Here is a 57,671-nt window from a genome sequence, read left to right on the forward strand (position 1 = left end):
AGACGTCCGTCCACGCCGGTCGGGACGGATCGCTCAGTCCGGCAGGAAGCTGTAGAGGTACAGGCCGGCCGAGCCGGCGACGGCCAGGCCCGTGGAGTCCGGCAGCCAGCAGCAGCCGCGGGCCGCGCCTTCGAACCGGATCATCGTGCGGCACTGCCAGGTCAGCGGGTCCCAGACCCGCACCGACCCGTCCCCGCCGACCGTCGCGAGCCAGGCGCCGTCCGGGGAGAAGCTCGCCTCCCGCACCGTGTGCGCGTGACCGTGCAGGACGGCCAGCGCCCGCCCGGTCACGACTTCCCAGACCCGCACGGTGTGGTCCGCGCCGGTCGAGACCAGGACGCGGCCCGCCGGGTCGGTGGTCAGCCCGAGCACCGGGTCGGTGTGGCCGGGCAGCGAGGCGCGCTGCTCGAGGGTCGCCACGTCCCAGATCCGCACGGTGGCGTCGTCCCCGCCGGAGGCGAGCCAGGTGCCGTCCGGACCGGCGACGCAGGCCTGCACCCCCTCGGTGTGGCCGGCGAAGGTGGCCATCCACTCCCCGGACTCGGTGTCCCACAGCCGCACCGAGCCGTCCTCGCAGCCGCCGGCCACCCAGGAGCCGTCCGCGGAGACGGTGAAGCCGAGGATCGCCACGTCGGCGGTCAGCACGGCGCGGACGACGCCGGTGGCGGGCTCCCACAGCCGCAGCGCGGTCGGCTGCGCCGACACCACGACCCAGCGCCCGCCGGGGCCGGCCCGGCAGCCGCGGGCCGGGCCGGGCAGGCCCGCCATCGCCGCGCCCGGCTCGCCGGTGACCGGGTCCCAGGCCGTGACGGTGCCGTCGTCGCTGGAGGAGACCACCAGGCCGCCGGCCACGACGGCGCAGCCGCGGGCCCCCTCGTTGCGCCCCGCGGTCGACGGGCGCGGCAGGTCGCTGCCGGTGCTCCAGACCCGGATCGTGCCGTAGCGCCCGGCGGAGGCGATCCAGGAGCCGTCCGGGGCGACGACACAGGCCCGCGTCCCGGTGGCCCCGGTGAGCTCGGCCCGCTGGCCGCCGGTGGGGAGATCCCGGACGGAGATCGCGTCCCCGGCCGGCGCCACCAGGTAGGAGCCGTCCGGGGCGACCGCGCAGGCCCGTACGGGGCGGCTGCCGTCGCTGAGCACCCCGGTCTGGCGGCCGGCGGCGGTGTCCCAGCGACGCAACGTGCCGTCCTCGCCCGCCGAGACCAGCCAGGAGCCGTCCGGGCCGAACGCCAGCGCAAGCACCGGACCGGCGTGACCGGCCAGCCGCCGGAGGATCTCGCCGGTCAGCGGGTCGTGCAGCCGGATGGTCCCGTCCTCGCCGCCGGTCGCGACGACGGCTCCGCCCGGCCCGGTGGCGCAGCAGCGCAGCCGCCCGCCGGTGACCGGCACCGCGAGCCTCGGCGTGCCGGTGGTGGCGTCCCAGGTCCGCAACGAGCCGTCGTCGCCGACGGTGATCACACCGGTGCCGTCGGCGGTCACCGCGCAGCCGTTCACCGGGCCGTCGTGCCCGCGCAGGACGAGTCGCGCCACCGGGTCGGCCCCCTCGGGATCCCGGCCCCGCCGCTCCCGCTCCCCGGTGTCGCCGGGATCACCCGGCTCGGGGTCGTCCAGGTCGCCGCGGACGTCGTCGCCACGGACGTCGTCACCACGGACATCGTCGCCGGGGACGTCCCAGATCCGGGCGGTGCCGTCCTCGCCGGCCGAGACGAGCCAGCCGCTGCCGGGCGCGGCCGCGACGCCGAACACCTGGCCGACGTGGCCGGTGAGCACCGAGCGCGCCGTGCCCGCGCCGACCGTCCAGGTGCGGACGGTGCCGTCCATGCCTGCGGAGGCCAGCCACGACCCGTCCGGGGCGACGGCCAGCGCGAGGACCTGGCGGTGGTGGCCGGCCAGCACCCGGCGCAGCGCGGGGTGCGGCTGGTCGGGCAGCGTCCACCGGTTGACCAGCCGTGGCCCGCTCAGCCGCCGGGCCAGCGCGGCGCGGGCCGGTTCGAGCGCGCGGATGCCGTCGAGCCGGCTCAGCAGGGTCGTGCCCAGCGCCTCTGCGGGCTCGGTGGGGCCGAGCAGGTGCGCGTTCTGCCCGAGCGCCCGGCTCAGCGCGGGCAGCACCGGGTCGTCCGGCCGCACCCTGCCGGCGACGGCCAGGTCGGCCTCGACCGCCACCGGCCCGAGCCGGGCGACGGAGAGCTTCCCGACCGTCCAGCGCAGGTCCCCGAGCAGCGCGGCGAGCTCGTCGTGCCGGCCGGCGCCGGCCAGGTGCCGGGCGAGATGCTCCCAGAGGTAGCCGGCCCGCTCCGGCGCCGTCCACCACGGGGCACGCACCCCGCCGGCCGGCTCGGACCCGCCGGCCGGGTCGTCAGCACCGCCAGCGCCGCCGGTGATCATGCCGGCGAGCGCGTCGCACAGGACGCCGTCCAGCTCGCGCAGGCGCTCCGCCCCGACCCGGGCCCGCAGGTAGGTCCGCAGGACGTCCTGCAGCACCAGCGACGGCGGGTCCCGCCGGTAGGCCACAACGAGGGAAAGGTCGGCGAACTCCTGGCACAGGTCGTCGACCTCGTCGGGGTCGAGATCGCCGGTCGCCGCCCAGTAGGCCTCCAGGACGTCCCGCGGGATCTCCACGTCCTCGCCGAAGACGGCCAGCTCGAGGTACTGGTCGAGCCGGTCGCCGGTGAGCAGGCCCAGGCTCGCCGACAGCGTCGCCTCGACGGCGAGCGTCCGTTCCTCGACCCGGCTGACGTCCAGTGCGGTCGGGCCGCGCCGCTCCAGCCGGCGCAGCACCCGCTCGGCCGCGCGGGGCACCGACATGCCGTCCCGGGTCTGGCGGACGACCGCCCGGTTGACCAGCGCGAGCAGCACCGGCCAGCGGCCGGTGACCACCAGCAGCCGGCGCAGGACGGCGTCGGGCAGCGGCGCGGGGACATCCCTGGTCAGCAGGCTGACCGCCTCGCCGTCGGCCATCGCGGGCACCTGGACGACGTCGGCGTCCGGCGGCAGGCCGCGCATCCGCGTGGTGATCAGGCGGACGCAGCCCGGCCCGCCCTGCAGGAACGGGCGCAGCTGGGCGCGCCGCCACACGTCGTCCAGGACGAGCAGCCGGGGCTCGGCGCCGAGCAGCTCACCGAGGCGGAACCCGGCCTGCTCGGGGTCCGACAGCGTCGGGCGGACCCCGGACAGCGCCTCGCTCAGGTCGTTGATCCGGTCGGCCAGGTGCGCCCCGGCCAGCGACTCGCCGAGGGTCACCCACAGCACCCCGCCGCCGAACCGGCGGGCGATCCGCGTGCTGCCGCACACGGCCGCGGCCAGCGTCGTCTTTCCGAAGCCGCCGGCGCCCGCGAGCACGACGGGGCGCGGGACGACCTCGGCGCCGACCGGGGGGGCCGAGGGGGCCGGGGCGTCCGGGGCGCTCGCGGGCGGCAGCAGCCGGCGCAGCACGGCCTCGGTGAGCTCCGGGCGTTCCACCAGCCCCCGGACGGCCGGCACCATCCAGGGGCGGCGCAGCCATCCACCGCCAGGGCCCAGACCCGGGACGAGGACGGGCCGCGGGCCCGGGGGGCCCGGGGGGACGTCGCCGAACCCGGGCAGCGTGCGGGTCGCCCGCCGCTCGCTGTCCCGCAGCTTGACCAGGGCGTCGAGCACGGCGGTCTCCAGCCGGCCGTCCCGGAACCCGGCGACGATGGTGCCGCCGTCCCGCAGCCGCGCCCGGAAGGCCTCCTGCCGCTCGCCGTAGGCGGGGTCGACGAACTCGCGGAAGGGGACCTCCGCGTCGTCCTCGAGGAGGAACACCAGGCGGGGCATGCCCGCCTCGGTGGCCGCCTGGAACTCGAGCTCGGTGTAGGAAAGGTGCGGCAGCTCCCGGACGGGCGACCCGTAGCGGAACCCGATGAGACCGATGTAGACGTCGCTCTCCTGGACCTGCCGGACGCAGAACTCGGCCGGGTTGTCGGCGCGCGCGCCGAAGTACTCCATGTCGACGACACGGTCACCGGCCAGCGCGACGGCGCGCTCGGCGGCGGCCACGAACGACCGGTCCCGCGGGAAACGCCGCAGCTCGGCCGTGTGACTGAGGAAGATCACCCGGCGACGGTCCGGGCCGCGCGGGTCGCCCGCCCACGGGGCGACCACCCCCGCGGGCCACATCCCGGACTCGCCCCGCAGCTCGACCGAACCCCCCGCCACCACGTCCGGCGCGGCGGGCACGGCGAGGCTGCCGGGCGGTTCGGACGGCAGCCCCTCCGGCACAGACACATCCGGCAAATTACCGGATCACCTCCGGCAGGGCGCGCAGACGCTTCGCCGACGCCGCCCAGGTCGGCGCCGGTCGTCACCCGAAACCACGCGGGTGCCGGAAGAACTCCGTCGATCAGGTAATAAGGACCAGTGGACATCACCCCGGCCGCCGAACCCGCCGCCGCGCCCGCGCTCGCGCCGGACGCCGTACCGGTCGTCCCCGACCTCGACCACGAGGCCATGACGGCCGCGCGCCACCGGCAGGGCCTGCTCACCAAACCGCCGGGCGCCCTGGGCCGCCTCGAGGACCTGTCGGTCTGGATCGCCGGCGCGCAGGGCACCTGCCCGCCGCGGCCGTTGCGCCGGGTCCGGGTGGTGGTCATCGCCGGGGACCACGGCATCGCCACGGCCGGCGTGTCCGCGTTCCCGTCCGAGGTGACCGCGCAGATGGTCGCGAACTTCGCCGCCGGCGGCGCGGCCGTCAACGTGCTGGCCCGCCAGGTCGGCGCGTCGGTGCGGGTGGTGGACGTCGCCGTCGACACCCCCGTGCCCACCACGGCGGGCGGGGCGGACGGCAGCGCGTCTCCCGAGCGGTACCGGGTCCGGCGCGGGAGCGGGCGGATCGACCGGACCGACGCACTCACCGCCGCCGAGGTCGACGCCGCCTTCGCCGTCGGCCGGCTGATCGCCGACGAGGAGATCGACGCCGGCGCCGACCTGCTCGTCCCCGGCGAGATGGGCATCGGCAACACCACGCCCGCCGCCGCCGTGGTGGGCACGCTGCTCGACCGCGAGCCGATCGAGGTCGTCGGCCGCGGCACCGGCATCGACGACGAGCGCTGGATGCTCAAGACGGCCGCGATCCGGGACGCGATGCGCCGCGCCCGGCCGTACGCCGGCAACGCTCGCTCCGTTCTGCGGGTCGCCGGTGGGGCGGATCTCGCCGCGCTCGCCGGCCTCCTCGTCCAGGCCGGGGTGCGGCGCACGCCCGTCGTGCTCGACGGCGTGATCGTCTGCGCGGCGGCGCTGGCCGCCGAGATGATCGCGCCCGGGGCGAAGCGGTGGTGGGTGGCGGGGACCCGTTCCACCGAGCCGGCGCAGCGCCTCGTCCTCGACCACCTCGGGCTGGAGCCGCTCCTGGACGCCGGCCTGCGGCTCGGGGAGGGCACCGGCGCGCTGCTGGCCGTCCCGATGCTGACGGCCGCGCAGGCCACGCTGGCCGAGATGGCGACGTTCGACCAGGCCGGGGTGAGCGCCAAAGAGCCGGCCGCGCCCGACACCGCCGACACCACAGACACCGAGCCGGGTGACCCCGAGCCAGGGGCCCCCGGCAGCTACGAGCCGCCCACGGTCGGCCCGGCCGCCCCCGGGCCGACCGGTTCCGGCATGCCCGGACTCGACCTGGGGATGCTCGGCCTGATCACGCCGGACTCCACCCAGACCGGGCCCACACCTGCCGAACCGGCCGCTGACAGGCCGGGCGCCGATGGGCCGGGCGCGGGCGGCACTGCCGGCAGCGCGCCGTGACCGTCTGATGATCGAGGCGCGCGCGGCCTTCACCCTGCTCACCGTGTTGCCCGTCCGCGGCCCGGAACGCCTGGACCGGACGGTCGCCGGGCGCGCCATGGCCCTCGCCCCGCTGGTCGGCCTGGTGCTCGGATTCGTCAGCGCGCTGCTGGTGGTGACGACGCGCATCGTCACGAAGGTCCCGCACGAGCGCCCCCAGACCATGCTGCCCGCCGTGCTCGGGGTGGCGCTGCTGGCCCTGCTCACCCGCGGCCTGCACCTCGACGGCCTGGCCGACGTGGGGGACGCGTTCGGCGTCCGCGGCGGGCGGGAGCGGGCGCTGGCCGTGATGCGGGAGTCGACGATCGGCGCGTTCGGGGCGATCACCGTCCTGTTCGTCGTCCTCGTCCAGGTGAGCGCGCTCAGCGTCGCGATCACCGCCCACCGGGGGACCGTCTCGATCCTCGTCGCGGCGATGGCCGGCCGCCTCGCGGCCACGCTGTCCTGCGTCGAGGGCATCCCCTCCGCCCGACCGGACGGGCTCGGCGCCCTGGTCGCCGGCTCCGTGCGGCGCCGGGACGCGGTGCTGGCCACGGTGGGCGTCCTCGTCGTCGCGGGACTGGCCGGCCGGCTCGACTACGACGGCGGCGACACCGGCCGGGCCGTCCGCGCGATCATCGCCGTCGCCGTGGGGGTCGCCGTCTCCACCGCGCTACGGCGCTGGCTGGTGCGCCGCTTCGGCGGCATCACCGGGGACACCCTCGGCGCCACGATCGAGATCACGTCCATGGTGACCCTGCTGACGATGGCGTCGACTATCCCGAATCCGGTCCTGCGCTCCCTCGGCCTCGACTAGTACCAAGTCGGACGTAGCTCAGCATCACGGCCCGGGTGGAGTTCCGCGGACTTGTGCCGCGGCCCGCGGCTGGTCGGCACCTTGGTGCCAGTGCGACGAAAGCCCGTAGCGATCATCCGGATCGGGCGGCCGCGGAACCGGACCCGAAGTTACCCGCTGGTAGATATCGGTGCCCTGACTCCCGGAGGACCTTTCGGGGCCCGCCCAGCAGGATTCGCGCCTCGCGGTACCACTCGCGAAGCGTTGTCCGCCGCGGCCCCTGCGTGACTCACTGGTCGCCACCACCGACGCACAGTCGGCGAGCATCGCCGCGCAGAGTACCGGGCGCGGGCCGAGGAGGACCTGTGAGACTCCGTCCCAGCCATGTTCGGGAACCGATCCCCAACGCAGTCGGGGCCGGGAGCGGGCCGCCCTCCCGGCGGCGCGCGGCGCGCGCGCCGATGGCGGTGGTGCTCACGGGCCTCGCGCTGCTGGCGTTACCGGCCTGCTGGACCGTGCCGGGCGGCGGCCCGGGCGGACCTCCGCCTGACATCGCGGCCGACCTGTCGCAGGAGCTGACCGGTGGGAACGGCCCGTTCATCGGCGCCGCCGTCACGGTGGACCTGGCCCAGGCCGGCTACGTCGAGCACGAGTACGCGGCGGCCGGGACGGCGTCGTCCTACCGCGCCGTGGGCGGGCTCCCCCAGGACGGCCGATGGACGTTCGAACCCGACGGGAGCGCCTCGTACCGCACCCGGGTCCTCGTACGCCGGCCGGCTCAGGCCGCGGAGTTCAGCGGCACTGTGATCGTCGAATGGCTGAACGTCAGCGGCGGGGTGGACGCCGACCCCGAGTGGGCCAACCTGCACGAGGAGATCACCCGGCAGGGCCATGTCTGGGTCGGCGTGTCCGCGCAGCAGATCGGCGTGATCGGCGGCCAGGTTCTCGTGCAGGCCCCCGGCCCCGGCTCGGAGCTCGCCGGCAAGGGACTGAAGGCGATCGATCCGGCCCGGTACGGCTCGCTGGCGCACCCCGGCGACGGGTTCTCGACCGACCAGACGGCACCCGTGTTCGACGTGCAGACCGAGTCGGACCTGACCGGCATCCTCAACTCCAGCAAGGCCCGGCAGCCCGACAGCGACCGCTTCCGGCTGTGGGAGGTCGCCGGCACCGCACACGCCGACGCGCACCTGCTCGGCGCCAACGCGGCCTCGATCGACTGCGGCGTCCCGATCAACAACGGTCCCCTGCACCTGGTCGCGAAGGCTGCCCTGCAGGGGCTCACCGACTGGCTGGAGACCGGCCGGGCACCGGTCACCGGGCCGCGCGTCGAGCTGGCGGAAGGCCTGCTGCCGGGCGTGCGCCGTGACGCGGACGGCATCGCCCTCGGTGGTGTCCGCACACCGCCCGTCGACGTTCCCATCGACGTGCTCTCGGGTGATCCCGGGCCGAAGCTGTCGACGATCTGCCTGCTGCTCGGCTCGACCACGCCACTTCCCGCCGACCGCGTCGCCGAGCTGTACCCGACCCGCGCGGCCTACCAGCAGCGTTACGGCACCAGCGCCGACAAGACCGTCGAGGCCGGATTCGTCCTGCGCGAGGACCGCGCCGCCCTGCTGGACTTCGCCGAGCCGGAACGCGTGACCGGCTGACACCGCTCGTCACCCGCTGAGGCGGGCCGCCGGGCGCCCGGGAGTCCGGCCGCCCGGCGGCTCGCGTCGGCGCGGCCCGCCGGCGTCATCTGGGAGAGGCGGAGACGAACGGCGGGCGGACGACCGTCATCGTCGAGACGCGGCCGCGCACGTCCACGGCCACCTCGTCGCCGGCGGTCACGGAGCGGTCGAGCAGGGCAAGGCCGATGCCCTGCCGCAGGGTCGGGGAGAACGTGCCGCTGGTGACCTCGCCGAGCTCGGCACCGTCCGGGCCGCTCACCCGCATGTGCGGGCGCGGGATGCCGCGGTCGTTCGAGCGCAGCCCCCACAGTGACCGCGCCGGGCCCGCCGCGCGCTCGGCGAGCAGCGCCTCGCGGCCCCAGAACGCCGGCTTGTCCCAGCCGACGGCCCACCCCGACCGGGCCTGCACCGGGCTGATGGACAGGGAGAGATCCTGGCCGTGCAGCGGGTAGCCCATCTCGGTGCGCAGGGTGTCCCGGGCGCCGAGGCCACACGGCAGGCCACCGAGGCCGGTCACCACCGTCAGCAGCTCGTCCCAGAGCGGCACCGCGTCCGCCCAGCGCGGCAGGAGCTCGAAGCCCGCCTCGCCGGTGTAGCCGGAGCGGCAGACGATGACGGGCCGCCCCTTCCACTCGGCGTCGGCGAAGCTCATGTAGGCACCGTCGGCGGGCAGGCCGAGCTTGCGCAGCACCTCCGGCGCGGCGGGGCCCTGCACCGCGAGCACCGCGAACTCGGTGTGCAGGTCGGTGACGGCGACGCCGGCGGGCGCCTGCGCGGCGAGCCGCCGGACGACCTCGGCGGTGTTGGCCGCGTTGGGCACGAGGAACACGTTGTCGGCGGCGTAGTAGTAAGCGATCAGGTCGTCGACGACGCCGCCGGTCTCGTCGCAGCACAGCGTGTACTGCGCCTGGCCGGGGCCGACCCGCCTCAGGTCGTTGGTCAGGCAGGTGTTGACGAACTCGGCCGCGCCGGGGCCGGCGACCCGGGCCTTGCCCAGGTGGCTGACGTCGAAGATCCCCACCGCGCCGCGGACGGCCGCGTGCTCGGCGAGCACGCCCCGGCCGGCGTACTCGATCGGCATCTCCCACCCGCCGAAGGCGGCCGTCTTGGCGCCCAGCTCGACGTGCCGTTCGTGCAGCGGGGACCGACGCAGCTCTCCCATACCGGCAGCGTAGCCGCCCGGGACGTCACTTCGGCACGCCGGCGGCGGCCCGGACGGGACCACGTGGCCACGGGCCGGCGGGATGACGGCGCGGTGACGGGGCGATTTCCCGCTGTCCCCTCCGGCCACCGGCAGCCCACCGCCTCGGTGCCACACCAGGCCACAGGTCCCAGGGCCCAATACGCTCGAAGCATGACCGTCACCTCTGCCGCCTCCGCAGCCCTCACCGACCTCGACGTCGACGCCGTCGTGATCGGAATGGCCAAGGGCGACGACGGTCCGGTGCCCCTCGGCGGGACCGGCGCCCTCGACGCGGCGCTCGGCGGCCGGCTGGCCCGGATCCTCGCCGACCTCGGCGCGACCGGAGCCACCGGCGACATCGTCCGCTTCGCCACGCTCGGGACGCTGAAGGCCCCGACCGTGCTCGCGGTCGGCGTCGGGGAGCACGCCGCGTTCACCGCCGGTACCGCCGGAGCGGGTGAGGAAGCGGGCGGTGCCAGCGCCGACACCGACACCGAGACGCTGCGCCGCGCGGCCGGCGCCGCCGTCCGCGCGCTCGCCGGCACCGCCCGGGTCGCCTCGACGCTCGCGCTCGCCACCGGGCGGCCCACCGCGTCCACGCTGCGCGCGGCGGCCGAGGGCTCGCTGCTGGGCGCCTACGCGTTCGACAGCCTGCGCACCTCGCCGAACGGGCCTGCACCCGTGCGCGAGCTGGTCCTGACGGTCGAGGACCCGTCCGACCTGGCGGCGGCCGAGGCCGCACTGGAGCGTGCGACGATCATCGGTGAGGCCGTCACGCTGGTGCGGGACCTGGTGAACACCCCGCCGAGCCACCTCTCGCCGGCCCGGCTGGCCGAGATCGCGGTGGAGCGTGGCGACGCGGCCGGCGTCGAGGTGACGGTGCTCGACGAGGAGGCGCTAGCCGAGGGCGGCTACGGAGGCCTGCTCGGTGTCGGCCAGGGCTCGGCCAACCCGCCGCGGCTGATCCGGCTGCGCTACCAGGGTGCCGCCGGCACCGGGGCGGCCGGGGGCGAGCCGGCCGGCACCGACCTCGCCCTGGTGGGCAAGGGCATCACGTTCGACTCCGGCGGCCTGTCGCTGAAGCCGCCGGTGTCCATGGAGTGGATGAAGAGCGACATGGCCGGCGCGGCCTCCGTGCTCGCGGCCGTCGTCGCGGCCGCACGGCTGGGCCTGGCGCTCAACGTGACCGGCTGGATGCCGTGCGCGGAGAACATGCCCTCCGGCGACGCCATCCGGCCCTCCGACGTGATCACGCTGCGCGGCGGCAAGCGGGTCGAGGTGCTCAACACCGACGCCGAGGGGCGGCTCGTGCTCGGCGACGCGCTGGCCCGCGCCTCCGAGGACACTCCGGCGCTCGTCGTTGACGTCGCCACCCTCACCGGCGCGCAGATCGTCGCGCTGGGCACCCGCACGAGCGGGGTGATGGGCCGCTCCGAGGCGACCGACGCGGTGGTCGCCGCCGCCGGGCGCGCCGGCGAGACGGTATGGCCGATGCCGATGCCGCCGGAGCTGCGCAAGAGCCTCGACTCGGTGGTCGCCGACCTGGCGAACGTGGCGCCGGGCGGGAACCGCGACGCGGGCATGCTGCTCGCCGCCCACTTCCTCGCCGCCTTCGTGCCCGAGGAGATCCCCTGGGCGCACGTCGACATCGCCGGCCCGTCCTGGAACGGCGGCGAGCCCTACGGCTACACGCCCAGAGGCGGTACCGGGGCCATCGTGCGCACCCTCGTCCAGCTCGCCGAGGACAGGGCCGCCACCACCCCGTGACGTGCGGCGCCACCGCCACGCGCCGCCGCGCGAGAGGCCGGGTGAGAGGCCGGGTGACACGAACGGACGTCGCGTGATGCGGCACAGTCGGCGCAGTCTGTCCAGTCCAACCGCCTCGTCGTGAAAGACTGGGCGGGCCGGAGCGTGTCACCCGGCGGGACGCCCGTCCCGCGGTCGGGTGCCGCCCCGGCGGGGCTCACCGACCTGGACGACGACCACGCTCCTCCCCGCCGCCAGGCCGTGACCCCACCCGTCCGCAAGTCGACGAAGAAGGGATCCCTCGCGTGGCGGACACAGCGGCCGGTCCCGTCGACCTGGTCGTCCTCGGGGGTGGCAGCGGCGGGTACGCCGCCGCGCTGCGCGCCGCCGAGCTCGGCCTGCGGGTCGTCCTGATCGAGAAGGACAAGCTCGGCGGCACCTGCCTGCACCGCGGCTGCATCCCGACGAAGGCGCTGCTGCACGCGGCGGAGGTCGTCGACACCGTCGCCGCCAGCGAGACCTTCGGCATCCGGGCCACCCTGGACGGCATCGACATGGCCGGGGTCGGCGCATACCGCGACTCGGTGGTCGACGGCCTGTACAAGGGCCTGAGCGGACTGGTCCGGGCCCGGGGCATCGAGGTCGTCACGGGCACCGGCCGGCTGGTGTCCCCGACCGCGGTGACCGTCGGCGACCGGGTGGTCGAGGCCCGGCACGTGCTGCTCGCCACCGGCTCGGCCGCGCGAACGCTGCCCGGCCTCGACCTCGACCACCGGACGGTCATCGACAGCGGGGACGCGCTGGCGCTGGAGCACGTCCCGGGGTCGGTGGTGGTGCTCGGCGGCGGGGCGATCGGCTGCGAGTTCGCGTCGGTCTGGCGTTCGTTCGGCGCCGAGGTGACCATCGTCGAGGCGCTGGGCCATCTCGTCCCGGCCGAGGACGAGGCCAGCTCGAAGCTGCTCGAACGCGCGTTCCGCGCCCGGGGCATCGCCCTGCGCCTCGGGGTGCCTCTCGCGGGCGCGAAGACCACCGACCAGGGCGTGACCGTCGTCCTGGAGGACGGGTCCACCGTCGACGCCGAGCTCCTGCTCGTCGCGGTCGGGCGCGGCCCGGTTTCCGCCGGCCTCGGCCTGGACGAGGTCGGCGTCTCGACGGACCGCGGCCATGTCCTCGTCGACACGCACCTGCGGACGAACATCCCCACGGTCTCGGCCCTCGGGGACGTCCGGCCCGGGCCACAACTGGCCCACGTCGCGTTCGCCGAGGGCATCCTCGCGGCCGAGCTGCTCGCCGGGCTCGACCCGGTACCGGTCGACTACGACAACGTCCCGCGGGTCACCTACTCCCATCCCGAGGTGGCGTCCGTGGGTCTGACCGCGGCCGCCGCCCGGGAACGCCACGGGGAGATCAACACCGCCACATACCACCTGGCGGGCAACGGAAAGGCACGGATCCTGCGCTCCGCGGGCGCGGTGACCGTGGTCTCGGCTGCGGACGGCCCGGTCGTCGGCGTCCACATGGTGGGCGACCGGGTCGGCGAGCTCATCGCCGAGGCCCAGCTCATCACCAACTGGGAGGCATACCCCGCCGACGTGGCCCAGCTCCTCCACCCGCACCCGACCCTCTCCGAGGCGCTCGGCGAGGCGCACCTCGCTCTCGCCGGCAAGCCACTGCACGTCCACAGCTAGGCACGTCCACAGCTAGCCCGCGGTGCCCGCGTCCGCCCCGCCCGGCCCGACCGGGTGTGGTGGGGAGGGCGCCGGGCGCGACGAAGGAGTCGTTGTCAGCATGTCAGTATCCGTCACGATGCCCCGCCTCGGGGAGAGCGTCTCCGAGGGGACGGTCACCCGCTGGCTGAAGAAGGAAGGCGAGCGGGTCGAGGCCGACGAGCCGCTCCTCGAGGTCAGCACCGACAAGGTCGACACCGAGATCCCCGCGCCGGCCTCCGGCGTGCTCGGCTCGATCAAGGTCGCCGAGGACGAGACCGTCGAGGTCGGCGTCGAGCTGGCTGTCATCGAGGACGGCGCCGCGGGTGCCGGCGCGGCGGCCGCGCCCGCCGAGGCCCCCGCCGCGGCCCCGGAGCCTCCGCCGGCACCTGCCGCCGCCGCGCCGCCCCCGCCGCCTGCTCCCCCCGCTCCGCCGGCGCCGGCGCCGGCGCCCGCTCCCGCGGCGGCACCGCCTCCGCCGCCGGCTCCCGTCACGCCGGTGCCCGCGCAGGCCCCGGTCGCCGCCCCGGACGCCGCCGCCGACGGTCTCGGCCGGTACGTGACGCCGCTGGTCCGCAAGATGGCCGCGGAGCTGGGCGTCGACCTCGGCTCGGTCACCGGCAGCGGCCCGGGTGGACGCATCACCAAGCAGGACATCCAGGACGCGGCGAAGTCCCGCGGCTCCGCGCCGGCCGCGGCTCCCAGCGCCCCCGCCGCTCCGGCTGCGCCGGCCGCTCCCGCCCCGGCGCAGGCGCCCACGGCGCCCGCGGCCGCCCGGCCGGCTCCCGCCGCCGCGCCGACCGCGTCCACCGCGCCCCGTGGCCGCACCGAGAAGCTGACCCGGCTGCGCTCGCTGGTCGCCCGTCGGATGGTCGAGTCGCTGCAGGTCAGCGCGCAGCTCACCACCGTCGTGGAGGCCGACGTCACGCGGATCGCGAAGCTGCGCGAGCGGGCCAAGGCGAACTTCCAGGCCCGCGAGGGCGTGAAGCTGTCGTTCCTGCCGTTCTTCGCGGTGGCCGCGTGCGAGGCACTGCGCGAGCACCCGGGGATCAACTCCAGCATCGACCTGGAGGCGGGCACGGTCACCTACCACGACTCGGAGAACCTCGGCATCGCCGTCGACACCGACCGTGGCCTGGTCGTCCCGGTGATCCACAACGCCAGCGACCTGAACCTCAGCGGGATGGCCCGCAAGATCGACGAGCTGGCCGCGCGGACCCGCGCCAACCAGGTGTCCCCGGACGACCTGGGCGGCGGCACTTTCACGCTGACCAACACCGGCAGCCGCGGCGCCCTGTTCGACACCCCGATCATCAACCAGCCGCAGGTGGCGATCCTGGGCACCGGGTCGGTCGTGAAGCGCCCGGCCGTCGTCACCGATCCCGAGCTCGGCGAGGTGATCGCCATCCGGTCGAAGGTCTACCTGGCCCTCACCTACGACCACCGGATCGTGGATGGCGCCGACGCGGCCCGGTTCCTCACCGCGATCGCCAGCCGTCTCGAGGAAGGCGCCTTCGAGGCCGAGCTCGGGCTGTAGCCACGAGTTCGGCGCTGTAGGCACCAGCAAGGCAGGCAGGCAGGGCCGGCGGCGGTCGGGCGGGTCCACGGGCCCACCCGGCCGCCGCTGTCGTTCGCGGGGAGACACGCCGGGCCTGGTGCGGGAGAACGTGCCGCGCCGGCGCCCGAAACCCGGCCGACCCGTCCGCCCCGCCTGCCCGGTCCGGCGGCCGGCGCGGTCCGGCGGCGCAGGTGGCCGCGGCCGGCTAGGGTGACGTCCGGGCCCCGGGGTCGCCGTGCCACGGACTCCAGGTCCAGGAGGGTCGGATGGGGGTCCCGGACGCATGAAGGTCGCCGTCACCGGCTCGTCCGGGCTGATCGGTTCGGCGTTGCTGCCCGCGCTGCGCGGGGACGGCCACGAGGTCGTCACCCTCGTCCGGCGCCCGCCGCGCGACCCGTCCGAGATCCGCTGGGACCCGGCGGCCGGCACGCTGGACGCCGCCGCCCTGGCCGGCGTGGACGGCGTCGTGAACCTGGCCGGCGCCGGCATCGGCGACCACCGGTGGACCGCCGCCTACAAGCAGACCCTTCGGAGCAGCCGCATCGACGGCACCCGCCTGCTCGCCGAGGCCCTCGCCGGCCTCGACCCGCGCCCGCGGGTCCTGCTCTCCGGCAGCGCCATCGGCTGGTACGGCACGAACGCCGGCTCGGCCGGCGCCGCGCTGGACGAGACGGCCCCGCCCGGCACCGGCTTCCTCGCCGAGCTCGCCCGTGACTGGGAGAACGCGACCACAGCGGCGCAGGATGCCGGCATCCGGGTCGTCCGGGTGCGCACCGGCATCGTCCTCTCCGGGCGCGGTGGGACCCTCCAACGGCTGCTCCCGATCTTCCGGCGCGGAGCCGGCGGCCGGCTGGGCTCGGGGCGCCAGTGGCTCAGCTGGATCAGCCTGGCCGACACCGTCGACGCGCTGTGCTTCCTCCTGGAGGCCGACGGAGTACGCGGGCCGGTCAACCTGGTGGCGCCCACCCCGGTGACGAACGCGGAGTTCACGTCGGCGCTGGCGCGGACGCTACAGCGCCCGGCCTTCGCCCAGGTACCGCGCTTCGCACTACGCCTGGCCCTGGGCGAGTTCGCCGACGAGGGACCACTCGCCTCCCAGCGGCTCGCGCCGGCCACGCTGGTCGACGCCGGGTTCCGGTTCAACCACTCCGACCTCGCCACGGCACTGGCCGATGCCGTGCACCGCGGCGCCTGAACCGGGCCGCCGGGTCCGGCCGCTCGCTCAGCCGGGGGCCGTCTTGACGCTCTCGGCCTGCCGCCAGCCCGCCTCGGTCCGCCACAGGGTGAGATCCTTCGTCTCCGGCGGGCTGGCCGGCTGTTGGGCCAGCACATCGCCCGCCTCGCCGACGAAGTCGTAGGCCCCCACGATCTCGGTGACCCGTAGGACCACCCGGTCGGCTTCCTCCTCACGAACCACGACGTCGACGATCTCGATCCGCACCGGCGTGGAGCGCCCGCGTCGCCGGACCATTTCCCGGATCGATGCCCGGTCCGACTCCAGGACGGCGCTGCCGGGCGCGTCCGCGAGGCCGAGGGCGGTCTCGTCCGCCCGCTCGAAGGCCTTGCTGCGGGCGGTGTTGAGCTCGTCGAGCACGGCTCGCCACACCTGTTCCGGGGTCTGCCCGCTGACGGGGCTCGCGGTCGGGTCCGCGCGGGCGGTGCTCCCGGTGGGCACGGGTTGACGGGTGGCGTCCGACCCGGAGTCATGGGCCAGCAGGAGCGCGGCGATGGCGACGATCACCAGACCGACGCCCGCGAGCACCGGGAACAACACGGGGTGCCGCCGCCGGCCGCCGGCCCGCTCCCCCGCTGCCCGGCGTGCCCTGGCCGCGCGCGGTGCCGGGGAGTGGGTGGTGCCCCGGGCGCGGGCGGGCGCCGCGGCCCGGCCGGCGCGGCGGCGGGTGCCGGCCCGGTCGTGGTTCACCGGTCGCAGCGAGCCCACCAGGTCGGCTGGTTCGGCCGGTGCGGTCCGCCCGTCATGCGGCGGCCGGATGCCCTCGGCGTCGGCCTCCCTGGGCGCCGGGCCGCCCGCGCCGGGCGGCGGTGGCTCCTCGTCCTCGTCCGGGATCACCTGACCGGTCGCGAGGTACAGACCGTAGGGATCATCCCGACCGGCGGGCCGCGGGGTTTCCGGTGGGCCGGCCGCGGAGCCCGGGTCGCCCTCGAAGCCCCGGTCGCCCGTGGCCGGGTCGCCCGGCCACGCCACGTCCTCGGCTGCCGACCACGGGTCCGGGTCGTCGCTGTCGCCGGCCTCGCCCCGGAGACTCTCGTCGGGATCCAGCAGGTCGCCCTGGTCGACCGGAGCGGCGTTCCCGCCGTCCGCGGGCCGGCCGGGCTCCGGGTCGACCTCGACAACCCCTGCTGCCCCGGGTGGCACGTCCGTCATCCGGACGGGAAGCGGCGTGGCGCTGCGGGCCAGCCCGGCCGCGAGCTCGGCGGCCGAGGGGCGGCGACGCGGGTCGTCCACCAGGGCCATCGCGACCGCGACGGCGACCGCGGCGGCGTCGGGCCCCGTCGCCTGGCGCATCGCGCCGAGCAGGAGGTCGGCGAGGTCGTGCACGTCCTCCGAGGCGGACACGCCCGGGTCGGTGAGGGCCGCGATGCCGGCGCCGGTGAGAACCGGCCGCCCGTTCGGCTCGAGGAGAATGTCCAGGGCGGTCAGCCCGCCGTGGTGCAGACCGGCCGCGTGCACCTCGGCCAGCGCCTGCGCCGCGGGTAGGCCGATGGTGACGACCTCGCCCGGGTCGAGCCGACCCCGCGCGCCGAGCAGCCGGGACAGGCTGACCGCCTCGTGCACCGGCTCGGTGGCGACGGCCAGGCCGTCGGGTGTGCGGATCACGTCCACCACGGAGGCCAGGTGCGGATGGCGGATGCCGAGCAGCAGCTGGGCCTCGTCGAAGGCCTCGGCGCGCAGCAGCGAGTCGGCCGGTAACCGAACGTAGCGGATGGTCACGTCCATGCCGAGCCGCTCGATCCGGCCGGCCCAGACCTCGCCGGCGCCGGCGTCGTATCGGCGGCCGTGCAGGAGGATTCCCGGCACGACGGGCTCGCCGCCGTGCCGCCCCAGCCGATCGCCGGAATCGTCGGTGAAGGTCACGAACGTCGACGCTAGGCGGATCCGACCACCTCTGCAGGACTCTTTCCCCTGCTGTGGATAACTTCCTCTCGAGCGGCGGCGGCGCGCCGCCGGGCGCGGACGGGCGCCCCGGGACGCCCCCGGGGCCGGTCAACCAGGAGTCATCTGTGCAGATCCTCGCGACGAGCGGCGGCTTCCGGCCCGACGGGCGGTGGGGCGCCCGGGTCGGACCACTGCTGGATCACGCGATCGAGCTCGCCGCCCCCGCCGGACGTCCCAGGCTGTGCCTGTTGCAGACCGCCCTGGGCGACGACCAGGCCGCCTACGCCCGCGGGTACGCGGCGCTGAGCCGGGACCGGCCGGACGTCGTGGTCTCCCACCTCGCGCTGTTCCCGATGCCCAACGTCGCCGACATCCGGGCCCACCTGCTCGCGCAGGACGTCGTCTGGGTCGGCGGCGGCAGCGTGGCCAACCTGCTGGCCGTGTGGCGGGCGCACGGCCTGGACCGGATCATGCGCGAGGTGTGGGAGGCCGGGGTCGTGCTGGGTGGGGTCTCCGCCGGCTCGCTGTGCTGGCACACCGGCGGCACCACCGACTCGTTCGGCCCCGACCTGTGCCCGGTGACGAACGGGCTGGGCCTGTTGCCGCACAGCAACACCCCGCACTACGACTCCGAGCCTGCGCGCCGGCCGCTCTACCAGCGCCTCGTCGCCGAGGGGACGCTGCCCGCCGGGTGGGCGACCGACGACGGCGCCGGCCTGCACTTCCGCGGCACCGAGCTCGTCGAGGCGGTGGCGGACCGGCCGGACGCCCACGCCTGGCGGGTCAAGCCGGGCCCGGCCGGGACGGCCGTCGAGACCCGGGTCCCGGCCAGGCTCCTCCCCGATCCGCGGACCGCGGCGGACCAGGCGCCGTAGCCGCGGCGATCCGGCTCCTGACAGCTCCCGACGGATCCCCATGTGGCCCTGCTGCCCCGGCCCGCGGGCGTACGCTCGGGACGTGGATGTCCTCCGGTTGGGTGTCGTTCCCTATCGCGAGGCCTGGGAGATGCAGCGGACCCTGGCCGATGACCGCCGCCACGGACGCGGCTCCGACACGCTGATCCTGCTGGAACACCCCGACGTCTACACGGCGGGCCGGCGGACGGGCGCGGGTGACCGCCCGGTCGACGGGACGGAGGTCGTCGACGTCGACCGCGGCGGCGGCATCACCTGGCACGGCCCGGGGCAGCTGGTCGGCTACCCGATCGTGCGGCTCCCGATGCCGCTGGACGTCGTGGCCTACGTACGGGCACTGGAGGCCGGCCTGATGGCGGCCTGCGCCGAGTTCGGTCTCGAGACCCGGCGGGTCGAGGGGCGCACGGGCGTGTGGACATCCGACGGCCTGCGCAAGCTCGCCGCCATCGGGGTCCGGGTGAGCTGGAAGGTCACCAACCACGGTTTCGCGCTGAACTGCGATCCCGCGCTCGCCGCGTTCGGTCGGATCGTCCCGTGCGGGATCTCGGACGCCGGCGTGACCAGCCTGAGCAGGGAGCTGGGCCGGCCGCTGCCGGTGGCCGAGGCCCGCCCGGTGGTCGAACGGCACATGCTCACCGCGCTCGCCGACTACCTGGCCACGGGCCTGGCCGCCGAGGCCGGCCGCCGGCCGGCAGGCGCGGAGGACAGCACGGGCAAGGTGGCCGGCACGGACACGGCGGGCACCGCGGGCAGGGCAGCCACGGCGGGAACGTCCGACACGGATCTGATCGGCGCGGGGCTCGCCGGCGGGAAGGTTCACCGATGACCGCGGTCGCTCCCGAAGGCCGGCCGCTGCTGCGGCTGGAGGCGCGCAACGCGCAGACGCCGATCGAGCGCAAGCCACCGTGGATCCGCACCCGGATGCGCACCGGTCCGGAGTACACCGACGTGCGCAACCTGGTCCGCGGGGCCGGCCTGCACACGGTGTGCGAGGAGGCCGGCTGCCCGAACATCTACGAGTGCTGGGAGGACCGCGAGGCCACCTTCCTGATCGGCGGGGACGTCTGCACCCGCCGCTGCGACTTCTGCCAGATCGACACCGGCCGCCCGGCCCCGCTGGACGTCGACGAGCCGCGCCGGGTGGCCGAGTCGGTCTCGACCATGGGCCTGCGCTACGCCACGGTGACCGGTGTCGCCCGCGACGACCTGCCCGACGGCGGGGCGTGGCTGTACGCCGAGACCGTCCGGCAGATCCACGCCGGGTCGCCGGGCACCGGGGTCGAGGTGCTGATCCCGGACTTCGGCGGCCGTCCCGAGCAGCTCGGCGAGGTCTTCGCCGCCGAGCCGGAGGTGCTCGCGCACAACGTGGAGACGGTTCCGCGGATCTTCCGCCGGATCCGGCCGGGGTTCCGCTACGAGCGCTCGCTGGACGTCCTGACCCAGGCCAGGGCGGCCGGCCTGGTGACCAAGTCGAACCTGATCCTCGGGCTCGGCGAGACCGACGACGAGGTCTCCGAGGCTATGACCGCGCTGCACGAGGCCGGCTGCGACCTGCTCACCGTCACGCAGTACCTGCGGCCGACCCCCCGACATCACCCGGTGGAGCGCTGGGTGCGACCCGAGGAGTTCGTGGAGTGGGAGCGGCGCGCCACCGGCATCGGCTTCGCCGGTGTGCTGTCCGGTCCGCTCGTCCGGTCGTCGTACCGCGCCGGACGCCTGTACCGCCAGGCAGTCACCGTACGTAGTAATACTGCCACTGTAGAGGCTGATCTGCCCGAAAGTGTGTCCGACGACTCTCACGCCAGGTGATGACTCGACTGGTGGCGACTACCGCGAGCGACTAAGCTCGGCTCTGCGTCACACGGCGGTCACGAGATTCGCCGTTGCGCAGGGGTCGTCGCCACCTTGCGGACATCGCGGCGACATCTGCGCCCTTCACACTCGGTGCTGTTCCGGCGGGAGCTCCTCCCGCCTCGGGCGCCACGACCGCGTCGGGAGGTCGTCGACACCGTGTTCCGCTCACTCCTCAGCGCACTCGAGGAACTGACTCTTCTCGTCCTGCCCCATGGCGGGCAGCGCACCGCGCGCCACAACGCCTGGCGCGCCGCCACCGACCTGCACGTCACCACCGGCTACCGCTGGGTCGACCAGATCTCCGTGTCCGCACTCGAACCCTCCCCCGCCCCGCCGCCCGCGCCGCCGGCCCGGGCCACGTTCCCCGTCCCCCGGATCTCGGCGCCACGGGTCTCGCCGGTGCGCTCACGGGCGGCGGCCGCCGCCCGTTCCTGACCTCCGTTACCGGAGCAGTCGCCAGGCACCCCGTTCGAGGCCGTAGGCTCGCGTCTATGGCGCTGCGGAAGAAGCCGGCCGGAGCCGGCGGGGAGCCGGTGCTCGCGGCCGCGGGTGGAAGCGGAACGACGGGTGGCGGGGCCGCCCGCCGGCCGGGTGGAACGGGTGCGGCCGGGTCACGCGCGGGCGCGCGCGGGGGTGCCCAGAAGGCTGGGGACCCGAAGGCGGGCGGGCCGACCGGCGGCGCCCCCAAGGGTGGATCCCCGAAGGCCGGTGGCAGGGCCCGCCGGGCCGGTAGGTCCGACCAGGCTGGCCAGAGCGGTCCGTCCGACCCGCCGGCCAAGGCCGGCCGGAACGCGCGGGCCGCTACACCGCCGCCGCCCGCTGGTGGTGGTGGCGGCGGCGAGCCTGGTGGGGCGCGCGCCAGGCTCGCGCAGATCCGCCTCGTATACAAGATCACCAAGCAGCGTGACCCGCGGGTGCTGTGGCTGAGCCTGCTCGGGCTCGCCGGCCCGATCGCGGTCGGCGTCATCCTCGGGGTCTTCGTCGGCCCGCTGTACGTGTGGCTGCCGATCGCGGTGCTGCTCGGGCTGGTCGTCGCGCTGAACGTGTTCAGCCGGCGCGTCCAGAAGACCGCGTACGCCGAGATGGAGGGCAAGCCGGGCGCCGCCGCCGGCGTCGTCGAGCGGATGCGCGGCGACTGGCGGCTCACCCCCGCCGTCGGCGTGAACCGGCATCAGGATGTGGTCCACCGCGTGGTCTGTCGGGCAGGCGTGATCCTGATCGCGGAGGGTCGCGGGCGCGGCCCGCGCGAGCTGCTCGTCGCGGAGAAGCGCCGCATCCGCAAGATCGTCGGCGAGGCGCCGCTGCTCGACTACGTCGTCGGGAACGGCGAGGGCGAGATCCCACTGCCGAAGCTGCAGAGCACGCTCATGCGGCTGCGCCGCGAGCTGCGCAAGCGCGATGTGGACGCCCTCGATCGCAGGCTGAAGGCCGTCAGCGCCCCGGCGCTGCCGATCCCCAAGGGCCCCATCCCGCGGAACATCCCCCGCGGCGGCCGGCTCCGCTGAGCCCGCACCCCGACTGCCCGAACCCCGACTGACCGGGCCCCGACCGTCCGGGGCCCGGTTCGCCGGCCCCGGTGCTGCCGGGGTGCCGTCCCGCCGCCGGCACCGTCCCGCCACGGGGCGGCTGAACCGGCACGGCCGGCACCCCCCGGGCCTACCGGGCCGTCCGGTGGTGCGGCTCGGGGCTCCGCGCGGGCTCAGGTCGTCGGTGAGGTGACCGGGTCGCGCACGACCACCGTTCCGGCGGCGCGGTCGTGGGTGCCACGCAGGTCGCGGTCCCAGATGAAGATCGGGATGAACAGCGCCAGCAGCAGTGTCCGCACGACGATCCAGGGCCAGCTCTGGCGCGCCCCGTCGCGCACCCGGATGACCCGGATGCCCGCCAGCCGCATGCCGATGGTCTGCCCGACGACGGCGACCAGCAGGAGCTCCTCGAGCAGGAACGCTCCGTACACGGCCAAGCCGCGCGCATCCCCCGCGGCGCTGACGCCGACGAGGAACAGGACTCCCACCAGCAGGTTCGCTATCACCGCGTCGACGGCATAGGCGACAAGGCGGGGACCGAACCCCACCACCGAACCGGGGCCCTCCGCCGGGAGCCCGAGTCGGGCTCCGGGTGGTGTGTCCCGAGGCAGCCCGGGCCCTTCCAGCCAACCTCCGAGTGCGCGTCCCACGGCGCAAGCCTATGCGGCGATCCCGCGCCAACCGGGCGATGACGTACCGTCACGAACGCCGTTACGGTAACATCTCGGAAACAACCCGGTGATATCCCCGGTACGCCATGCGGTCACATCACGCAACCGACCGGAGCGTACCCTGTCAGTCCATGGATACCTGACAAACGCTGGAGGGTGGATGTTCACAAACGCCGACGACGTGCTCCGTTATATCCGGGACGAAGGCGTTCAGTTCATTGACGTACGATTCTGTGACCTTCCCGGGGTGATGCAGCACTTCACAATCCCCACGGAGGTTTTCTCCGAGTCGGTCTTCAGCGATGGGCTCATGTTCGACGGATCGTCGATCCGCGGATTCCAGGCGATTCATGAATCTGACATGCTGCTCCTTCCGGACCCTCGGACGGCGTTTGTCGACCCGTTCCGCGAGCACCCCACCCTCGCAATGACGTTCTTCATCCACGACCCGATCACCAAGGAGCAGTACTCGCGCGACCCGCGCAACATCGCCAAGAAGGCCGAGGCCTACCTGCGCGGCACGGGGATCGCCGACACCGCCTACTTCGGCCCCGAGGCCGAGTTCTACATCTTCGACGACGTCCGCTACGACTACAACCCCTACGGGTCGATGCACGCGGTCGACTCGGTGGAGGCCGCGTGGAACACCGCGCGGAAGGAGGAGGGCGGCAACCTCGGATACAAGCCCCGGTTCAAGGGCGGCTACTTCCCCGTGCCGCCGACGGACCACTTCACCGACCTGCGCTCGGAGATGACCCGGGTGCTCTTCGAGGTCGGCATCACCGTCGAGATGCAGCACCACGAGGTCGGCACCGCCGGCCAGGCCGAGATCGACATCAGGTACGACACGCTGCTCAAGACGGCCGACAACCTGATGCTCTACAAGTACGTGATCCGCAACGTGGCGCGCAGCCGCGGCAAGACCGTGACCTTCATGCCCAAGCCCCTCTTCGAGGACAACGGGTCCGGCATGCACACCCACCAGAGCCTGTGGAAGGACGGCGAGCCGCTCTTCTACAGCCCGAACGGGTACGGCGGCCTGTCCGACACCGCGCGCTACTACATCGGCGGACTGCTGCACCACGCGCCGGCCCTGCTCGCGTTCACCAACCCGACCACGAACTCCTACCGGCGGCTCGTGCCCGGCTACGAGGCCCCGGTGAACCTCGTCTACTCGGCGCGCAACCGCTCGGCGTGCTGCCGGATTCCGCTCGGCGGCGACTCGCCGAAGGCGAAGCGGGTCGAGTTCCGGGTGCCGGACCCGAGCTGCAACCCGTACCTGGCGTTCGCCGCGATGCTGATGGCCGGCCTGGACGGCGTGAAGAACAAGATCGACCCGCCGGACCCGATCGACAAGGACCTCTACGAGCTCCCGCCGGACGAGCTCGCCGCCGTTCCGCAGGTGCCCGGCTCACTCGAGAAGGTCCTCGACGCCCTCGAGGCCGACAACGAGTTCCTCCGTGAAGGAAACGTCTTCACCCCCGACCTCATCGAGACCTGGATCGACTACAAGCGGGTGAACGAGGTCGACGCCATCCGGCTGCGCCCGCACCCGTACGAGTTCAGCCTCTACTACGACATCTAGACCGCGATATCCCTCCCGGTCCGGAGCGGCGCCACCAACGGGGCGGGCGGACTCCCACCACACCTGGCGAGAGCGGCGCCGGGGGCTTCTCGTATGACCTACGGCCCACCCCCGGCGCCACCCACCCGACAGCCGCTGCGACCTGCGGCTGGCCCTTCCCCGAACACCGCCGGCGACGGTGGGCGGATATCAGCTGATGACGGACGGCCCGTGTCCACGAACCCGTGGGCACGGGCCGTCCGTCGTTACGGCAGCTTTTCCGGGGTGGTTCCCGCGAACCGGCGGGTATTCGCTTCCGCGCCGCGACTATGGCCGTGCAGCAACACCCCGGTGACCGAGAATTAACACCCCGGGAACTGATTGGAAACGAGGCCCGACGAAGCTCCGGACGAACCCTGCGTCAGTCGCGGCCGGGGTCGGCCCTCCCCCGGCCGATCACACAGTCGCTCCGTCACGTGCCACGTCAACCACGGGGAGTACGAGTGAGCTCCAAGTCGAAGAGCTATCAGGCCGAGTACATCTGGATCGACGGCACCGAGCCTGAGCCGTTGATGCGGAGCAAGACCCGCATCGTCAAGGGCGGCAAGGAGCCGGAGATCTGGGGCTTCGACGGCTCGAGCACGAACCAGGCCCCGGGTTCGAACTCCGACTGCGTCCTGCAGCCTGTCTTCACCTGCCCGGACCCGCTGCGCGGCGGCGACAACGTGCTCGTGCTGTGTGAGGTCCAGCTGACCGACTTCACCCCGCACCCGACGAACACCCGCGCCGCCGCCCGGGCGGTGGCCGAGAAGTACGCCGACATGTCACCGATGTTCGGCATCGAGCAGGAGTACACGTTCTTCCAGAACGGGCGTCCCCTCGGCTGGCCGGCGGCCGGGTACCCCGAGGCACAGGGCCCGTACTACTGCGGCGTCGGCGGCGAGAAGATGCCCGGCCGGGACATCGTCGAGAAGCACACCCAGGCGTGCCTGGACGCCGGCCTCGCGATCGAGGGCACCAACGCCGAGGTCATGATGGGCCAGTGGGAGTTCCAGATCGGCGTGCTGCCGACCCCCGCGATCGGCGACCACATCTGGGTCGGCCGCTGGCTGCTGCACCGGATCGCCGAGGACTTCGGCGCGTCGGTGTCGTTCGCCGCCAAGCCGATGGCCGGTGACTGGAACGGCGCCGGCGCGCACACCAACTTCTCCACCAAGCAGACCATGGAGAGCTGGGACGCCATCGTCGCCGTCTGCGAGGCGCTGGGCACCCGGGTGATGGAGCACGTCACCCACTACGGTGACGGCATCGAGCTGCGGCTGACCGGCAAGCACGAGACCGCCCCCTGGAACAAGTTCTCCTGGGGCGCCTCGGACCGCGGTGCGTCGATCCGGATCCCGTGGGCCGTCGAGAAGGCCAAGAAGGGCTGGATCGAGGACCGCCGGCCGAACGCCAACATGGACCCGTACGTGGTCTCCTCGCTGATCGTCGACACCTGCTGCAGCGCGCTGGCCGGCGACAAGCCGACCCTGTTCGTGCCGTCGCAGACCGCCGACGCGACCGCCAAGGTCTGACCGCCAGGCCGCGTGCGGCCTGGCGTCACACGACAGGTCCGTGGCCTCCGGCGACCCGCCGGGGGCTACGGACCTGATTGCCGAGATCAGCGCAGCCCGCTGACCGCGCCCACATCGCCCGCCGGCTGAAACGGAGCGATACGGACGACCGCCTCGTTGAAATCGAGGGTGGCACCGCAACCGGTGGGCACCGCGGGGGTGTCGACGATGAGTTCGATGGTTCTGCTTGACACAAAGGACTTCCACTTGATCAGATCCCGGCTTCGGGCCGCGTCCAGATCAAGATCGCCCTCTGTCACGAGGCCAGCGGCGCCCGCGAAGACTGCGTAGTGGACCTGTAGGCCGCCGCAGCGCCCCTGGTCCCCGGTCAGCTCTGGTAGAGCGCTGAACGCATGGGCGACAGCCCCGTCAGAGACAGTGAAGATCGTCTCGGCGCGGATGCGCCCAGGAGTCAGGTCGTAGGCCAAGTCGTACGAGACGCCTTCGAACAGCCCCACAACGGCCGAGGCTCGAAGGCGATCCACACGGTCTCCCGTTCGGGCCATCGCCTGCAGGTGCTCCTGCGGAGTACGCGGACCGACCGTCTCGAAGGCGATCATTCTCGCCATAGCGATGATCAGGACGGCGGCCCGCAGGCCCGCTCTGGCTCGCCAGCCGAGACGCGGTGGGCGGGCAGGCCCCGGTCCGGGCACGGCCGTCGACGGCTGCATAACCCCGCGACCTGTCGGCGGTGGCGCTGACGATTGCCGCGCGGCCGAGACCACGTTGGCCGCGGCCGTTCGCCGGGCCAGTTCCCGGGTGAGCATTTCAACCTGATGGCGCAGGACTTCTTTCTGTCCGTACGCCTCTCGGGCGCGACTCTCAGCGGTTTCGGCCCGGCGGGTGGCCTCGACCTGGCGGGTGAGAGCCGTGACGATCTCGCCCCGCTGACGCTCGACGACGGCTTCCAGCTCGATGAGGCGATGACGTAGTCCGTCTGCGATCGCCTCCGCAGCCGCCTCAAGGGCCTGTGCCGGCGCCCCGGCAGTGTCCTCGGGTAACCGGGGTGGGTGCGTCTGCCCTCGGCGCTGGCAGCAACCCGCTTACGGCCCCCGGCCGGCGGCGAGCCGGGTCCGGTCGGAGATCCGCCTCGGTACTGCCCGCATCCCCGGTGCCCGCCAGGTCGTAATGCCCCTGTCGCAGCTGGTCGACCGCGCGCCGTACGGCGGCGAGCTGACGGGCGAACCCACCGGCCGCCAGCACCTCCTCGACAAGTTTTTCCTCGTCCGGTCTCAGCGGCCATCTTCGTCTCGCCCGTGAACCTACAGACCAGTGGACGTATTCGACACGCGCAATCCACAGGACCTTCTCCCGGACCGGTTCCGGCTGAAGGAGAAGATAACGCTCGGCATCTTCCCAGCGAAGCGGAACCTCTCCTCTGAATTGCCTGTTCGCCCGGGTCCTGCCGGCCGGCGTCTGGTCCAGCGAACATTTGTACAGCGGCGTCCCAAAACATTTTTTGAGCAGGTGGAAGAAATCCAGAAGCTCCCTGTGGTCCGGCTCGACGCCCACGGCGACCCGCGGAACACGACCGCCCTTGGAGGCCCTGCCGTCACGCACGTTCCGACTCCTTGACCATCTCGTTGCAACAGGTCAGAAGCACTGCAGGGCAGCTGGTCTCCGGGTTCCTCCGCATCGCTGACACCGCGGTAACAACCCCTTGCAACATCGTCGCAACTCCCGTCTCAATTCGAGTTTCGTCGCCACAGAAACGCATCTTCACGTCCGCTAGTTGTTTCTATTGCCAGGAGCGTTCCCGGACAGTCTTATGGATGCCGGCATACCGACGGTACGCGGGTACCTAAGAGAGGGAACAGCATGCCCCATCCCAACCGTGACTACACGCAGCTGAGCGCGCCGCTCGCTCCAATGGCACTCACGGCGCTCGCCACGCATTTCCTCGGAGTCAGCCCCGAGACGGCGGCGATCGCCAGCTACGCCCTTTGTCTGTGCGTGTCCGCTTCCTGCGTCCCTGGTCGCCCGACCAGTTCCTCAAGACGTCCCCGCCGCCGGAACGCCCCGCGGGCCCGCGGCGGCCGCCACCGGCTCCGTCGCCGTCGCCGCCCCCGCGGAGCCAGTCAGCCGTGAGCGATGTGCTGCTCGCGGGCGAAGACGTCCTCCACCACCGAGCGGGCGCGGGCAGCGGCGCGGCGGTAGTCACCGGGCAGTTCGCCCACCGCCTCCGCCGGGTAGCCCAGCGCGCGGGCGACCCGCTCGAGACCGGGCGGGCCAGCCGGGAGCAGGTCCCCGGCCTGGCCGGAGGTGAGCATGATCCCGTTGCGGACCCGGGACGCGAGCGTCCAGGCGGCGTCCAGGGCGGCGAGCTCGCCCGCGGTGACCAGGCCCGCGCGGGCCGCGGCGCGCAGGGCGTCCCGGGTGGCGGTGGTGCGCAGGTCCGGCAGCCGCCAGGCGTGGCCGAGCTGGAGGATCTGCACCGTCCACTCGACGTCGGTCAGCCCGCCCGGGCCGAACTTCACGTGCAGGGCGCGGTCGGCGCCGCGGGGGATGCGTTCCCGTTCCATCCGCCCGCGCAGCCGCACGGTCTCGGCGATCGTGCCGGCGGGCAGCCCGCGCGGATGGCGGACCCGGTCGACGAGCCGGCAGAAGCGGCCCGCGAGCTCCGCGTCGCCGGCCAGCGGCTGGGCGCGCAGCAGGGCCTGAGCCTCCCACGCCAGCGACCACCGGTCGTAGTACGACGCGTAGCCCTCGAGCGTGCGGGACAGCGGCCCGCTGCGTCCCTCCGGGCGCAGCGCGGCGTCGAGCGTGAGCCGCGGGTCCGGCCCTGGCAGCGCGAGCAGGCGGTGCAGCTCACCGATGATCTCGGCGGCGAGCCGGGCCGCGCGCGCCTCGCCGACCCCGGGCTCCGCCTCGTGGACGAAGAGCACGTCGGCGTCGCTGCCGTAGGACAGCTCCCCACCGCCGAGCCGGCCCATCGCGACGACGGCCAGCCGGACGGGCAGCCCGTCCGAGCCACCGCTGACGCCGGCGACCTGGCGGCGCGCGGTCAGCAGGGCGGCCTCGATCGTGGCCGCGGCGGCGTCCGAGAGGGCCCGGCCGACCGCGCCGACGTCGAGCAGGCCCAGCAGGTCCGCGCAGGCCACCCGGACCAGTTCCACCCGGCGCACCGCCCGGGCCCGACCGACCGCGTCCTCGGCGTCGGGGTTGCGGTGCGCGACCGCGAGCAGAGTGCGTACCAGCGCCTCCCGCGGCACCGGGCGCAGCTCCTCCTCGGTGCGCAGCAGCCGCACCGACTCCGGCGCCCGGGCCATCAGGTCGGCGACGTAGCGGCTGGTGGCCAGCACCCGGGCGAGTCGGTCGGCGGCGCCGGCGGAGTCCCGCAGCAGCCGCAGGTACCAGGGGGTGCGCCCGAGCGCCTCGCTGACCTGCCGGTACGCCAGCAGCCCGGCGTCGGGCTCAGGGGCGTCGGCGAACGCGGGCAGCATCGCCGGCAGCAGGTGCCGCTGGATGGCCGCCGTGCGGCTCACGCCGTTCGTCAGCGCCTCGATGTGACGCAGGGAGCGGGCCGGGTTGGCGAAGCCGAGCGCGGCCAGCCGGTCGGCGGCCTCCTGCGGGGTCAGCCGCATCTCCTCCGCGGACAGCCGGGCCACGGCCTCCAGCAGCGGCTGGTAGAAGAGCTTCTCGTGCAGGGAACGGACGAAGCGGGCCACCCGGCGGTGCTCCGCCTCCAGCTCGGTGGCGCCCGGCAGGCCCATGCACCGGGCCAGCCAGCGCAGCTCCCCGGGATCGCGCGGCAGCGTGTGCAGCCGGCGCAGCCGCTGTAGTTGCAGCCGGTGCTCGGCCGCGCGCAGGAACCGGTAGGCGTCGGCGAGCCCGGCGGCGTCGCGGCGGCCGACGTACCCGCCGCGCGCCAGCCCGTCGAGGGCGTCCAGGGTGGACGCGACCTGGAGCTTGGCGTCCGCCCGGCCGTGCACCAGTTGCAGCAGCTGCACCGCGAACTCGACGTCGCGCAGCCCGCCGGGGCCGAGCTTGAGGTTGCGGTCGGCCTCGGAGCGTGACAGCGAACGCTCCACCCGCCGCCGCATGGCCCGGATGTCGGCGACGAACCCGGGGCGGGAGGCCGCCGTCCACACCATCGGGGCGACCATCGCGGCGAACCGCCGGCCGAGCTCGGTGTCACCGGCGATCGGGCGGGCCTTGAGCAGGGCCTGGAACTCCCAGGTCCGGGCCCAGCGCCGGTAGTAGGCCCGATGGCTGTCGAGGGTGCGCACCAGCGCGCCGTGCCGCCCCTCCGGGCGGAGGTTGACGTCCACCTGGAACAGCTCGCCGGCCGCGGTCGGCGTGCCGCAGACCCGGACGACCCCCTCGGCGAGCCGCGTCGCGGTGCGCAGCACCGCCTCCAGACCCGGCGCCGCCTCCGGCATCCGCGCCTGCACAGTCTCAGTCCCAGCCGCCGTCTCAGTCCCAGCCGCCGCCTTCGGCGTCAGTACCGGCTCGGCCACGAACAGGACGTCGACGTCGCTGACGTAGTTCAACTCGCACCCGCCGCACTTGCCCATCCCGATCACGGCGAGGCGGACGGGGACGTCGCCAGGCCCGAGCCCGGCGCGGGCCACGGCGAGGGCGGCGTCGAGGGCGGCCCCGGCGAGGGCGGCGAGCTCGGCGGTGGCGTCGTCGAGGGTCACCGCCCCGGTGAGGTCCCGCGCGGCCAGGACGAGCAGGGCGCGCCGGTAGGCCAGGCGCAGCGCGTCCAGCACGTCCGGGCCGGCGCCGCGGGCGCGGGGCTCGACGGCGCCCGGGTCCGCGCCGACGGCCCGCAGCAGCCTGCCGCGGGCCGCCACCGGATCGACCGGGCCGGTCATCGCCTCGTCGGAGTCCAGGATCGCCCAGTCCCCGGGGTGCGCGACGAGATGATCACCCAGTGCGGAGCTCGCGCCCAGCACCGCGACCAGCCGGCGGCGCAGGCCCGCCCGGCTGGCGAGCGCGGTCAGCAGCCGCGCGCCCGCCAGCGTGTCCTGGGCGTCCGGCGTGTCCTGGGCGTTCAATGCGTCCAGCAGCCGGTCGAGGCAACGCAGCGCCCGGTCGGGATCGGCGGCGGCAGCGAGCTCGCCGACGACGGCGCTCACCGCGAACCCGCCCGCGCCGTCATCCACCGGCAGCAGCCCGATCCGCCGCATGGTCGCGGCGACCCGCTCGACGTCGGAGAAGCCGAGCCGGGCAAGCTGCGCGGCGGCCGTGTGGCGCCGCCGGTCAGCGGCCGGGACGGTCATCTGACGGGAACGGTCAGCCGGCCGGGCGCGGTCACCCGGTGGGGTACGGACGTCTGGTGGGGCATGGGCGCGTCTTCCGGAGGAGCGGCGGCCCGCGGCCGCCGGCTCCTCACAGGGTCGGGAGGTACCGGTCGATCTCGAACGGCGTGACCTGCCTGCGGTACTCGATCCACTCCGAGCGCTTGTTGCGCAGGAAGAAGTCGAACAGCTCGTCACCGAGGGTCTCCCGGACGAGCGAGGACGTCTCCATGGTCGCGATCGCCTCGGCGAGGGACCCGGGCAGCGCGGTGATGCCGCGCTCCCGGCGCTGCGCGTCCGTCAGCGTCCACACGTCGTCGGCCGCCGGTGCCGGGAGGTCGTACCCGCCCTGTACCCCGCGCAGGCCGGCGGCGAGCATCAGCGCGAAGGTCAGGTACGGGTTGCAGGCGCTGTCCGGTGACCGGAACTCGACCCGGGCCGCGTTGGACTTGTTGAGCTTGTACAGCGGCACCCGGATGAGCGCCGAGCGGTTGTTGTGGCCCCAGCAGACGTAGGCGGGCGCCTCCATCAGCTCACCGGCACGCTGGTCGCCGACCAGCCGCTTGTAGGAGTTCACCCACTGGTTGGTGACCGCGGTGATCTCGGCCGCGTGCACCAGCAGCCCGGCGATGAACGCCTTGGCCACCTTGGAGAGCTGGTACTCGTCGGTCGGGTCGTGGAAGGCGTTGCGGTCGCCCTCGAACAGGCTCATGTGGGTGTGCATGCCGGACCCGGCCTGGTCGCTGAACGGCTTGGGCATGAACGTCGCGTAGATGCCCTGGCGCAGCGCCACCTCCTTCATCACCTGCCGGAAGGTCATGATGTTGTCGGCGATGGTGAGCGCGTCGGCGTAGCGCAGGTCGATCTCCTGCTGGCCCGGCGCGACCTCGTGGTGGCTGAACTCCACCGAGATCCCGAGCCGCTCCAGCACGCCGATGGCCTGCTGGCGGAAGTCGTGGCTGATGTCGTTCGGGGTCAGGTCGAAGTAGCCCGACTCGTCCACCGGCGGCGGCATCGGGCCACCGCGCGTCGGCGGGTGCTTGAGCAGGAAGAACTCGATCTCGGGGTGGGTGTAGAAGGTGAACCCGGCGTCGGCCGCCCTCGCCAGCGTGCGGCGCAGCACCCAGCGGGAGTCCGCGACCGCGGGCGTCCCGTCCGGCATGACCAGGTCACAGAACATGCGGGCGGTCATCGGGTGCTCGCCGCGCCACGGCAGCACCTGGAAGGTCGACGGGTCGGGCCGGGCGAGCATGTCCGCCTCGTGCACCCGCGCGAAGCCCTCGATCGCGGAGCCGTCGAAGCCGATGCCCTCGGCGAGCGCGCCCTCCAGCTCGGCCGGCGCGATCTCGACCGACTTCAGCACCCCCAGGACGTCGGTGAACCAGAGCCGGACGAACCGGATGTCGCGTTCCTCGAGGGTGCGAAGAACGAATTCCTGTTGTTTGTCCATGAGCCCTCCGCGCTGAGGTGTGGACTCGTCGGCACGGCTCCCCGAGTCAACTTCCGGTGATCTTCCCCCGGATGCGCCGCCGCCCGATACTCCGAGCCGGGGCGCGGCGCCCCCGGGTACTTTGACCCGAGAGTAGCGACTGATCCGACCCGACGCGCCTGACGTTACAGCGAAGTTGCGCCGCCGCAACCGCTCGTACCCACCCCCGCCGCGACACCGCCGGGCCGGGGCATCGCGGCCTACGCTGCCTGTATGGCCCAGTTGCGGATCGCCCTCGCCCAGGTGGACACCACCGTCGGAGACCTGGACGGCAACGCGGAGCTGGTCAGCTCCTGGACCAAGCAGGCACTCGCCCGCAGCGCGCACCTGGTCGTGTTCGGCGAGATGACGCTGACCGGCTACCCGGCCGAGGATCTCGTCCTGCGCCGCTCCTTCGTGGCCGCCTCCGCCGCCGCCCTCGAGCGCCTGGCGGTCCGGCTCGCCGAGGAGGGCGCCGGCGAGATCGCCGTCGTCGTCGGCTACCTCGACGCCTCCCCGACCCCGGCGCCGGCGGTCGGACGTCCGGCCGGGGAGCCGCAGAACTGCGTCGCCGTGCTGTGGCAGGGCAGGGTCGCGGCCCGCTCGGCCAAGCACCACCTGCCCAACTACGGGGTGTTCGACGAGTTCCGCTACTTCGTGCCGGGCACCACGTTCCCGGTGTTCCGGCTGCACGGCGTCGACGTCGGCCTGACCGTCTGCGAGGACCTCTGGCAGGAGGGCGGCCCGGTCGCGGTGGCCCGCGAGGTCGGGGTCGGGCTGCTGCTGTGTATCAACGGGTCACCGTACGAGCAGGGCAAGTCCTACCACCGGGACGAGCTGTGCGCGCGCCGCGCCCGCGAGGCCGGCGCGACGCTGGCGTACGTCAACCTGGTCGGCGGCCAGGACGAGCTGGTCTTCGACGGCGACTCGCTGGTCGTCGACGCCGGCGGCGAGGTCCTCGCCCGGGCGCCGGTCTTCGCCGAGACCCTGCTCACCGTCGATCTCGATCTGCCCGAAGGCGCCGGCACCGGCGTGGGCCCGGAGACGGGCCCGGACGGGCCGGTGGACGCCGGCGACGGCACCACGATGGCCGTCAGCCGCGTCGTGCTCGCCGCCGATCCGCTGCCGGCCTGGGAGCCGCGCCCGGCGACGGTCGCCGACCGGCCCGACCCCGCCGGCGAGCTGTACGCCGCCGTCGTCACCGGGACCCGCGACTACGTCCGCAAGAACGGCTTCCGCTCGGTGGCGCTCGGGCTCTCCGGCGGCATCGACTCGGCCCTGGTGGCCACGATCGCGGTGGACGCCCTGGGCCCGGACGCCGTGCACACCGTGGCCATGCCGTCGGCGCACTCGTCCCAGGGCTCGCTGGACGACGCCGCCGAGCTCGCCCGCCGGCAGCGGACCCGGCACAGCGTCGTCCCCATCGAGCCGACCGTGGCCGCCTTCCACGCCGCGCTCGCGGCCGCGGGCGGCCTGCACGGGCTGGCCGCGGAGAACCTGCAGGCGCGGGTCCGTGGGACGCTGCTGATGGCGCTGTCGAACGAGCACGGCCACCTGGTTCTGACGACGGGGAACAAGAGCGAGCTGGCCACCGGCTTCTCCACCCTCTACGGCGACAGCGCCGGCGGGTTCGCCCCGATCAAGGACGTCTCGAAGACCAACGTGTGGGCGCTGGCCCGCTGGCGCAACGCGCGGGCGGTCGCCCGCGGCGAGGTCCCGCCCATCCCGGAGGAGATCATCGTCAAGCCGCCGTCGGCGGAGCTCGCCCCCGGCCAGCTCGACTCCGACCGCCTCCCGGACTATTCGGTCCTCGACGCCGTGCTCGACGACTACGTCAGCCACGACCTCGGCCGGGCCGAGCTGACGGCGGCGGGCCACGCCCCGGCGACGGTCGACCGGGTGATCCGCCTGGTCGACCTCGCCGAGTACAAGCGCCGGCAGAACCCGCCCGGGCCGAAGGTGACGTCCAAGGCGTTCGGCCGCGACCGCCGGCTGCCGATCACCTCTCGCTGGCGCGAGCGCGACCACTCTGCGGGCTGACCGCCGGGCGGCCCCGCCCGCGGACGGCCTGACCGCGGGCGGGGTGGGCCGTGCTCAGACCTGGATACGACGCTCGACGGCGTCGAGGATCTCCGCGACGGCCTCGCCCACCGGCACGCCGTTGCGCTGCGTGCCGTCCCGGAAGCGGAAGGACACCGCGCCCTTGGCGACGTCCTCGTCGCCGGCGAGCAGCATGAAGGGCACCTTCTGCTTCTGGGCGGTGCGGATCTTCTTCTGCATCCGGTCGTCGGAGGAGTCGACCTCGACGCGGATGCCCCGCTGCCGCAGCTTCGCCGCCACGTCGGTCAGATACGGCACGTGCTCGTCGGTGATCGGGATGCCCACCACCTGCACGGGAGCCAGCCACGGCGGCAGCGCGCCGGCGTAGTGCTCCAGCAGGATCGCGAAGAACCGCTCGATCGTCCCGAACAGCGCCCGGTGGATCATGAACGGGCGCTGGCGGGTGCCGTCCGCCGCCTGGTAGGTCATGTCGAAGCGCTGCGGGAGCTGGAAGTCGACCTGGATGGTGGACAGCTGCCAGGTGCGCCCGATCGCGTCCCGGGCCTGCACGGAGATCTTCGGCCCGTAGAACGCGCCGCCGCCCTCGTCCATGACGAGCTCGAGGTCCTGCTTGGAGGCGGCCTCGCGCAGCAGCTCGGTCGCCTCCTCCCACTCCTCGTCGCTGCCGATCGCCTTGCCCGGCGGACGGGTCGACAGCTCGAGGTAGAAGTCCTCCAGGCCGTAGTCGCGCAGCAGGCCGAGCACGAACTTCAGGACGGTGTCGAGCTCGGTGGGCAGCTGCTCGCGGGCGCAGAACAGGTGCGCGTCGTCCTGGGTGAGGCCGCGGACCCGGGTCAGGCCGTGCACGACCCCGGACTTCTCGTACCGGTAGACGGTGCCGAACTCGAACAGCCGCAGCGGCAGCTCCCGGTACGACCGGCCGCGCGACCGGAAGATCAGGATGTGCATCGGGCAGTTCATCGGCTTGAGGTAGTAGTCCGCCCCACCGTCGAGCTGCATGGGCGGGTACATGCCGTCGGCGAACCAGTCGAGGTGCCCGGAGATCTCGTAGAGATCCGACTTGGTGATGTGCGGGGTGTTGACGAACTCGTACCCGGCCTCGATGTGCCGGCGCCGCGAGTAGTCCTCCATCACGGTGCGGATCGCGCCGCCCTTGGGGTGGAACACGGCCAGGCCGGGCCCGATCTCGGTCGGGAACGAGAACAGGTCGAGCTCGGCGCCCAGCCGGCGGTGGTCGCGCTTCTCCGCCTCGGCCAGCCGGTGCTGGTAGGCCTTGAGCGCGTCGCGGGACTCCCAGGCGGTGCCGTAGATGCGCTGCAGCTGCGGGTTGTGCTCGCTGCCCCGCCAGTACGCCGCCGCCGAGCGCTGGACCGCGAACGCGGGGATGTGCCGGGTGGTGGGCACGTGCGGCCCGCGGCACAGGTCCTTCCAGCACAGCTCGCCGGACTTCGGGTCGAGGTTGTCGTAGATGGTGAGCTCGCCCTCGCCCACCTCGACCCCGGCCTCGGCGTCGTCGCCCGCGCTGGACTTCAGCCCGATCAGCTCGATCTTGTACGGCTCGTCGGCGAGCTCGGCGCGCGCCTCGTCCTCGGAGACGACCCGCCGGGCGAAGCGCTGACCGGCCTTGATGATCTCCTGGGCGCGCTTCTCGACGGCCTTGAGGTCCTCCGGGGTGAACGGGCGCTCGACGTCGAAGTCGTAGTAGAAGCCGTCCTGGATCGGCGGGCCGATGCCGAGCCGGGCCTTGGGGAACAGGTCCTGCACCGCCTGTGCCACCACGTGGGCGCAGGAGTGGCGGACGATGGCCCGCCCGTCCGGCGAGTCGACGGTGATCGGCTCGACGACGTCACCGGCGGCGAGCGGATGGGAGAGGTCACGCTGGAGACCACCCACGCGGGCCGCGATCACCGACCGCTCCCCGTCGAAGAGCTCGGCGGCCGTAGTCCCCGTCCGCACCACCCGCTCCTCGGCCTGCTGACCTCGCTGGACGGTTACGCGGACGTCGGACACCGGTTTCTCCTGCTGCGTTGGACGAACGACCGGGGCGTGCCTGTGACCGCCCCTGATCACGGATCGGCTGGTTCTCGGGGATCTGCGAATCTCGGGTTCTCTGGTTGTCGGGCCGGCTGGGCCGCGTGCCGGCCTCGAACCGCCGGTACCGGGCGCGTGGCCGCGATGCGTGCCAGGTCGTGCGGTTGCCAGGTCGTGCGGTCGCCAGGTCGTCCCGACCGCCGATGCTACTCGCGTGCTCCGGGCACCCCAACGGAATTACACGCACAGTGACACATCGGCCCTCGCCGGGCACGCGGACCGGCGTCCACCGGGCAGGCGGGCCGGCGACCACCCGGTGGGCGGACGGCTGCCGCCGGTGGGCGGGGACCGGTCAGCAGAGGCGGATACCACCCAGGACGGTGTCCACGATCTGGCCGATCCGGGTGCCGCTGACCTCGTGGCTCCCGCTGGTGTACTGGCGGTAGGAGACCGGGCCGACGAGCATGTCCGTCACCAGGTCGATGTCCAGGTCGGCCAGGAGCTCACCGTCGGCCACCCCGCGCCGCAGAACGCTTGCCACCCGCTCCCGCGACGGGACGATCACCTGCTGGCGGTAGGTCTCGAACAACTCCGGGTGGGTCTCCTTCTCCGCCAGCAGGCGCGGCATGATCCGCCCCGACAGCGTCTGGATGCTGTGCCGGCGCACCGAGTTGAGCGCGGCGACGAGGTCGTCGCGCAGCGAGCCGGTGTCGTGCGGCTCGTAGGGTTCCGCCAGCGTCGCCAGCGCGTCGGCGACCAGGGCACCCTTCGTCGGCCAGCGCCGGTAGACGGTGCCCTTGCCCACCCCGGCCGCGGCCGCGACCGCCTCCATCGACAGCCCACCGAACCCGCTGGTGGCCAGCTCGGTCAGCGTCGCCTGGATGATCGCGGTGTCGCAGCGGGTGTCCCGCGGACGCCCCGGCGGACGCACCACCCCTGAGGGCGCGGGCGCCGGCCGGCCCCCGGGCGCCGCCCCGCGCACGTGTGTGACGGCCATCAGACCGCCCGGCCCGACGGTGGTGGCGGCCCAGGCCGGTCGCCGTACTGGTCCATCCGCATGCCCTACTCCATCCGCATGCCCTACGCCACCCGCGCCTTCGTCACGCCACCCACGGACCGTGGACCGTGGACCGTCCCAGTCGGGTCTGCCCGCCCGGTGCCCCTGGGCACCCAGCGGCCCGGGGCACCCGTGGCCCCGGGCATGGCGACCCGGGCACCCGGTGACTCCGGGCACACTGTGCCGGCACGTTTCCCCGCCCGCGGCTCACAAGATCGGACAGTACGTCCGCGCGATGCCACACGCATCCGTTTGCGATTGCAGCGCGCCTGTGCATGATGCGCCACCGCAGGTCAACACACCAGCTCCGACACTCCACACAAACAATGGAGACCATCCGGACACACTCGGCATGCGCCGCCGCCGGGCCCAGGGAGGGCACGCGAGGGTGACAGCCCGGCCCCACCCCGTGGGCCGCGATGTCCCCCTCGGGCCGGTGCCCCACGGCAGGGCTCCGCGCGAAGGCGGATCGGTGGCAGCATGGGGGCACGCCGGGACGCGATCCCGCGCCCGGACGGATCACCGGGAGATCGCATGACTTCATCGATCGGCAAGCCCCGCTCATCCAGCGGCCCCGCCACGCCCGGAACGGAGCCGGCGGCGACGCTCTACGGCGCGCCGACCACGCCCCGAACCGGTGGCCAGGCGCCCGCCACACCGACCACCATCCGGCCCGCCAGCCACAGCCGGACCACAGTCCGCGACATCCGCGCGGCCAAGGACCGCGGCCAGCGGTGGGCCATGCTCACCGCCTACGACGTGATCACCGCCGGGATCTTCGACGAGGCCGGCATCCCGGTCCTCCTCGTCGGGGACTCCGCGGCAAACACCGTCTACGGCTACGAGACCACCGTCCCGATCACCGTGGACGAGCTGGTCCCGCTGGTCCGCGCGGTGGTGCGCGGCGCGCCACACGCGATGGTCATCGCCGACCTGCCGTTCGGCTCCTACCAGGCGAGCCCCGAGCAGGCGCTGACGACCGCGACCCGCTTCCTCAAGGAGGGCGGGGCACACGCGGTCAAGCTCGAGGGCGGCGCGCGGGTGCTGCCCCAGGTCGAGGCGCTGGTGGCCGCCGGCATCCCGGTGATGGGCCACCTCGGCCTGACCCCGCAGAGCGTCCACGCCTTCGGCGGCTACCGGGTACAGGGCCGCGACGGCGCCGGTGAGGTCCTGCTCGCCGACGCGCTGGGCCTGCAGGAGGCGGGCGCGTTCGCCGTCGTGCTGGAGGTCGTCCCCGCCGACCTGGCCGCCCGGGTGACCAAGGAGCTGCTGATCTCCACGGTGGGGATCGGCGCCGGCGCCGACTGCGACGCGCAGGTCCTCGTCTGGCAGGACATGGCCGGCCTGACCGGCGGCCAGGCGCCCCGCTTCGTCAAGCGGTTCGCCGACCTGCGCACGGCGCTCACCGACGCCGCGGCCGCGTTCCGTGACGAGGTGTCGAGCGGCCTCTACCCGACTGTCGAGCACAGCTACTGACCTCCGGCGGGGCGGCGGGCCCGCACCCGGGGCCCACCGCCCCGCCGTTCGTCCCGCCGCCCGCCGTCCATCCCGCTGTCCCGCGACGTTCGTCGGCCGCCGCCGTCCCGCCGTCCCGGTGTTCGCCGTTAGGGCCGGGGGGCCGCGGCGAGCGCGGTGGACAGCTCCGCGCGGGCCTCGACCAGCGACGGCCCGTACCAGGTGAGGAGCCGACCGGAGACGCACACCGCGGGCGCGACGAACGCCTCCGGCCCGTCCGACGGGCTGAACGCGTACGGCTCGTCGGGCAGCACCACGAGATCATGTGCGGGCAGCGTGTCGAGATCCACCCGCGGGTAGCGCTCGTCCGCCCCGGCGAGGGCGTTGTCGACCCCGAGCCGGGCCAGCAGGTCACCGGCGAACGTGTCGCGGCCGAGCGCCATCCACGGCCGGCGCCAGATCGGGACGACGGCGCGCCGGCGCGGGCCGTCGCTCGGCGCCGCCCAGACCCGCTCCGCCGTCTCCAGCCAGCTGGGACGGGGCAGCAGGCAGGCCAGGCGCAGCAGGCGGTCGAGGCTGCGCAGGGCCGCGGGCACGGTGGTCGGCGCCGTCACCCAGACGGCGAGCCCGGCCGCCCGCAGCGCGTCCAGGTCCGGCTGCCGGTTCTCCTCGGCGTTGGCGCAGACGACGTCCGGCGCCAGCGCCACGATCGCCGCGATGTCCGGGTTCTTCGTGCCGCGCACCCGCGTCACGGCCAGGTCCGCCGGCCGGGAGCACCAGTCGGTGGCCCCCACCAGCAGGCCGGGCGCCGTCGCCGCGACGGACTCGGTCAGGCTCGGCACCAGGGAGACCACGCGCCGGACCACAGCGGGGACGTCCACCCGCTCACCCAGATCGTCGACCGGCACGGGGTGGACGCCCGCTCAGACGTCGGTGACGCGCAGGCCGGCGTGCGCCTTGTAGCGGCGGTTGACCGAGATGAGGTTGGCGGTGAGCGCCTCGACCTGGCCGGCGTTGCGCAGCTTGCCGGCGTAGATGCCGCGCATCCCGGTGATCCGGTTCGCCAGCGCGATCACCGTGTCGGTCGCGGAGCGGTCGTCGCCGATGACCAGGATGTCGGTGTCGATCGACTCGACGGACTCGTCCATGAGCAGGACGGCCGACACGTGGTGGAAGGCGCCGACGACGGTGCTGTCCGCCAGCACGGCGGCGGCCTGCTGCGCGGCGCTGCCCTCGGCGACGGGCAGCGCGAACGCGCCACCCTTGTCGAAGCCCATCGGGTTCACGCAGTCGATCACGATCTTGCCGGCCAGCTGCTTGCGCAGGTCGGCCAGCAGCTCGCCGTGCCCCTCCCACGGGACGGCGACGATCACGACGTCGGCCCGCTCGGCGACGTCGGCGTTGTCGCCGCCGGAGATGTTCCGCCCGGACGCGGCCAGCTTCGCGGCCGCCTCCCGGCCGCGCTCGGCCGAGCGCGACCCGACGAGGACCTGGTGACCCGCCATCGCGAAGCGGACGGCGAGCCCGCCGCCCTGCGGCCCCGAACCGCCGAGGATGCCGATCACGAGCGAGGAGACGTCCGGAAGAGGCGTCGATGCTGAGCTCACCAGGCCATCCTGCCCGAAACCCGCTCCACGTGCCGACCACCGTCACACCCTGTGACTCCGCTCCCAGTTCGGGGTTCGCGACCCGACGAGCGCCGGCCCGCGGTGGGCTGCCAGGGAGAGGCGGGTTACCAGGGAGAGGCGGTGGGCGGGCCGGGGAGCACGCGGTATCGGCATGAGGGGTTCCCCACCCGAGGGTTGCCGGTGACCTCGACCGTCAGATACCACGAAGGCCCCACGCAGCACACAGGGGCACACAACGGTCGGCGGAAGGACATTTACCCCCACCCCCTCGCGGGGCCACCCACCCGATAGGGGACTATGAAGAAACAACGGGGTAGCTACGATCGTGATCATTGATGTGAGCTGGACTGATCCCCGGCTCGGGCAGGCGGCACCGACGCCTCCGGCGGAGCATCGCGATCGGCGAAGGAGCAGCACGAGTGGCGGATCTTCATCGAACTCTGACCACGACGCGGAGCACCGACGACCTGACGCAACGTGAGGATCCGTACGCTTCGGGGAGCCCCGGACGTGCGTTCGTCCCAGATGGGCCGTACCGTTCCCAATCACACGTAACAAGCAGATCTTCGGCAGGCAGATCTTACGAGTCAGGCGAGAGAGGTCGAGCAATGGCGGACGTGTCGGTTCGCTTCGCGATGACGAACGACAGCGAAGTGGTGCTGAACCTGTCGCTGCCGCAGGCACTGCGCCTGATGGAAGCGATCGCGCGCAAGGTGGGCGAGACCCTCGCCGAGCGCAGCAACCAGTCGGTGGGCGGGGTCGGCGGCGTCCCCTCGCCCGCGCCCTCCAACGGAATGCCGAGCCTGGGGCCGTACACGCCGTCCTGAAACGGCTCGCACCGTCCCGAACGAAGGCCGTCCTGAACAGGGACGCTCTGGCAGCAGGCCGGTCCGGAAGCAGGCCGGTCGACCTCACGGGTCGCCCGGGGTCATCGTCGCGCGCGTCGGTCACCCATGGGCGGCCGACCGTTCAAAGGGCACCCGACAACTCAGAGGGCACCCGACAACGGGGTGCCCGTCACGGGGTGCCGGCGGCAGGGCGCGGAGGAAAGACCTGGTCCGCACCGGGTGCCACCAGGCCGGCGTCCGCCGCGGCCAGGTCGGGGCCCGGCACCGCGCCGCCCGTGCCCGGCGCGGACGGATACCCGAACCCGGGCGGGCGTCGCAGGGCCCGCGGGTGGGACGACGCGTACACCTCACGCAGATGGTCCATCGTGACCAGCGTGTAGATCTGGGTCGTGCTGACCGAGGCATGCCCCAGCAGCTCCTGCACCACCCGGACATCCGCGCCGCCGTCGAGCAGGTGGGTCGCGAACGAGTGCCGCAGCACGTGCGGCGACGCCCCGGGAACGCCGGCCGCGTTCGCCGCCGCGCGCAGCGCCGACCACGCGCTCTGCCGGGACAGCCGGTTCCCCCGGCGCGAGACGAAGACCGCCGCCCCCGAACACTCGGTGACCAGATGCGGCCGTCCGCGCCGCAGGTAGCGTTCCAGCGCGGTCACCGCGTACCGGCCGAGCGGGACGACCCTGTCCCGCCCGCCCTTGCCCCGCAGCCGCACCGCGGACCGGTCCAGGTCGAGATCGTCCAGGTCCAGCCCGACGGCCTCGGAGATCCGCGCGCCCGTCCCGTAGAGCAGTTCGAGCAGGGCCGCGGAGCGCAGCCGCCGGGCCAGCTCCGCCGGGTCGCCGCCGGAGACCTCCGCGTACTCCGGGCCGCCGGCCACCGCGGCGGCGATGACCGCGCTCACCTGGTCGACGGTGAGCGCCCGCGGCAGCCGCCTGGGCGGCACCGGCGGCCGGACCGGACGGGCCACGTCCTCGCTGACGTCGCCCTCCTGCGCGGCGAACCGGTGCAGCGACCGGACCGCGACCAGCATCCGGGCCACCGACGCCGGGGCGAGCGGCGGATGGGTCTCGTCGCCCTCCCGCAGGGCGGCGGCGAACTCCGCGATCTGCGCCTCCCCCACCGCCGCCAGCGAGGTGATCCCGCCGGCCGCCAGGTGCTCGCGGTAGCGGCGCAGGTCACGGCGGTAGGCCAGCACCGAGTTCCGGGCCAGCCCGCGCTCGCCGTCGACGTGGTCCAGGTAACGCTCGATGACCTGGACCGGGCCGGCCGGATCGCCCGGCGGCCCACCCCGGCGGGCGTCGCCGCCTTCCACCGTGGTCATCATCGAACTGATATTAGGACGTGGCTGCGACGGTTCACCGTTGCCCGTCCCACGGCGCCGTCGAGCGTCTATCGTGACAGCTTGTGCGGACGGGCATTGTATTGTCACGTTTCGCCGCACGTCGGGGGTACACCATCGCCACCACCTCGATAGCCGGCCCGGTTCGCGCCGGATCGGCCCGCGCGGCCTCGGTCTGCGCGGCCTCGCTCCTGGCGGGCTCGGTCCTCACCGGCTGCGGAGGCGCGGGCCCCTCGGGTGGGGCACCGCCGCCCGCACGTCCCGGCTCCGCCACGGTCGGCGGCCCGGTGAGCCCCGGCCCCGCCGGCAGCCCGGGCACCGCGGCGGCCACCGGCACCTCGGCACCGACCACCACCGCCGGCGGTGCGGCCGACCCGTCCGACGACTCCCCCGCCGCGGCCGGCCGGGTCGTCGAGGCCTACTACCGCGAGATCAACGCCGCCGCCCGCGGCGGGCGGGTCGCCGACGTCTCGGCGACCGCGCTGCCGGGCTGCCAGACCTGCGCCCTGGACGTCGGCATGACCCGCCGCCTCGACCAGCTCGGGCTGCGCGCGGCCCAGGAGCCCTACGAGATCACCGGGCTGGCCGCCGGCGAACGCACCGGCACCGTCGTCGACGTTCGCTTCACCGCCACGACCCGACAGGTCCACCTGCTCGACCCGGCGGGCCGCGACGCCGGCACGGAACCGGCCGTGCCCACCCGCACCGCGACGGCCCGCCTCGCGCTGACCGGCCCCGGCTGGCGCGTCCAGACCATCACCTACGCCGCGGGGTAGCCGTGAGTCACCGCCGCGGCCACCTGGCCGCCCTCGCCGCACTGGTCGCGGCCGCGCTGCTCGCCCTCGGCGGAGCCGGTCCCGGCCCGCTGTCCGCGCCGGGATCTCCCGCCTGGGCCGCCCCCGTGCCCGGTCCGGAGACGGCGGCGCAGGTCCCGTGCACCGGAGCGCGGTGGGGCAGCTGCGACACCCGGGCCACGGACAACGGCTACCAGTACCGCTACCGCGGCGGGTACCTCGAGCGGGTACCGCTCGGCGGCGCCACCGGCGGGGGTGGTGGCGGCGGCTGTGGCGACGACTGTCCGCCCGACCCGGACGCGCTGTGCGCGCTGCTGACCGGCGTCGGCCCCGCCCCGGAGATGACCGCGGCGGAACGCGCCGAGTACGACGCGCTCGTCGCGAACTGCGGCCCGGTGCTCTACGACCCCGACGGCATCGCCGTCGCCGACATCGCCGCGCAGCTCGCCGACTACCTGCGCGAGGAGCTGCTGCCCACCCCGGACGTAGTGATCCAGCCGGTCGGGAACAGCTTCGCGAACCTACCGACGATCATGCACACGGCGGTGCCCGACGCGTTCACCTTCGACGTCGCCGAACCCGTCCTGGCCACGATCAGCGCGAACCCGCACTACGTCTGGGACTTCGGCGACGGCGAGACCGGCCCGGACGCGCCCGGCCGCCCCTACGACCCGGCGATCTCCCCCCGCGACCACCCGGACGCCTACGTCGCCCACGCCTACCACCGCCCGGGCACCTACCAGGTGACCCTCACCGTGACCTGGGACGGCTTCTTCACCGTGCCCGGGGTGGCGCAGGCGTTCCCGCTGGCGGACGTCGTCCTCGCCGCGGCCGAGCCAATCACCATCGAGGAGGCCGGCGGCGTGCTCGTCGACAACGACTGAGCCCCGTACACCGGTACTGTCGACGGGCGCCGATCAGCCGCTCGCGGCGGGCCGGGCCGACCATTCCGAGCCCAGCGGGCGCAACCGCTCGTACCCGTCCACCCGGGCGCGGTAGGTCGCCAGCAGGCCGATCACCGCCATCCCGTTGGTGATCTCGCCACGCATCACCCGGTCCACCGCCTCCGACAGGTCGACGCGGGTGATGTCCATCTCGGCCTCCTCGTGGACGCCGACATGCCGCTCGGCCGCCGGGATCTCCACCAGGTCACGGGCCAGGAACAGCCGGAAGGCCTCGTCGGTCATCCCCGGCGAGGCGTAGACGTCGACGAGCAGGTCGAGACGGCCCGGCCGCAGGCCCGCCTCCTCGGCGAGCTCCCGTGCGGCCGCGACGGACGCCGGCTCGCCGGGGACGTCGAGGATGCCCGCGGGCAGCTCCCACAGCTGGCCGCCCACCGGGTGCCGGTACTGGCGGACCATCACCACCCGCTCCTGGTCGTCCAGGGCGACGACGCCGACCGCGCCCGGGTGCACCACCACGTCCCGCTGGGACGTGTCACCGTCGGGCATCCGCACCATGTCACGGCGAACGGCGATGACCCGCCCGCGGTAGGCGACGGAGCTGTCCGCCACCTCGTAGGTGTGCACGGCACCGCTCATGGGGAAACCAGCTCTCCGTCGCTCACACCGGCCGCCGCGGCCGGCCCCGTGGACCCACCGGGCAATGCGGCACCCACGGCACCACCGGCACCACCGGTACCCGCGGCACCGCTGGCACCGGCGGTCGTGCCGGCGGTCGTGCTGGCGCCGGTCGCCACGCTCTGCTCCGCACGGCCCCGGCGGGCCCGCCCACCGGCCGACCGGGCACCGTTGCCCGCCCGCGCACCGGCCGCGTCACCGTCACCGTCACCCGACCCGATCATGTCACCATCGGCGGGCCCGCCACCCGCGACGCCGCCGCCCCCGACGCCACCGTCCGGGATGTCGACGGGCAGCCGGCCCCGGCGCCGGTCGGCGTGGGCCACGGCGGCGGCGGCGAGCCCGCGGAACAGCGGGTGCGCGCGCGTCGGCCGCGACCGGAACTCCGGGTGCGCCTGCGTCCCCACGTAGAACGGGTGGACGTCGGCCGGCAGCTCGACGACCTCGACCAGGCGGCCGTCCGGCGAGGTGCCGGAGAACACCAGCCCGGCGGCAGTCAGCCGCTCCCGGTAGGAGTTGTTGACCTCGTAGCGGTGCCGGTGGCGCTCGAGCACCTCCGGCTCGCCGTACTCCCGGCGGGCGACGGTCCCCGCGCCCAGCGCGCACGGGTACAGGCCGAGCCGCATCGTGCCGCCCATGTCCCGCTTGCCGGCGACCACGTCGTGCTGGTCGGCCATCGTGGAGATCACCGGGTTGGCGGTCTCCGGGTCGAACTCGGTGGAGTTCGACCCGGCCAGCCCGGCCAGCGAACGGCCGGCCTCGATCACCATGCACTGCAGGCCCAGGCAGATCCCCAGCGTGGGAATGCCATGCTCGCGGGCGTGCCGCAGCACCTCGATCTTGCCCTCGATGCCGCGGATCCCGAACCCGCCCGGAACGATGATCCCGTCCACGCCTTCCAGCGCGTGCGCGGCGGCGGCGGGCGAGGTGAACTCGTCCGACCCGATCCAGCGGATGTCCGCGCGGGCGTCGACGGCGAACGCGCCGGCGCGCAGCGCCTCGGTCACCGACAGGTAGGCGTCGGGCAGGTCGACGTACTTGCCGACGATCGCCACCGTGGCGGTGTTCGAGGGATGGTGCACCCGGCGGAGCAGGGTGTCCCACTCCGTCCAGTCGACGTCCCGGAAGCTGAGGCCGAGCCGGCGCACGACGTAGGCGTCGAGGCCCTCCTTGTGCAGCACCTTCGGGATGTCGTAGATCGAGCCGGCGTCCGGTGCGCCGACGACCGCCTCGTCGTCGACGTCGCACATCATGGCGATCTTGCGCTTGAGCGCGTCGGGCAGCGGCCGGTCGGAGCGGCAGACCACCGCGTCCGGCTGCAGGCCGATGCTGCGCAGCGCCGCGACCGAGTGCTGGGTCGGCTTGGTCTTCAGCTCACCCGACGGCGCGAGGTACGGGACGAGGCTGACGTGCACCGTCAGCGCGTTGTCCCGGCCGACCTCGTGCCGGACCTGGCGGATCGCCTCCAGGTAGGGCAGCGACTCGATGTCGCCGACGGTGCCACCCACCTCGGTGATCACCACGTCCACCGAATCGGTGGCCAGCCGGCGGATCCGGCCCTTGATCTCGTCGGTGATGTGCGGGACGACCTGCACCGTCTCACCGAGGTACCCGCCGCGCCGCTCGCGGGCGATGACCGCCGAGTACACCTGCCCGGTGGTCACGTTCGCGCTGCCGTCGAGGTCGACGTCGAGGAAGCGTTCGTAGTGCCCGATGTCCAGGTCGGTCTCGGCGCCGTCATTGGTGACGAACACCTCGCCGTGCTGGAACGGGTTCATCGTTCCCGGATCAACGTTCAGATACGGGTCGAGCTTCTGCATCGTGACCCGCAGACCGCGGGCCTTGAGTAGACGGCCGAGGCTGGACGCCGTCAGTCCCTTACCGAGACTGGACGCCACACCTCCCGTCACGAACACGTGCTTGGTCACATGCGCCTGCGCCACGCGGAACCCCCGTGGTCACGCCGCCGGTCCGGCCCCGGCGCCTCCACGGGTCTTCACGGTAACACCGTGCCGAGCAGGCCAACGCCCCGCCCCGCCGCCGGCCACCCGGCTCGCCGGGGCCGGGCGGTCACGGCTGGGCGAGGGCGGCCTTGTCGGCGGCGGCGGCGGCGAGCAGCTCCTCGGCGTGGCCGCGGGCCAGCGAGCTCTCCTCCTGGCCGGCCAGCATCCGCGACAGCTCCCGGACCCGCCCGGGGCCGTCGAGCGCCACCACGCCGCTGCGGGTCACCGAACCGTCATCGGCCTTGCGCACGACCAGGTGCCGGTCGGCGAACGCGGCGACCTGCGGCAGATGGGTGATGCAGATGACCTGGTGGGTGCGGGCGAGCCGGGCGAGGCGGCGGCCGATCTCGACCGCGGCGCGCCCGCCCACTCCGGCGTCGACCTCGTCGAAGACCATCGTCGCCCCGGCGTCGGCCGCCGCGAGCACCACCTCGATCGCCAGCATCACCCGGGAGAGCTCGCCGCCCGAGGCGCCCTTCTCGACCGGCCGGGCCGGCGCGCCCGGGTGCGGAACCAGGCGAAGCTCGACGTCGTCGATCCCGCTCGGCCCGTAGGCCAGCGTCCGGCCGCCGACAGGCAGACCGTTCGGGTCGTCGCGGTGCCCGACCGCCGCCTCCACCCGGGCCCGCGGCATGGCGAGGCCGGCCAGCTCGGCGGCGACCGCCGCGCCGAACCGCTCGGCGGCGGCGGAGCGCGCCGCGCTGATCCGCTCGGCCAGGCCGGCGAGCTCCGCGGTCAGCTCGGCGCGCTCGGCGGCCAGCGCGCCCGTCTGGTCGCCGTCGGCGTCGAGCTCGAGCAGGCGACGCCCGGCGGTGTCGGCCCACCGCAGCACGCCGTCGACGTCCGTGCCGTGCGCGCGGGCCAGTGCGGTCAGCGCCGCCTTGCGTTCCTGCGCCTGAGCGAGCCGCTCCGGGTCGGACTCCACCCCGGCGGCGTAGGAGGCCAGGTCGGCGGCCACGTCGGTCAGCAGGCTCGACAGCTCCGTCAACCGGCCCGCCAGTTCCTCCAGTGCCGGGTCGAGCGCGGCGTCGCCGGCCACGATCCGGCGGGCGGAGCCGACCAGCTCGGCGGCGGCGGGGACGTCCTCACCGGTCGCGGGGTCGCTGACCAGCGCGCCGTGCGCCGAACGCGCCACCCGCAGCAGGGTCTCGGAATGTTCCAGCCGGCGCAGCTCCGCGTCGAGCGCGACATCCTCGCCGGGCTGCGGCGCGACCCGTTCGACGTCGGCCAGGCCGAGCCGGAGCAGCTCCGCCTCCTGCGCCCGCTCCCGCGACCGCCCGGTGATGTCGGCCAGCCGGGCGCGGACCTTCGCCAGCCGCGCGTACACCTGCCCGTACCGGACGAGCGGCTCGGCGACGGAGGCGCCGGCGAACCGGTCGAGCGCGTCGCGCTGGGTCGCGGGACGGCGCAGCCGCTGCGCCTCGGACTGCCCGTGCACGGCGATCACGTTCTCGGTGATCTCCGCGAGGACACTCGCGGGCACCGAACGCCCCGCGAGCTGGGCCCGCGAGCGGCCCTCGGCGCTCAGCGTGCGGCCCATGATGATGACGTCCTCGTCGACGTCGCCGTCGAGCTCGCGGACACGCTTGGCGAGCCCGGAGTCGGCCGGCACGACGAGCCGGGCCTCGACGAAGGCACGCCCGGCCAGCGGGGAGACCAGCGCGTAGTCGGCGCGGCCCCCGGTCAGCAGGCCGAGCCCCTGCACGATCATGGTCTTGCCGGCGCCGGTCTCGCCGCTGACCACCGTCAGCCCCGGCGCCAGGTCGAGGACGGCGTCATCGATGACCCCGAGGCCACGGATGCGAATCTCCTCGAGCACGCCCCGAACTCTAGCGTCACCCCCACCACGGACGGCACCCGGAAATCGGGGAGATCGGAGCCGTGCCACCGATTCCGGTCACGTCACCACGCCGGCCCCGCTCGCCCCGCCACTTCTCCGCCCGCCGCGTCCTCCCAGCTCAGCGGGCCGAAACCCCGGCAGCCCGGCCGGCTCAGCGCCCCGAGCGGCCGCGCCACCCCACCACCGGCAGGTCGAACTTGGCCACCAGCCGATCGGTGAACGGACGTGGCCTGATTACCGCCAGCCGCACCGGGCGCCGGCCCCGCACCACCTCCACCCGCGACAGCTCGGGGACGTCGACCAGTCGCCGCCCGTCGCAGTAGAGCACCGCCGGGACGTCCGGCAGCACCTCGATGGCCACGGTCGACGTCGGGGTGAGCACCAGCGGCCGGGCGAACAGCGCGTGCGCGCTGATCGGCACCACCAGCAGCGACTCCACCCCCGGCCACATCACCGGGCCGCCCGCCGAGAACGCGTACGCGGTCGACCCGGTCGGCGTCGAGCAGATCACGCCGTCACAGCCCCAGCGCGACAGCGGCCGCCCGTCGATCTCCAGGACACACTCGAGCATCCGGGCCCGCCCGGCCTTCTCCAGCGACATCTCGTTGAGCGCCCAGCCGGTGTAGATGAGCTCGCCACGGTGGCGCACCGTCACGTCGACGGTCATCCGCTCCTCGACCGAGTACTCCTTGCGGACGACGTGCTCGACGGTGGCCTCCAGCGCGTCGGGCTCCGCCTCGGCCAGGAAGCCCACGTGCCCGAGGTTGACCCCGAGCAGCGGGATGTCCGCCGAGCGGGCGAACTCGGCGCCGCGCAGCAGGCTGCCGTCACCACCGAGCACGAGCACCAGCTCGGCGCCGACCGCGGCGTCGGTGTCCCCCGTGACCACGTTCGGCGCCGACAGGTCGAGCAGCTCGGCCTCGTCCCGCAGGACCCGCGGGGAGACACCGGCGGCCACGAGCATCTCCAGCACGCGCTGCGCGCTCTCCCGTACAACGGAACGGCGCGGGTGGCTGACGACGAGTACCTCGCGGGTCATCGGCCGGTCCTTTCGCCGTCGGCTCGGGCGTCCTGGCCGGCGTCCTGGGACGACGGCGGCGGCGCTGGGGCGGGGGCCGCCGTGCTCGCGGGCCCCGCCTCGATCGCAGCGGTGATCATCGCCTCGACCTCGCCGGAGGTCGGGCGGACGTCCGCGCGCAGCCAGGCGAGGTACTCGACGTTGCCGGCGGGTCCCGGCAGCGGGCTGGCCGCCACGCCGCGCGCCCCCAGCCCGAGCCCCTCGGCAGCGGTCACGACGGTGCGCACCGCCCGGGCGTGCAGGGCCACATCACGGACCACACCACCGGAGCCGAGAAGCTCCCGGCCCACCTCGAACTGCGGCTTGACCAGCAGGACGAAGTCGGCGTCCGGCGCGGCGCACGCGCGCAGCGCGGGCAGCACCAGGACCAGCGAGATGAACGAGAGGTCGCCCACGACCAGCTCCACCGGCTCGCCGACCTGCTCGGGCGTGAGGTTGCGGACGTTCGTCCGGTCCAGCACGCGCACCCGCGGATCGGAGCGCAACCGCCAGACAAGCTGCCCGTATCCGACGTCGACGGCCACGACCCGCGCCGCGCCGTACCTGAGGAGCACGTCGGTGAACCCGCCGGTCGACGCACCGGCGTCGAGGCACCGCCGCCCGGCGACCACGAGCGCCGGCGGCCCCGCCACCGCCGCGGGCGAACCAGGCCGAGCCGGCACATCAGGCTGGCCGGGCCCGCCAGACAGGCCGGGCGTCCCGGGCGCCGGGACGCCGAACGCCTCGAACGCGCCGACCAGCTTGTGCGCTCCCCGGGAGGCATAGCCGGGGTCGTCGTCCACGGCGAGCACGATCGACGTCGCCCCGTCGACGACCGTCGCCGGCTTCGTCGCGGTGACGCCGCCGACCCGCACGCGGCCCGCGGCGATCGCCTCGACCGCCCGTTCCCGGGAGGAGACGAGCCGGCGACGGACAAGCTCCGCGTCCAGACGGATCCTGCGGGCCACCGGTGATCCCGCCCGTCTCACCGAGGTGCCCGGGCGCCGCCCGGGCCGGGGCCCGGAGCAGGACGCGGACCGGCACCCGGAGCAGGGCCCGAGCCGGGACGCGGACCGGGGCCCGGAGCAGCGCGCGGCCCGGGATCCGGGCCGGCGGTCGGACCGGGCGACGGCGCCGCGCCCGGGCCGCGCGACGAGCCGCCCGCGAGATCCTCCAACGATTCCTCCAGCAGCCGGTGCACGTCCTCGAACGCCTCCAGGTGCTCGGCGGCCGGCCGACCGGGGAGCGTGGCGAGCCGCGCGAGCGCCGCGCTCAGCTCGGCGGACAGTTCGTCGGTGTTCACCGAACCAGCCTCTCGCATTCCGGGGGGCGTCCGCGCCCGGCCGCGGCATCACCTGGCGGGCACGTGGCTGCCCTCACATCCGCCGGCGTCCCGCCGGGGGCGGCACGCACACGCTAGTGTCGCTGACGGCCGGATCCGCCGTACCCGGAGGATCCATTACGGCACGGACGACGGGTGCTGCGGGCGCAGGAGGTGACCGTCCAGCATGGCGGACAGACTGCAGTGCGAGGCAGCACTGCGAGCCCTCGCCGACCGGCTCGACGAGCTCACACGCGAGCGCCGGCCGCCGCGTACCCCGGACCGGGTGATCGTGTGCCGGATCCCGGACCTGCGGACCACGTTCTCCGGCCAGCTCCGCGACGGCTGCCTGCGCGACATCGGCGAGGGCGAGCTGCCGGGGGCCCAGATCACCCTCACCCTGAGCAGCGACGACCTGCTCGCCGTGACCGACGGCACCCTTTCGGTGACGACGGCGTGGGCCAGCGGCCGGCTCAAGGTCGACGCGAGCGTCCGCGACCTCCTGCGGGTCCGCTCCCTGCTCTGACCGTGCCGGCTCCGGCTGGGCCGGCTCCGGCTGGGCCCTGCTTCTGATGGGCTCCTGTCCCGACCGGGCCCGCGGGTCGCCGGGACGTCGTCAGCGCGCGGCCGGCGCGCGCAGGTCCTCGCAGCCCGGCGGCCGATCAGTGGCCAGGGCCTCGACCGGACGGCCCTCGTCCGCTGCCGCCCAGACCAGCGCGCACGCGGCCCGCAGCGCGTCCAGCCCGTCGTCCGGCCCGGCGTCCAGCCCGTCGCTCCCGGGGTCGGCCTGGTGCCAGCGCAGGGTGCCGCCGTTCAGGTCGCACGTCCACCCGCCGCACCGGGATGAGCCGTCCCGGGCGAGCGCGGCGGGCTGGGGACGCAGCAGCCCGCGCAGGTCGGCGGCGAGGAAGGTCGGCCGGTGCCGCGCGGGCGCGCCGAGCAGCTCCGCGGGCCCGGTGACACCGGTGAACACCAGCAGAGTCGGCGTGCCGGCGCGGAAACCCGCCTCGATGTCGGTGTCCAGCCGGTCGCCGACGATGATCGGATCACACGCGCCGCTGCGCCGCACCGACTCCGCGTGCATCGCGAACTCCGGTTTCCCGGTCACCTCTGGCTCCGCGCCCGTCGCGGCCCGGACGAAGGCCACCAGCGCCCCGTTACCGGGCGCCAGGCCACGCTCCGTCGGCACCGTCAGGTCGGTGTTGCTCGCGACCCACCACGCCCCCGCCCGGATCGCCAGCACCGCCTCGGCCAGCCGGGCATAGTTGATCTCCGGATCGAAGCCCTGGACCACGGCGGCCGGCTCGTCCGCGGCCGACCCGGTCGGGACCAGGCCCTCCGCGCGCACCGCCTCCCGGAGCCCGACACCTCCGGCGACCAGGACCACCGCCCCGGCCGGTAGCCGTTCGGCGAGCACGTGCGCCGCCGCCTGCGCCGAGGTGACGACCTCCGACGGTTCGGCTGGCACGCCGAAACCCGTCAGCCGCGCGGCGACGGTCTCCGGGGTCCGCAGCGCGTTGTTCGTCACGTAGACGGTGCGCATCCCCTGCCGGCCCGCGGCCTCGATGGCCGCCGCGGCGTGCGGCACAGCCCGCTCGCCGCGGTTCACCACCCCGTCGAGATCCATCAGCGCGACGTCGAACATCGCCGCCAGTGGACGGCTCATGCCGGCGAGCACGGACCGCGCCGTGCCCGCCGCCTCTCGGGGGACCGTCACGCGCGGTTCAGAGCGGCCCGCGCCCCGCGCAGGGCGACCCCGTAGTGCGCCAGATCGGGCCGCATCGCCACCGCGAGCGCAAGATGCTCGACGGCGGAGCGCAGGTCGCCGGTGCGGCGCGCGGCCATCCCGAGGCCGAACTGGGCGTAGTCGTCGGTCGGATGGCGGTCGACGATCCAGGCGAAGGTCCGCAGGGCGTCGTCGTACTGCCCGGCCTCGAACTGCGCCCGGCCCAGCGCCTCCCGCACACTCGGGGACGCCGGCTCCGCCGCGACGGCATGCGCGAGGAGCTGCACCGCCGCGTTCGCGTCACCGTGCCCGAGCAGCGCCATCCCGCGGGTGTACCAGTCGTAGACCTCGCCGGCCGGTGAGCGGACCGACTCGGCCTGCCGCCGCTCACCGCCACTACCGCCGCCGCCGACGCCATTGCCATTGCCGTCAGCGTTGCCCTTGCCGTTGCCGTTGCCGTTCGGAACGCCGAATTCCTCCGTCATGGCACCTCCACGTCGTCCGGACCGCCACGGCCGTGGCCACCGCGGCGGCGGCATCAGCACCGCCGGGACGCCGCACCGGGCCGCGCCGGGCAGTCACCGGTCGCGGCCGAAGCCCGACCGGCACCGCCCATGACCGGCACCGGCGACCGGCCGTCATCCGGCCGGCCCCCCGGCCGACGTCCTCGGCGACCCAGGTGGGGTGGAGGCGTCCCACCCTCCCATCCAGTTTCGCCGCAAGCGGCGTCCACATGCCTCAACATCGGAATAACGGCCTGTCTTCCGCGGCGTGACCTGGCCGGCAGGCGGGGGCGACCGGGCAGCCCCAGCACCTACGATGCGCCTCATGGTTGCCCCTGACGCCGCCGTGCCCGTTCCAGCCGGGCTCGTCCTCGCGCCGTTCCGCGCGGCGCGGTTCACCGCCGCCGGCCCGGATCTCGCCGCGCTGACCTCCCCGCCCTACGACGTCATCGACGAGGACGGCCGCACCGCCCTCGAGGCGGCCGCGGAGCACAACGTCGTCCGGCTGATCCTGCCGCGGGACCTCTCCCCCGCCGAGTCCCCCGGCGAGCCGGACAGCCGGTACGACCGGGCGGCGCGCACCCTGCGGGAATGGCTGGACGCCGGGATCCTCGCCCGGGACGAGGCCCCCGCGCTCTACGTCTACGAGCAGGAGCAGGACGGCCACCTCCAGCGCGGACTCGTCGGCGCCCTCGCCCTGGCCGACCCGGACGCGGGCATCGTCCTGCCCCACGAGAACACCATGGCCGGCCCGGTCTCCGACCGGCTCGCGCTGACTCGGGCGACCGCCGCGAACCTGGAACCGATCTTCCTGCTCTACGACGGCGGCGGCCCGGCCAGCCAGGTCGTCGCCGCCGCGGTGACCACCCCGCCGATCGTGGACGCCCACACCGACGACGGGGTGACCCACCGGATCTGGGCGATCGACGACCCCGCCCAGCTGGAGACCATCGCGGCGGATCTCCTCCCCCGCCGCGCGGTCATCGCCGACGGCCACCACCGGTACGCCACATACCGCCATTACCAGGCGGAACGGCACGCCGCGGGCGACGGTGCCGGCGCCTGGGACTTCGGGCTCACCTTCCTGGTGGACGCGACCGCCAACGGCCCGCAGGTGCACGCGATCCACCGCGCCGTGCTGGGACTCACCCTCGCCGACGCCGTAGCGCGGGCCGAGGGCGCCTTCACCGTCCGCCGGCTGACCGAGGCCGCCGGCGCTGGCGCCGGCGCACCGGTCGACCCCGCGGCGCTGCTCGACGAGCTCGCCAAGGCGGGCCACGACGGCCACGCCTTCGTGATCAGCGACGACTCGGACGCCTATCTGCTGACGGCGCCCGCCGCCGATCTCCTCGCTCGCGCGCTGCCCGCCGACCGGTCGGCGGCGTTCCGCGGCCTCGACGTGACCGTCGCACACCTGGCGCTGATCACGAACGTGTGGGGCCTGGAGGACAGGGCCGGCGTCGTCGACTACTACCACGACGCCCCCGCCGCGCTCGCCGCCGCACGCGCCACCGGCGGTGTCGCGCTGCTACTCAACCCGACCCCGGTCGCCGACGTGACCGCCGTCGCCGGGGCCGCGGAGCGGATGCCCCGGAAGTCGACCCTGTTCACCCCGAAGCCACGCACCGGCCTGCTGATACGCCCGTTGGACTGACTCCGCTCAGGCGCCTGTCCTTGGCGCCTGTCCTTCGGGCTTTCGAGGGGCTCGGGTGCTCGAACGCCCGGTCTCTCTCGGGCGCTCAGCAGTTCGAGCGCCCGAGAGAGTGGCGGTGCTCCGGGGTCAGTCCTCGGATGTCCGGTGCGCTCCGGCCTGGTCCGCACCGCCCGGGGCGTCCGAGAAAATGATCTCTGGAATCGGCGGGGTGTCGGCGGTCACCTCCGCGGCAGGCACCGCGCTCGTGTCCTCGGCCGCGGAGAAGCCGACCTCGATGGGCTCCACGGCCGCGGCGGGCTCCGCCGGCGCCGGCTGCTCGACCGGTGCCGCCGGCTCGCCGTCGACGGTCACATCGACCGCTGCCCCGGCGTCACTGGCACCACCCGTGTCGCCATGGTCGGCGGCCTCAGCTTCCGCGTCCGCGTCACCGGCATCGTCGGCGTCGGCGTCGGCCAGCGCGGCGTCATCTGCCACGGCGTCAACGGCCGCACCTGTGCCGGAGGCGATCAGGCCGTCAGGGTCCGGTTCGTCTACGGCCGCGCCGTCGTGGGTCCCGGCGGCGGGCCCGTCGTCTTCGAGTCGCTCGTCACCGAGCAGCTCGTCCTCGAGCCGATCGCTCTCCGGCCCGTCGTCCTCGGCGCCGCCGTCCTCGTTGTCGATCTCGGTCTCGTCATCGGTCTCGTCATCGATGGTGAGCTCGTAGACGCGCTCGGCCGCGTCGGTCGTGTCCTCGTCGATGCCGGCCGTGGCTGTGAACCAGCGCAGCGCCTCCATCGTGCGACCGGCCGCCAGCAGCGCCTCGGCGTAGGCGTACCAGAGACGGGGCGTCCACGGCTTCGGCTCCGTTCTGGCGGTCACCTCGTCGCGCAGCAGCACCGCGGCCGCCTCCGGCTGACCCATGTCGCGCCGGGCACCGGACACGACGATCAGGAGCTCGGCCCGGCCGGCGGCGTCCAGCGCCGCGACACCCGGGTCCGAGAGGTAGTCGATCGCGCGTTCGGGCCGACCGAGGCCACGTTCGGCGTCAGCCATCAGCGGGAGGTTGTGGGACGAGCCGTCGATGCGGCGGGCCGCGCGCAGCTCCAGCAGCGCGGAGGCGAACTCGCCGGCGTGGTAGGCCGCGACTCCCACGGCCTCCCGCACCGCGGCCATCCTGGGCAGCCGGGCCGCCGCGGCACGCGCGTGAGCCAGCGCCTGCACCGGGTCGGTGTCGACGAGCAGCGCGGTCGCGACGAGGTGCCGGGCGATCGTCTCGGCCAGCGGCGCGGGCACGCTGCGCAGGTCACGGCGAATGTCGCGATCAAGCAACTCGGCCTTGGCCTCGTCCGGCAGCGCAGGTGCGGGCGGCCTGCGGCGCGCCGTGACGTCGTCCCTGTTCGGCCGGCCGGCCGGCCCCGCGGAGGATCGACCCCCGGCTCCGCCGGCCGGACGCGTACCGGGGCCCGAACGGCTGGGCCCGCCACTCACCCCGCCACGGCCGGCCCGAGGTCCCCCGCTCGATCCCGAGCGGGTGTCCGGACCACGGCGACCCGCGTAGGAGCCCCCTGCGCCGGCACGGTTCGCGTCGAACCGGCTCCCACCGGATCGATCCGGCCGAGCCGGCCGATCCGGCCGTTCCTGGTACGTACGTGCCTGATACGGACGTCCCGTGTCCGCGCGGCCCTGACCGGAGCGGCCCACGTCCGGGCGGCCCTGGCCCGCACGGGCCTCATAGGAGCGGGTCTGGTCGGGACGGGCCCGATCCGCACCGGTGCCCGGAGCGTCCGGTCGGTCCGTGCGCTCCGCCCGATCTACCCGGTCCGTGCCGGACGCGGGCTGCTCACGGTGCGTCGGCCGCGTGTAGGGCCGTGCGGACGAGCCCCCACTGGGCGGGCCACTCCGACGGCTGTCACCGCGATCGGACCCGGCGCCACGATCAGACCGGTAACCACGGTCGGACCCGGCGCCGCGATCGGGCCGGTAACCACGATCAGGTCCGGAGGCGCGATCAGACCGGTGACCACGGTCGTACCCGGAGCCGTTGGAGGTCCGGGCATCGCCGGTCGCACCGCTTTGCCAGGGCCGCGACCCGGCCGACGGGGGACGCCGGTCGACACCCGGGCCGCGGCCGGCCGCCGTCCCGTCGGACCTGCCCGGGCCGTCACGTCGAATCCCACTACGCGGACCTGCCGCGCCCCGTGTCGCCGCGTCCCCCGAGGAAGGTCGCCACTGGCCCGAGCCCTGCTCCCGTGAGCGCCGCTCGAACCGGTTCTCGCCCGAACCGCCGTTCCCGGGGCCCGCGGAACCGTCACGCCCACCGCCGACCGGCCGCCCGGCACCGTATGGACGCCCGGAGGAGCCTCGCGCCGTCTGGCCCGACGTCGGTCGTC

The 57,671-nt window shown here is 74.4% G+C and carries 43 protein-coding genes; 22 read left to right on the top strand and 21 right to left on the bottom strand.

Translation table 11 applies throughout. The features are described 5' to 3' along the window. Positions 1-33: 33 nt before the first annotated feature. Positions 34-4,239, bottom strand: coding sequence for a DUF4062 domain-containing protein (locus AC559T_RS22150; protein WP_498869993.1), 4,206 nt, complete (start codon positions 4,237-4,239; stop codon positions 34-36). A 138-nt stretch (positions 4,240-4,377) separates the two neighbouring features. Between AC559T_RS22150 and cobT the strand changes: the two genes are divergently transcribed. The 3 genes from cobT to AC559T_RS22165 all read left to right on the top strand — a co-directional run bounded on the left by cobT (position 4,378) and on the right by AC559T_RS22165 (position 8,220). Further along, entirely contained in the window at positions 4,378-5,754 is a 1,377-nt protein-coding gene (gene cobT / locus AC559T_RS22155; RefSeq protein WP_498869978.1) for a nicotinate-nucleotide--dimethylbenzimidazole phosphoribosyltransferase, read from the top strand. A 7-nt stretch (positions 5,755-5,761) separates the two neighbouring features. Next, a complete protein-coding gene (cobS, locus tag AC559T_RS22160; protein ID WP_071065398.1) occupies positions 5,762-6,589 on the top strand; it encodes an adenosylcobinamide-GDP ribazoletransferase in 828 nt (275 codons plus the stop codon). Between the two features lie 440 nt (positions 6,590-7,029). After that, a complete protein-coding gene (locus AC559T_RS22165; RefSeq protein WP_498869994.1) occupies positions 7,030-8,220 on the top strand; it encodes an alpha/beta hydrolase domain-containing protein in 1,191 nt (396 codons plus the stop codon). A gap of 85 nt (positions 8,221-8,305) precedes the next feature. Here AC559T_RS22165 and gcvT read toward each other — a convergent pair whose 3' ends face one another. After that, positions 8,306-9,403 (bottom strand): glycine cleavage system aminomethyltransferase GcvT, encoded by a 1,098-nt coding sequence (gcvT, locus tag AC559T_RS22170; RefSeq protein WP_071065369.1) that lies wholly within the window; start codon positions 9,401-9,403, stop codon positions 8,306-8,308. A gap of 192 nt (positions 9,404-9,595) precedes the next feature. Between gcvT and AC559T_RS22175 the strand changes: the two genes are divergently transcribed. From AC559T_RS22175 to AC559T_RS22190, 4 genes are all read left to right on the top strand, one after another. After that, positions 9,596-11,191, top strand: a complete 1,596-nt coding sequence (locus AC559T_RS22175) for a leucyl aminopeptidase (RefSeq protein WP_498869979.1) — start codon at positions 9,596-9,598, stop codon at positions 11,189-11,191. 284 nt (positions 11,192-11,475) lie between these two features. Further along, positions 11,476-12,858 carry a dihydrolipoyl dehydrogenase gene (gene lpdA / locus AC559T_RS22180; RefSeq protein WP_071065371.1) on the top strand — a complete coding sequence of 461 codons (1,383 nt, stop codon included), beginning with the start codon at positions 11,476-11,478 and terminating at the stop codon, positions 12,856-12,858. Between the two features lie 100 nt (positions 12,859-12,958). Next, positions 12,959-14,413: a 2-oxoglutarate dehydrogenase, E2 component, dihydrolipoamide succinyltransferase gene (sucB, locus tag AC559T_RS22185; protein ID WP_498869980.1), complete on the top strand. Its 1,455-nt coding sequence runs from the start codon at positions 12,959-12,961 to the stop codon at positions 14,411-14,413. 304 nt (positions 14,414-14,717) lie between these two features. Further along, positions 14,718-15,629, top strand: coding sequence for a TIGR01777 family oxidoreductase (locus tag AC559T_RS22190; RefSeq protein WP_498869981.1), 912 nt, complete (start codon positions 14,718-14,720; stop codon positions 15,627-15,629). 27 nt (positions 15,630-15,656) lie between these two features. On the opposite strand, the gene AC559T_RS22195 is transcribed toward AC559T_RS22190, so the two are convergent. Continuing rightward, positions 15,657-17,531 carry a protein kinase gene (locus AC559T_RS22195; protein ID WP_498869982.1) on the bottom strand — a complete coding sequence of 625 codons (1,875 nt, stop codon included), beginning with the start codon at positions 17,529-17,531 and terminating at the stop codon, positions 15,657-15,659. A gap of 146 nt (positions 17,532-17,677) precedes the next feature. On the opposite strand from AC559T_RS22195, the gene AC559T_RS22200 reads away from it, so the two are divergent. The 5 genes from AC559T_RS22200 to AC559T_RS22220 all read left to right on the top strand — a co-directional run bounded on the left by AC559T_RS22200 (position 17,678) and on the right by AC559T_RS22220 (position 21,825). Next, a complete protein-coding gene (locus AC559T_RS22200; RefSeq protein ID WP_498869995.1) occupies positions 17,678-18,427 on the top strand; it encodes a Type 1 glutamine amidotransferase-like domain-containing protein in 750 nt (249 codons plus the stop codon). Between the two features lie 82 nt (positions 18,428-18,509). Then, entirely contained in the window at positions 18,510-19,292 is a 783-nt protein-coding gene (lipB, locus tag AC559T_RS22205) for a lipoyl(octanoyl) transferase LipB (protein ID WP_198541404.1), read from the top strand. Continuing rightward, a complete protein-coding gene (gene lipA / locus AC559T_RS22210) occupies positions 19,289-20,275 on the top strand; it encodes a lipoyl synthase (protein WP_112105679.1) in 987 nt (328 codons plus the stop codon). The genes lipB and lipA overlap by 4 nt, the downstream gene beginning before the upstream one ends. Positions 20,276-20,476: 201 nt before the next feature. Continuing rightward, the gene (locus AC559T_RS22215) at positions 20,477-20,755 is read left to right on the top strand and encodes a hypothetical protein (RefSeq protein ID WP_131626779.1); all 279 of its coding nucleotides are present in this window, start codon (positions 20,477-20,479) and stop codon (positions 20,753-20,755) included. Between the two features lie 56 nt (positions 20,756-20,811). Further along, the gene (locus tag AC559T_RS22220) at positions 20,812-21,825 is read left to right on the top strand and encodes a DUF4191 domain-containing protein (protein WP_498869983.1); all 1,014 of its coding nucleotides are present in this window, start codon (positions 20,812-20,814) and stop codon (positions 21,823-21,825) included. Between the two features lie 194 nt (positions 21,826-22,019). On the opposite strand, the gene AC559T_RS22225 is transcribed toward AC559T_RS22220, so the two are convergent. Continuing rightward, the gene (locus AC559T_RS22225) at positions 22,020-22,394 is read right to left on the bottom strand and encodes an RDD family protein (protein WP_071065401.1); all 375 of its coding nucleotides are present in this window, start codon (positions 22,392-22,394) and stop codon (positions 22,020-22,022) included. Positions 22,395-22,677: 283 nt separating this feature from the next. Here AC559T_RS22225 and glnA point away from each other — a divergent pair, with 283 nt between their 5' ends. Further along, positions 22,678-24,102 (top strand): type I glutamate--ammonia ligase, encoded by a 1,425-nt coding sequence (gene glnA, locus AC559T_RS22230; protein ID WP_020459379.1) that lies wholly within the window; start codon positions 22,678-22,680, stop codon positions 24,100-24,102. A 482-nt stretch (positions 24,103-24,584) separates the two neighbouring features. Continuing rightward, a complete protein-coding gene (glnII, locus tag AC559T_RS22235) occupies positions 24,585-25,655 on the top strand; it encodes a glutamine synthetase GlnII (protein ID WP_071065378.1) in 1,071 nt (356 codons plus the stop codon). Positions 25,656-25,741: 86 nt separating this feature from the next. On the opposite strand, the gene AC559T_RS22240 is transcribed toward glnII, so the two are convergent. Next, the gene (locus AC559T_RS22240) at positions 25,742-26,254 is read right to left on the bottom strand and encodes a hypothetical protein (protein WP_498869984.1); all 513 of its coding nucleotides are present in this window, start codon (positions 26,252-26,254) and stop codon (positions 25,742-25,744) included. 216 nt (positions 26,255-26,470) lie between these two features. Here AC559T_RS22240 and AC559T_RS22245 point away from each other — a divergent pair, with 216 nt between their 5' ends. Next, positions 26,471-26,626, top strand: coding sequence for a hypothetical protein (locus AC559T_RS22245; protein WP_165938730.1), 156 nt, complete (start codon positions 26,471-26,473; stop codon positions 26,624-26,626). Between the two features lie 1,146 nt (positions 26,627-27,772). Here AC559T_RS22245 and AC559T_RS22250 read toward each other — a convergent pair. Beyond that, positions 27,773-30,922 carry a bifunctional [glutamine synthetase] adenylyltransferase/[glutamine synthetase]-adenylyl-L-tyrosine phosphorylase gene (locus tag AC559T_RS22250; protein ID WP_112106826.1) on the bottom strand — a complete coding sequence of 1,050 codons (3,150 nt, stop codon included), beginning with the start codon at positions 30,920-30,922 and terminating at the stop codon, positions 27,773-27,775. Between the two features lie 109 nt (positions 30,923-31,031). Further along, the gene (locus tag AC559T_RS22255) at positions 31,032-32,390 is read right to left on the bottom strand and encodes a glutamine synthetase family protein (RefSeq protein WP_071065381.1); all 1,359 of its coding nucleotides are present in this window, start codon (positions 32,388-32,390) and stop codon (positions 31,032-31,034) included. A gap of 252 nt (positions 32,391-32,642) precedes the next feature. On the opposite strand from AC559T_RS22255, the gene AC559T_RS22260 reads away from it, so the two are divergent. Then, complete coding sequence (locus AC559T_RS22260; RefSeq protein WP_112106825.1) at positions 32,643-34,448, top strand: NAD+ synthase; 1,806 nt, start codon at positions 32,643-32,645, stop codon at positions 34,446-34,448. A 54-nt stretch (positions 34,449-34,502) separates the two neighbouring features. Here AC559T_RS22260 and thrS read toward each other — a convergent pair whose 3' ends face one another. After that, positions 34,503-36,479, bottom strand: coding sequence for a threonine--tRNA ligase (thrS, locus tag AC559T_RS22265; RefSeq protein WP_498869985.1), 1,977 nt, complete (start codon positions 36,477-36,479; stop codon positions 34,503-34,505). 373 nt (positions 36,480-36,852) lie between these two features. Then, positions 36,853-37,497 carry a TetR-like C-terminal domain-containing protein gene (locus tag AC559T_RS22270; RefSeq protein WP_498869986.1) on the bottom strand — a complete coding sequence of 215 codons (645 nt, stop codon included), beginning with the start codon at positions 37,495-37,497 and terminating at the stop codon, positions 36,853-36,855. Positions 37,498-38,091: 594 nt separating this feature from the next. Here AC559T_RS22270 and panB point away from each other — a divergent pair. Continuing rightward, complete coding sequence (gene panB, locus AC559T_RS22275; protein WP_112106822.1) at positions 38,092-39,033, top strand: 3-methyl-2-oxobutanoate hydroxymethyltransferase; 942 nt, start codon at positions 38,092-38,094, stop codon at positions 39,031-39,033. A gap of 128 nt (positions 39,034-39,161) precedes the next feature. Here the strand turns inward: panB and AC559T_RS22280 are convergent, their stop codons facing one another. Together AC559T_RS22280 and npdG are read right to left on the bottom strand one after the other, a co-directional pair. Continuing rightward, the gene (locus AC559T_RS22280; protein ID WP_235014098.1) at positions 39,162-39,920 is read right to left on the bottom strand and encodes a helical backbone metal receptor; all 759 of its coding nucleotides are present in this window, start codon (positions 39,918-39,920) and stop codon (positions 39,162-39,164) included. Between the two features lie 15 nt (positions 39,921-39,935). Beyond that, positions 39,936-40,619 (bottom strand): NADPH-dependent F420 reductase, encoded by a 684-nt coding sequence (gene npdG / locus AC559T_RS22285; protein ID WP_020459369.1) that lies wholly within the window; start codon positions 40,617-40,619, stop codon positions 39,936-39,938. Between the two features lie 629 nt (positions 40,620-41,248). On the opposite strand from npdG, the gene AC559T_RS22290 reads away from it, so the two are divergent. After that, the gene (locus AC559T_RS22290; RefSeq protein ID WP_006542192.1) at positions 41,249-41,467 is read left to right on the top strand and encodes a hypothetical protein; all 219 of its coding nucleotides are present in this window, start codon (positions 41,249-41,251) and stop codon (positions 41,465-41,467) included. Positions 41,468-41,657: 190 nt separating this feature from the next. Here the strand turns inward: AC559T_RS22290 and AC559T_RS22295 are convergent, their stop codons facing one another. Continuing rightward, positions 41,658-42,809 carry a tyrosine recombinase gene (locus AC559T_RS22295; RefSeq protein WP_071065387.1) on the bottom strand — a complete coding sequence of 384 codons (1,152 nt, stop codon included), beginning with the start codon at positions 42,807-42,809 and terminating at the stop codon, positions 41,658-41,660. A gap of 80 nt (positions 42,810-42,889) precedes the next feature. Here AC559T_RS22295 and AC559T_RS22300 point away from each other — a divergent pair, with 80 nt between their 5' ends. Further along, positions 42,890-43,600 carry a hypothetical protein gene (locus tag AC559T_RS22300; protein WP_498869987.1) on the top strand — a complete coding sequence of 237 codons (711 nt, stop codon included), beginning with the start codon at positions 42,890-42,892 and terminating at the stop codon, positions 43,598-43,600. 2 nt (positions 43,601-43,602) lie between these two features. Continuing rightward, complete coding sequence (locus tag AC559T_RS22305) at positions 43,603-44,502, top strand: PKD domain-containing protein (RefSeq protein ID WP_071065388.1); 900 nt, start codon at positions 43,603-43,605, stop codon at positions 44,500-44,502. 33 nt (positions 44,503-44,535) lie between these two features. On the opposite strand, the gene AC559T_RS22310 is transcribed toward AC559T_RS22305, so the two are convergent. From AC559T_RS22310 to AC559T_RS22335, 6 genes are all read right to left on the bottom strand, one after another. Continuing rightward, entirely contained in the window at positions 44,536-45,159 is a 624-nt protein-coding gene (locus AC559T_RS22310) for an NUDIX domain-containing protein (protein WP_071065389.1), read from the bottom strand. Continuing rightward, on the bottom strand, positions 45,156-47,141 hold the full coding sequence (gene pyrG / locus AC559T_RS22315; RefSeq protein WP_498869988.1) for a CTP synthase: 1,986 nt from the start codon (positions 47,139-47,141) through the stop codon (positions 45,156-45,158). The genes AC559T_RS22310 and pyrG overlap by 4 nt, the downstream gene beginning before the upstream one ends. Before the next feature lie 127 nt (positions 47,142-47,268). Further along, positions 47,269-49,020 carry a DNA repair protein RecN gene (gene recN, locus AC559T_RS22320; RefSeq protein ID WP_071065391.1) on the bottom strand — a complete coding sequence of 584 codons (1,752 nt, stop codon included), beginning with the start codon at positions 49,018-49,020 and terminating at the stop codon, positions 47,269-47,271. 172 nt (positions 49,021-49,192) lie between these two features. After that, positions 49,193-50,080, bottom strand: a complete 888-nt coding sequence (locus tag AC559T_RS22325; RefSeq protein ID WP_071065392.1) for an NAD kinase — start codon at positions 50,078-50,080, stop codon at positions 49,193-49,195. Continuing rightward, positions 50,077-51,066, bottom strand: coding sequence for a TlyA family RNA methyltransferase (locus tag AC559T_RS22330; RefSeq protein WP_071065393.1), 990 nt, complete (start codon positions 51,064-51,066; stop codon positions 50,077-50,079). The genes AC559T_RS22325 and AC559T_RS22330 overlap by 4 nt, the downstream gene beginning before the upstream one ends. A 17-nt stretch (positions 51,067-51,083) precedes the next feature. Then, the gene (locus tag AC559T_RS22335; RefSeq protein WP_498869989.1) at positions 51,084-51,401 is read right to left on the bottom strand and encodes a hypothetical protein; all 318 of its coding nucleotides are present in this window, start codon (positions 51,399-51,401) and stop codon (positions 51,084-51,086) included. A gap of 205 nt (positions 51,402-51,606) precedes the next feature. On the opposite strand from AC559T_RS22335, the gene AC559T_RS22340 reads away from it, so the two are divergent. Next, positions 51,607-51,945, top strand: coding sequence for an SCP2 sterol-binding domain-containing protein (locus AC559T_RS22340; protein ID WP_020459360.1), 339 nt, complete (start codon positions 51,607-51,609; stop codon positions 51,943-51,945). Positions 51,946-52,035: 90 nt separating this feature from the next. On the opposite strand, the gene AC559T_RS22345 is transcribed toward AC559T_RS22340, so the two are convergent. Together AC559T_RS22345 and AC559T_RS22350 are read right to left on the bottom strand one after the other, a co-directional pair. Next, complete coding sequence (locus AC559T_RS22345; RefSeq protein WP_112106818.1) at positions 52,036-53,136, bottom strand: HAD-IIA family hydrolase; 1,101 nt, start codon at positions 53,134-53,136, stop codon at positions 52,036-52,038. Continuing rightward, entirely contained in the window at positions 53,133-53,630 is a 498-nt protein-coding gene (locus tag AC559T_RS22350) for a tetratricopeptide repeat protein (RefSeq protein ID WP_498869990.1), read from the bottom strand. Before AC559T_RS22350 ends, AC559T_RS22345 begins: the two co-directional genes overlap by 4 nt. A 334-nt stretch (positions 53,631-53,964) precedes the next feature. Between AC559T_RS22350 and AC559T_RS22355 the strand changes: the two genes are divergently transcribed. Then, complete coding sequence (locus tag AC559T_RS22355) at positions 53,965-55,302, top strand: DUF1015 domain-containing protein (protein ID WP_498869991.1); 1,338 nt, start codon at positions 53,965-53,967, stop codon at positions 55,300-55,302. 126 nt (positions 55,303-55,428) lie between these two features. Here AC559T_RS22355 and AC559T_RS22360 read toward each other — a convergent pair whose 3' ends face one another. Further along, positions 55,429-56,610: a hypothetical protein gene (locus tag AC559T_RS22360; RefSeq protein WP_498869992.1), complete on the bottom strand. Its 1,182-nt coding sequence runs from the start codon at positions 56,608-56,610 to the stop codon at positions 55,429-55,431. Between the last annotated feature and the right edge of the window lie 1,061 nt (positions 56,611-57,671).

This window comes from Frankia sp. Hr75.2 (assembly GCF_949319125.1).
GTDB lineage: Bacteria > Actinomycetota > Actinomycetes > Frankiales > Frankiaceae > Parafrankia > Parafrankia soli.

What these genes read in the sequence shown, in the direction of transcription:
- AC559T_RS22270 (WP_498869986.1), bottom strand. Translation starts at nt 37,497, where the DNA reads ATGGCCGTCACACACGTGCGCGGGGCGGCGCCCGGGGGCCGGCCGGCG.
- AC559T_RS22325 (WP_071065392.1), bottom strand. Translation starts at nt 50,080, where the DNA reads ATGACCCGCGAGGTACTCGTCGTCAGCCACCCGCGCCGTTCCGTTGTA.
- AC559T_RS22165 (WP_498869994.1), top strand. Translation starts at nt 7,030, where the DNA reads ATGGCGGTGGTGCTCACGGGCCTCGCGCTGCTGGCGTTACCGGCCTGC.
- sucB (WP_498869980.1), top strand. Translation starts at nt 12,959, where the DNA reads ATGTCAGTATCCGTCACGATGCCCCGCCTCGGGGAGAGCGTCTCCGAG.
- AC559T_RS22350 (WP_498869990.1), bottom strand. Translation starts at nt 53,630, where the DNA reads ATGACGGAGGAATTCGGCGTTCCGAACGGCAACGGCAACGGCAAGGGC.
- AC559T_RS22175 (WP_498869979.1), top strand. Translation starts at nt 9,596, where the DNA reads ATGACCGTCACCTCTGCCGCCTCCGCAGCCCTCACCGACCTCGACGTC.
- AC559T_RS22295 (WP_071065387.1), bottom strand. Translation starts at nt 42,809, where the DNA reads ATGATGACCACGGTGGAAGGCGGCGACGCCCGCCGGGGTGGGCCGCCG.
- panB (WP_112106822.1), top strand. Translation starts at nt 38,092, where the DNA reads ATGACTTCATCGATCGGCAAGCCCCGCTCATCCAGCGGCCCCGCCACG.
- AC559T_RS22220 (WP_498869983.1), top strand. Translation starts at nt 20,812, where the DNA reads ATGGCGCTGCGGAAGAAGCCGGCCGGAGCCGGCGGGGAGCCGGTGCTC.
- AC559T_RS22340 (WP_020459360.1), top strand. Translation starts at nt 51,607, where the DNA reads ATGGCGGACAGACTGCAGTGCGAGGCAGCACTGCGAGCCCTCGCCGAC.
- AC559T_RS22250 (WP_112106826.1), bottom strand. Translation starts at nt 30,922, where the DNA reads ATGACCGTCCCGGCCGCTGACCGGCGGCGCCACACGGCCGCCGCGCAG.
- gcvT (WP_071065369.1), bottom strand. Translation starts at nt 9,403, where the DNA reads ATGGGAGAGCTGCGTCGGTCCCCGCTGCACGAACGGCACGTCGAGCTG.
- glnA (WP_020459379.1), top strand. Translation starts at nt 22,678, where the DNA reads ATGTTCACAAACGCCGACGACGTGCTCCGTTATATCCGGGACGAAGGC.
- AC559T_RS22240 (WP_498869984.1), bottom strand. Translation starts at nt 26,254, where the DNA reads ATGATCGCCTTCGAGACGGTCGGTCCGCGTACTCCGCAGGAGCACCTG.
- AC559T_RS22260 (WP_112106825.1), top strand. Translation starts at nt 32,643, where the DNA reads ATGGCCCAGTTGCGGATCGCCCTCGCCCAGGTGGACACCACCGTCGGA.
- AC559T_RS22190 (WP_498869981.1), top strand. Translation starts at nt 14,718, where the DNA reads ATGAAGGTCGCCGTCACCGGCTCGTCCGGGCTGATCGGTTCGGCGTTG.
- AC559T_RS22310 (WP_071065389.1), bottom strand. Translation starts at nt 45,159, where the DNA reads ATGAGCGGTGCCGTGCACACCTACGAGGTGGCGGACAGCTCCGTCGCC.
- lipA (WP_112105679.1), top strand. Translation starts at nt 19,289, where the DNA reads ATGACCGCGGTCGCTCCCGAAGGCCGGCCGCTGCTGCGGCTGGAGGCG.
- AC559T_RS22290 (WP_006542192.1), top strand. Translation starts at nt 41,249, where the DNA reads ATGGCGGACGTGTCGGTTCGCTTCGCGATGACGAACGACAGCGAAGTG.
- AC559T_RS22255 (WP_071065381.1), bottom strand. Translation starts at nt 32,390, where the DNA reads ATGGACAAACAACAGGAATTCGTTCTTCGCACCCTCGAGGAACGCGAC.
- AC559T_RS22245 (WP_165938730.1), top strand. Translation starts at nt 26,471, where the DNA reads ATGGCGCAGGACTTCTTTCTGTCCGTACGCCTCTCGGGCGCGACTCTC.
- cobS (WP_071065398.1), top strand. Translation starts at nt 5,762, where the DNA reads ATGATCGAGGCGCGCGCGGCCTTCACCCTGCTCACCGTGTTGCCCGTC.
- AC559T_RS22355 (WP_498869991.1), top strand. Translation starts at nt 53,965, where the DNA reads ATGCGCCTCATGGTTGCCCCTGACGCCGCCGTGCCCGTTCCAGCCGGG.